Origin of the sequence: Arthrobacter sp. JUb119, from assembly GCF_024807995.1 — a bacterium.
Taxonomy (GTDB): Bacteria; Actinomycetota; Actinomycetes; order Actinomycetales; family Micrococcaceae; genus Glutamicibacter.
Map to the genome: position 1 here is coordinate 1 of NZ_JANUFE010000009.1, position 57,671 is coordinate 57,671.

A 57,671-nucleotide genomic window follows, 5' to 3' on the forward strand; every position below is an offset into this window, starting at 1 on the left:
GTGGCTAGATCCACTGTTTACCGCGCTATTAAACGCGCGGGTGAAACAGCCAGTTAGGGCCGCACATTCCCTCTGTGCAGGATAGTGCAGAGGACTATTGATCAAAAACCGACTCCGTGCAGTCGACTTCTGAAATTTTTATGTCCATAGTCGACTGCACAAGCCCGGAATTTCAACGGCTCATGTGCAGCCAACTTCGGAATCTGACAGTCATAGTCAGAGTGGGTGTTCGCATAAAAACACCCCCTAAAGAACTGTCCAAAACGCCATGCCGGACAGACCCCTACGGGACGGTGTGACTGTTGCAGGTGCGAAAGAAAAAGCTTGTAGGTTCGAATAAAGCGCGGGGCGCGCTTCAGCGATTAACATGATTCGGACTGTGCCATACTGGCGAAATGGACACGCCACGCATCCCCGTATCATCGATCATGGCGCGATGGAACTCCGCTGATCAAGCCGTGGACCTTGTCATCGACGGGACCGCGGTCATCGATATAGTCGATATTCAACGACATTGGGGGGTTTCTCCGTTTGCACGCCGTTTCTCGCGCGCAGCAGTACACCAATGGTTGACTGATTATCGCGGGGCGTACGGCGACCGCGATGAGAGGCTTTCGGGAGAAGAACTAGAAATCACAGTCTGCAGGGCGTGCGGCGATATGGATTGCGGCAATCTTGCGGTCGAGGTCGAGATGACAGCCGACACAGTCACCTGGAGACGACCTCACTGGGCCGGAGATGACGATGAAAACGACGACGAGCCCGATGCTAACGATCCAGAATCACTCTTCCCTCAGCTATTGGTATTCAACCGTGTCCAGTACGATACCGCGCTAATAGACGCGGAAAGGTTCATCGCGCGATCCAGGTGGCGTCGGCAGGAACCTGAGGCCGCAATATGGCTTGATCGACTACGCAACCGGTTCATGAGACCGTGGAATAAATAGGTACGTGCGCGCTGGTGGTAGAGGCCTGCTAACGCGATCCCAGTTAGGGTTCAGCTGGCGGTCATCGGATCTCAGTGGAGACGGCTTTGGAAAACGACAATTGCTCAGCCGGAAGTTGCATCAGCTTCTGCAACGGCAGCCAGAGCTGTACCTTCTACGCTCAACATCACAGTGCTGTCCCGACGGTTGAAGAAGTGTGTAATGATCGTCCGGCCGTTGGCCTCCCAAATCCAGGGTGGCGTCTCTTCGTTGTCCCACGGATGTTCTGGTTTTCCAAAGAGATCGGTGAGTTGGATACGTAGTTCGTTGAATCCGTTTTGAACTGCTGGTGCACCGGATTCTTGAGTGCTGTAGAGGTGGATTGTTACACCTAGGAACTTACGGTTATACGTGTCCCATGAACCAAGCACTTGTCCGCCGACACATATATCCAGCTCATTCATCTGGTGGGGTGATTCTTCGTTCTCTAGCTCGTACCGGCCCCCCTGATATGAATCCAAGACGCGCGAATAGATTTTCGCGTTCTTGATCAGACCGTGGCCAAGGCTCGTCGACCAATTTCTTGACGAGCTTCACGACGGTGCCAGGAGTGGGATTCAATTCCAACAAGAGGTCAGTCTCGGACATAGTGTGAGCTTACCTCGCAAGAATTGAGACATGGCCCTTAGAGGTTCCTCATTCGGGACACCAAAAACGGTCGTTATTGACACCCCCATCCGCTGACTTGTCCGAGAATCTTCGACAGCTGAAAACTCAACAGATCGTTAAAGGCGTTCCGTCGCAAAACTCAGTGCCTCAAACTATGTAGCGAAAATACCGTTGCCGGACGAGTAACGACACTGGCCGTCGTTCGAATAGGACCGAAACCTCTGAATCACAGACCCTGTCGTCGGAAGCGCCAAGCCTTCTCTCAAACCCGCATGATTGTAGTACCTCTAGTAGTAGGCTAAAGCCAATGAGGTCTGAAAGAGCACTGGGTAGGTATTAATTTGAGCGACTATGGTGAGGAATATCTGCGACGATTACTCGGCGCAGTTCATCGTTTTGAGACTGCTTTTGAGGAATGGATGAAAACTCAGCACGAGTCTGATCACTTTTCTTCTCGTGGCCTATCCCCAACGGTCTGGACAAAAGAGGACACAGATCCCACTCTGGTAGCCAAGCTCGAACTTGACGTCGCAGAAACCGCCGGACTTGCAGCGCGCGCGGTTGCTGTTACTGGAGCCTACATCTCCGTTCAAGGCATAGGTTTTATCGATCCCATCTCTAACTGGTCCTTCATGGCTGCACCTAAAGCACCGCTCTCTCCCCGAGATATCCGCCTGACAAGCGCGAATGTCAAAGGCCGCTTGGATTCTATGATTATTGACGCACAGGGCTCCGCAGACTCCACTTTGCCTAGCTTTTCCCCTGCGCAACTACATCCAGTGATCTGGTCCGGGGCAGCTGCGCACTGGACCGCTCATCAGTTCCGTGTTGCTGTCCGGGAAGCTGCAGAAGGGCTAACTGTCCATTGGAAAGAGCGGCTTGGTCGTAACGACGTTGACGATACCGTGTTCTGGCAACAGACATTATCCCCAGGAGATCCAACCAATGGTCGACCCAGGCTAGTTTGGCCTGGTCCACCAGACGACAAAACTTCCAAAAGCATGCGCGGGGGCCTCGAACCGCTTGCGAAGGCCTTAAATGCCCTAGCTACCGGTTTAAACCTAACAGTACGAAACGTAACTACCCACACAAGAAAAGAACTTACTGAACAGCAGGCAATGGAGCGCCTTGCTGCATACAGCTTTCTTGCGCATCTGCTCGATCAGTGTCAGATCGAGCAGGCCGAAAATAATCCGGTGCGATAGAAGTTTCGAGCGCTCTCACTCAAGAGATCTTCTTGGCTTTACTTCTATGAACACGCTTTAACTTATTATCGTTCTTCACACCTACGATCGAAAAGTGACCATCCTTCTTTCAGCATTAGAAATGAAGCATTGAAGGGCTGAGAAATATCTTTCAAGCTTCCACTAGCGGTCCCTATGCCCAAATCAGATCCCAATGTCGGACTTGCAAATTGAGCACGTTGCATCAAAGACCAGCTAAGAACATGAGCATCGGCACTCATTTGCCGCCACAGCATGCGCCCATCTTCTCGTCGACCTTCATCCTTAAAGCGGTATTCCAAAGCCCATCTGATGAATTCAGTCTGGACTAGTTTTCGCTTATTCTTACGCTGCGCACCTAAAGAAGCGATTCGGGCATCAAGCCATTTCTTCTGCTGAGACAGTAGGTCACGTTGCCTTTCGTTCAGGTTGAATGTCTCCAGCTCGCGATGGTTCTTAGCCATTTGCTCGTACATTTCTGCGATAACGGTAAACCCACGTTGTTGACGCGTATCAGGGTCATCCGGTCCAAGAATCCACACAGCTTGAGCGGCGCCGACGAAAGCACCACGCAATAGTGTGAAATGCGCAGAGGGATAAGGTTCGTCAACTTCAATCGCATCCCTGGCCAACCTCAGGTGCTCTCCGGCTGCGATGAGTGACAAACGAACCGTTTCACTAATCCGATGCCACCTAAACGTGGCGTCGTCAATCGCCAATTCACTTCCAGGCTGTGGTTCTTCAGGAGGATTCCGACGTGCGCGTTCCGCCCACGAGTTTAGATACGAGTAACTCCCACGAATAATTCGCAGATAGGGATCGTTTTCATTCATGAAGAGATCATCTCAATGAATACAGACGGTTTCCATAAGTGCCCTCCAACCGCCCTGCAACCCATAGGTTGCAAGACGTCTCACCGGCTACTTCTTCCCTAACGAAAAATCTGCGGAAACTCAACGGTCTAAAATTCTCGCAACCATGTGTCGCAACCCAAGCCGTAGAATCATGTCTACACTCTTAGTTGCGAGACACTTTTGAAGGATTGATGACCAAACTGATCGGCTACGCGCGCGTATCCACCAAAGCCCAAGACGCCGACCGGCAAATCCAAGACCTACTCTCCGTAGGCGTCCGCCGCGATGACCTCTATGTAGATCACGGGTTATCCGGTGCGTTGGCGAAGCGGCCCGGACTCGATAAGGCGCTCGAATCGTTGCACCCGAACGACACGCTCGTGATCACCACCTTGGACCGGCTGGGGCGCTCCACCCAGAAAATGCTCGAACTGGCCGAAGAGCTACGCGAACGCAATATCGGACTTCGCGTCTTAAACCTGGGTGGCGGCGATGTGGACACCAAAACGCCTATGGGCGCCATGGTCTTCACCGTCATGGCCGCCCTGGCCCAAATGGAATTAGAGATCAAGCGCGAACGCATCACCGACTCCGTCACCAAACGCCGCACCGCCGGTGGTGATCTCGGCGGCCGACGCCCTACCTTCACCGAATCCCAGATCCGCACCGCAGCCAAACTGATCCAGGCTGGCGAACCAGCAACACAGGTCGCCAGGGACATGGGGATGTCCCGTGCGACGCTCTACCGGCGAATCAAGGAGATGAACCTATAGTGATTCGAAGTACGTTACTCGGAAGGAAAGCTCATCAGTCGCTGATGAATCGGCAAATGCGCTCTGCTATTCATCGAGGCCAAAGGCCTCTGAAACTTGGTCGATAGTGAACTGGCTACGTAGCTTAGTCGCCGTGTTCTGATTGGCGAACATCCCGGGCTTCCAAAAACCTTGCTCCCGGGACACTGCGTAAATCCACTGAACGGGCACTGCCCATTCAGCTAAATCATCATCCTGATCACCCTCGTGACGATACGACCCCACCAGGGGAAGTGCTGCCAGTGCAGTCTCGGTTCCGTCGTACAGGACCGTGGTCTCATCAAACCGCTTTGCTTCCCCCAGTACCGTGCCCACTCCGACGTACCCATTTTTGGGGATACAGGTAAATACACGGGCTCCAGGCGTGAGATTCTTCAATGTCCGTGAGAACCACTTCTCTCCCCCGGCGGATACGAACCCGTATTTCATTCCGTCAGCCCATTGCCTTCCTTCGGGTGAATCACCGAAGGAGACATACCAGTCTTGGCCATTCCACGGCTCACGTGTCTTGCTCTTCCGTGAGGTAGCAGACGAGATAGTGGGTTGTACTTCGTGTTCTACGAGCCAAGTGCGGGCGAGGTACGAGGCCCCGTTGTCGTGGAAGTGTCGGAAGAACACCACGTTGATCGGAACGCCGAAGTCTTCGTTCAGGAACCGCACGATCCTCTCCGTTGCGGCATCAACGGATGCTGCCACAATAGTGAAAACTTGGGCGGTGTTCACCTCGTCCGGCAGTGTGCCGCCGAACTGTTCGTTGAAGGCTTCTTCCAACGCAATACCGGGACGATAGTTGGCGAAGATCTTGGTGATCTCTGCTCGACCGAGCGTGGCGACCCAAGAGCCATAATCCAGTGTCTGCGCGGTGACATCGCGCGGTGTCCGGTCCCGCTTGAGCTCGATCACATGGACTGCAGCGGTCTCATCGACCGCTAGCAGGTCAATGAAACCGCCATGCGCTGTCGGCACCTGGCGTCCAATAATCAGCAGAGTTTCACCCAGCATTGTCGGATCAGACTCGATATACGATTCCAGCTGGGCTTCCAGCCCAATAGCGGTGGGCGTGATGCGCGTGAGTTGATCTCCGTCAGCACGCCACAATCCCATCTCCATACCCATTAGGAACGCTCCACAAGCCGCTGCATTGCAGGATCGTACACGTAGTCGGTGATCTCGCCGGACATGATCATGCTGATCGCTTGGTTGATCACGTTCAGTGGCACTACAAACCATTCGGAGGGGTCGTAGTTCTTTCCCTCACGATTGATCTGGGTGATATCCAGGCGGACTGAGGCGAAGACTCGGTGCAGCAGATGCTCTAGCGCCGAAGCACGCAAGTTGTAGGCCCGGTAGTCAGCCACAATTTCCACTGGAGCCATCAAGTACGTGGGGCTGCCCGCCGCGTTCGCGATGCGCTTTTCGACCGTCGTAGTGCTGAACCCGATCTTGTGCAGGTTCTGGATCGAAGACACCTGCGGATCAGTACTTAATGAGCGAAGCACATAGACGTGGCCAGATTCCTGATCCGCGTCCCCCATTTCAGAAGCGTCGTACCCAGATCGAACAAGCAGTAGCCCAGCTCCTTCATGCAGACGGACCGACAGAGACTGTCGATACATGGAAGATTCCGTCCCATTTTCGAAAATGACCCTCAAGCGCTGCTTCTGACGGGTTTTACGACCACTGCTTTGTACCAGTGACTCGCCAACTTCCGCAACAAAGAGCATAACGCCGTTCAGGACGAAAAACTGCCCCTCATCGATAGTTCGCTCACCGGGATATGCGATCAACCGGTACGTTCCATCGGCAAGTTCAGCATGCTTCGCCTTGAACAAAGGTTCAAAAGCTTCGAAACCGACAGCTTTCTTGCGTTTGGCTACCGATTCGGGAGCCTCGGCAGTGCGCCGTTGCGGCAGGTCAGAGACGTCGAGAAGACCCAGCTCATCATCCAACAGATCCAAACCATCAGAGGTCAGCAACTCGTCCAGGGATTCCGGTGTTTCCGGGAATTCAAGCAGCCCCAACTCGTCCAGCGGCTTCAATGCAGCGATTTTCTCTTCACTGGCCAAGATTCCTTCCAGTCGGGCACCGAGCTTGCGTTCGGCAATCTCCCGCGTCGTGGAACTGGGCAGACGCCCATGAGTCTTGTTGAACTCGACGATCTCCAAGAAAGCGCGCTCCAACCGCCCCTGGGCGGTGATCTTCTTCGGCTTCTCAGGAGTATCAAGCAGCCCATCAAGATCTGAATCGATCAGCGACTGAATATCCAACACCGGCTCAGCGGCATCCAGTCCTGGGGTCTCGTTTTCTGGTTCGCTCATGCTTCGTTGCCCACCTGTGTTGCTCGCTGGTTCGCCAAATGCTGCTGCTTCTTCCGCTGCAAGAACAACAACGCTTCAGCGTATCGTTTCTCTGTCGGGTCCTCGCTGCGAACATCGGGCTTACGCCCGTTGACCTTCACCCAGGCCTGGATCTTCGGCCACAGCTGCAATGCTTCTTGCTCCGTGACCTCCACCCGGGTGGCGGTGATGGTATCCGAAATAATGCGCAGCACATTCGGGGTCACCGATTTGCTCATCACTTCAAAGGCCCGCTGGAACGGGTTGACCGAATCGATCAGGTTGATATCAATGTCATCGATGTTGACGAACTTCTCCGCCATCTTGATGAAGCGCTTGTCTCCCACTTCACGCACCTCACCATTCTTGATCACGGAGTCAACCACGACCTGCTGGCGGACTTCCTCGACCTGGGCTTCGGTCAGATCCGGGTATTTCTCACGGATGATCTTCGGAATCAGGACCTTGTTCGTCGTTTCCGGGTCCAAGCTGCCGGCAGCCGCCTTGGCAAAGGTCTCATCCTGCAGGATCGTAGCCTTCAGATCGTTCAGATCCGTTGTCACGATCTGCTTCACCCGCGGGGTCGAAGGCTCCTTGAACCCCTTGATTTTCAGCTCGCCAGGTTTCGGTGCATCGTCATTGCCCCGTTTGGTCTTGAACGTGAAGTTCGGTGCCAGCACCTGCTCCATCAACAACGAAGCTGTAATTGCCTTCAAGATGTTGTTGACCGACAGTTTCACCTCATCGGTCGCCGCATCAGGCTGGGCAATCAGGTTGGTGAACTGTGCATGGGACTTGCCCTCGCTATCACGAGTCACCCGGCCAATGATCTGAATAACCTCAGTGAGCGAAGCCCGGTACCCAACGGTAAGAGCGTGCTCGGCGTAGGGCCAGTCAAACCCTTCCTTCGCCATACCCAACGCAATAATGATGTCGACGGCATCCCGCTTCTTTGAAGCCGTGTGAGCCAAGTAATGCAGTGTATCTCCACGCTTCTTCTGGTCCGTGTCATCGACCAAATCAGCCACCCGCACGACCTGTCCGGTGTCCCTGCGGCGCACGCTAATAATCCCGGTGTCAGGATCGGTGCTTTCAACCCGGCCGATGGCATCGATGATGAACCCGACTTCTTCAACCTTGTCCTTGGTGGACTCCCCCGAGTTCACGTTCGGGATATGCACGATCGTTTTCTTATCCAGGTCGAGGACTTCCTCGATCGCCTCGGTATACCGGCCCTGATAGAAATGGTGGCCGATACCCAAGGAATGCAGGTACTCGTACCCGTTGAGCTGGTCATAGTAGTTGAACGTTACCGGGATGAACTTCGCTTCATCCTCCGGTGACAACACCGGCACGGAATCCCCACGGAAGTAGGAACCGGTCATCGCGACGATATGCACATCCGACCCGTTCATCACATCACGCAGCAGCGCACCCAGGCGGGAGTTCTCCGTATCAGCGGAAACATGATGGAACTCATCAATCGCCAACACCGTCCCATTGAACGCTTCAGGGGCGAGTTTCTCGAACGCAAAACGCAGCGTCGCATGAGTACACACCAACACCGCATCAGGACCTTGAAGGAACTTAATAAACGCATCCACCTTGCCCGCCGAAGAACCAGCATCACAAAGATTATGCTCTTCCTTGATCTCCCAATCAGCCCAGAAACCAAACTTAGTCAGGTTCGTGGATGCGAAAGACGCGCCGATCGAGCGTTCAGGGACCGCAACAATGACCTTCTTACGGCCCTGGTTGTACAGCTTGTCCAGGGCAACGAACATCAGTGCACGGGACTTGCCCGAGGCTGGCGGTGCCTTCACCAGCAAATGCTGGGCCTCCCGCTGAGCAAACACGCGCTGCTGCATCTCACGCATCCCCAACGCATCGGTATTCACCGAAGCCTTCGTCTGCGCGTAGGAGACATTGACGATGTTCACTGGCTTCTTCAACGCGTTCACTTGGCAACTGCTTTCTTCGACACACGCGACTTCTTGACCGGAGCTTTCGCTGCCTCTTCCGCGCTCATCTGCTCATAGAGGGCAAACAAATCAGACAGACGCTGCTCGTCCGTCTCATAAGGCTTCTTGGAATAGATCGAATCCACCAATACGTCCACCGCTGCGTGCGCGTCGCGGAGGTCTTGAGGCATCAAATCCGGGTCATACAACTCAGCCAGCGTCTTTTCGCAGTGATACTCACGCACGTCCAATACCCTGAGAGCCGCGATCGTCAGCTTCTCCTTCGTAGCATCCAACAACGGAGGGACAGGGAAATTGTTGTAGACGATCGTATTCGAGTATCGATAGTCAGTCTTCATTTTGCCGCCCACGGCACGCACCCATGCCATGTGCATTCTTGACGTCAGTATCGCGAATACCCATGGTTGCGCATTATAAATTGCTAACGCGGCATCAGAAATCACGTATTCATCAGAGAGATATCCCATTGGGATGTATTCTCTACGTTCAGAAGAATGACGAGGAATAATAATCGAGTCGGTGGGTTTGTAAGCTATATGCCAGAACCGAAATGGACGATCGGAAAGGGCCCTCGTATTTGGCGTCGTACTAGCCGCACGAAACTCAGTAACGTGCTGCAGACGTTGAGCAAGCTCTGGAATTTCCATGGCTACTGCAGCATCCTCAGAAGTAATCCAAATACAATACCGTTCACGATCATTGATGAACTCAGAGGATCCCACATACCGCTTGATGAATCGCGATATTCGTTGGTCATTTGCCACCAAAGCTTGTTTCTCTTCGACATCAAGGAGAAGATGTCCATCATCTTTCGGGACTGACCCGAGAGCCATCAGGGGTAAGGCCGCAGATATCCTTTTAAGCTGACGGTTTATCCATATAGCAGGGGCGTCGGTAAGGTATCCGTTGATGTTAGTCGCCTCGACCTTCAAACCATCAGTAAAAATGTATTTCGGTCCTTGGCGTTCGGCCCGGAGGTTGATTACGGCTACCGTTACACCTGCGTTTCGTTTGGCGTTGTTCTCCCATTTGAATGATGTGTAGGCGTAGCCAATTTCGATGCCCAGAGAGAAAATCCGAGGGAACATGAGCCCTACGTGTTCACCTTGGGAAACTGAATTCGTGGTTACAAACGCGAGCTCAGCTCGACTGTCTTTGATGTACTCTGCGCCTTTGACGAACCAAAGTGCGATGTAATCAAGATCCTTCGAGTAAGGGTAATTACCGAATACGTATGGGTAATCGGCTTTCATTTCCTTACTCTGCGATTTTCCGCCCTTATATGGCGGATTGCCGATCAGGTAGATCTCACCACCGTCATTCGGACAGACCATATTCCAATCGACGCGCGTAGCGTTGCCTTGAACGATTTGCCCGGCTTCTTTCAAAGGGATCAGTTCAATCTTGAGGTTGAACTTCTCGAAGAATTCAGCGTTCATCTGATGCTTGGCAATCCACAGTGACAGGATCGCTACCTCTACAGCGAAGTCGTCGATCTCAATCCCATAGAAGCTCTCAATATTGATCCGGGACTCCAGAGAGATCCGTTGGTGTTTGACGCTCAAATCACTCAGGCGTTCAAGGATGGCGTGCTCTAGTCGACGTAATTCCTTGTAGGCGATGACCAGGAAGTTTCCAGAACCACAAGCGGGATCGAAGATCTTGATCTTGCCGATTCGATCCAGGAGCTTCTCCAGTTGAGGCACCGAGTTGTACGCGTTGCCGAATTTTTCCTTCAGCTCGTCCATGAACAGCGGCTCAATGGTCTTGAGGATGTTCGGTACCGAGGTGTAATGCTGTCCCAGGTTCGAACGCTTACCAGGGGTGACGATCGCTTGGAACATCGACCCGAAAATATCTGGATTGATCTCACGCCAGATCAGCGACCCGGCCTCAATCAACAGGTCACGTGCTTTCTTCGTGAACTGAGGGACAGTCTGCTCCGCGGTAATTTGGAAAAGCCGGCCATTGACGTACGGGAACGCTGCCAGATGAGCAGGTTTCGCGGAAGCGAACTGCGTATCCAAGGCAGTGAACAAGCCGGTCAGGAATTCAGCAACATCCGAACCATCCGTTTGGGTATGCGAGCCCACAGCGTTGGTGAATTGATTCTCGTTGAAGATTCCAGTGTCTTCTGCGAAGAAGCAGAACAGCAACCGCGTGAAGAACTTGTTGAGAGCGTGACGCCCCGTGGGGTCGTCGAACAGTCCGGGGTTGGCTTGGAGAAGCTCGTCGAAGAGTTTGCCCATGCGTTCTGCCGCTTTGACATCCGCGTGGGCTTCGGCGACATACTGGGCTTTTTCCATCCCCGCCCAGGGAAGGAAGAACGTGAAGTGCTGATCGATCTCCCGGATGGGGATCATCAGAGTCTCGTTCGTCTTGGTATCGATCGCGACCAGCTCGGCGAAGTCGGTGACGATGACGAAACGGGTGTTGTAGCGCACCACTGTCGGGGACGTGCGGAGTTCTTCAATGACCGTCAGAGGGTCCTCGGTGGTTTCCTTGAAGTAGACCACATTCTTCTGGGCCACTTCAGTCGCTGGATCTTCTGCAACATTCAAAGAGCCATTGCGCAACCGGGTGATATTGCCCTGGGCTCTGCCATAAGCCGCCAGCAGGTCGAAGATGAATTCCCGGGTGTAGGTTTCCTGCCCTCCCAGGGGAGCAACACGTTCCTCGACAGCTTTAAGGTTGAGCTTTACCAAAGCAACTCCTTCTACCGAGCCCCTGGCTACGGCCTCATCACAAAACCTTGCACATCACAGCAAAACAGAAGACGCGGGACCTGCAAGGTGCACCTACCCGAATCTTACCGGTGTGCTGGGACAACGTGATATTCCAAGACCGTTCAAACAGCGCACCAAAGCGTTCTACAGTGCCTGGAGAGCAATGAGTTCGTTGGTGGCCCAGAAACACTCGTTCGATCTTTTAGTCAGCCTCGATATCGGTACCTGGTTCCGGGAAACTGAAAACAGCAAGATCGTGCCATTCACGCGCACAGCTTTGATGTCGCGGTCTTTCAACCCGAAAACGATCGTTTTTGAATCATCTACACTACTCAAAGCATCGACTGTTCAAAATTTTTTAATTGCGCTCAATACCTCGTCAAATACGGATTAAATGTTAAAGCTCAGTATAAGCTGATCAATATGATTGACTAAGGCAACTAACAGATCAATGGGTGAAACTTTTGAAAAAAAATCACTTCAATTGCTCTCGGCGCTCTTCTGCTAGGTAGCTCGTTGCTGAGCGCGCCAGCTAATGCAGCCCAGATGGAGCCAGAAAATTTCGTAGAAACACAGGCAGTCCCAGCCTATGCTGTCGGGGAAAGTGGAGAACGGTTCTACTTTGACAACATTGAACAGAAGTTAGGGGTCGCGCAACCCGCAGCATACTGGTCACCCTGTGGCGTTTTCGATAAGAACGAAAAGCTCGTCAGAACTTTCAGTAGGCAAACGGTTAAAGGAGTCTCGGGACGTACAGCCTATCTACGTTGTGGCACAAACAAAGTCGTCAAAGGTAAAAATATCGGTTGGGGCTATCGGCATATCAAAGCTGGCCACATGAACGACTGGAACAACCAGGCGGAATCCTTAGGTGCGAACTGGAGGGACTTCGCGGATTGGGCAACAAACGAAGCCTTAAAATGGTCATGCCTAAAGAAATACCAAAGCGGCAATAAAACTATTCGGTACGGTGGGGTTTATGAACTTCGAGATTCCCGTGGGCGGATCATAAAAAAAGTCGGCGTCACGGCATCAGTTTCAGCCACAAATTCCCGTCTCATCACATCTCATCCCGACAGTGTGAACCGAGCTTGCGGTAAATAATCAAGCTTCGCTGGTAAGTTCTAACAAGAAGGGCTATGGCGCATGTGCGCCATAGCCCTTCTCAGTCTTCTGCTTCTATTCTCATACTTGCCCCGTACATGGTTCCCCGTGAACCAGTGAAAGTATGAAGAGCTGCTATCAACTCCGAGAACGCATACTGTTCGCCGCCGGTAAAGCCTCGCGGCATTCTAATCCCGTTCAAACCGGCAAGTTCATTTTCCGTAACCCTCCATTTGACGACCGCCGTGCCATTATCGTCAAAATTGGGATATTCGATATAGATTCCCCACGGAGTTAGGCGAGCTTCATACCCACGTTCGTTCACTAGGTAATCAACATACCTTTGACGCTTAAATGTCTCCATAGAATAATCCTAAGTCCTCCAAGCAAACAATCTAGTTACGGTAGCGAAGATCTCTGATAATGAATTCCGACAGGTTACGATTGCGATGGACCCAAGGATCTTTTTTCGCCACGAACTGTCATTGTTAGAGCTTTCTCACAGTTAGCATCATACGAACCCCAGCAGCGCCAAGGGTTAACTCTGATACCTCCACGTGGTCTTACTCCTTTAAGATGATGTGCCCATGATAGGTGTTCCTCGTGGCCTGGCAAGTGATATTCGCTTATCAGAGGCCATGCACGGGCCACGATCCGCCGTCGAAGGAGAACTCAGGTACCGCAGCTTGTGGCTTGTGTGCGGGAGGTCGTTTGGTTCCTGCTGTCCACGTGGGTGCAGGAAAAGCAGCGCAGCGATTGGGCTTTTGCTGTGCACAGGTGGGCAGGAGGCTTAACCGCGATGCCCTGGTTTCGTCGCGGTTGATTCGGCTTCGGGTAGGGTTTCCATCCAGCAGGTCGCGTTGATCGCGACCTGTAGCGTTGCCAGGGCTTGGGCGACGGCTTGTTTCGTGTCGGGATAGTCCTTGTTCCACGAGTCGGTGCTCATGGTGATGCGTCCGGTAGCGGCGAGGTCTTCCAGCTCGTTGGCCAGGGCTTTGAGGTCATCGTAAATTTCTGAGGCGTTGCGAGTCACGGTGAATCCCTCCTTAGCGTGCGTGAATATGCCAATACTGTCGTGCATATGAATAAATGAGTAAAGACGTATTCATGCAAATGAGCAAGTGAACATTTGAGCAACGAATGTGCGTAAGTCACGGAGAATACTAACGAATAGTGGTGCGCGCGGACGGGGTGACTACTCCCCTATCCGAATCCTCGATGCCTAGCAGGTTGAATCCACCTATGGAAAATTTTCTCATATACACATTTGCAGCTTTGAGTAATTGAGTCCAATTGCTTATCGGCCTAGCTAGTACACCATGACGGTCCAGCTGCCGGCTGACTTCGGAGATACAAAGCACGATATACGCATTTGAACAATTCGTAGGTGCGTGTGCACCGTGGAACGCTGCAAAGATAAGCTCTTTGGGCAGTCTGAATGCTTGGAAAAATGAGTGCATGAGTAGATGATGATCTACTCATGCACTCAAAAGATGATTTACATTTTGATGTGTTTACTCTTCAGGGAGTGACTCAATATATTCAGTCAAGAACTCGCGAATGCTTTTGTGTTCACTGCGAGCCACATGGATTTTCAGCTTCGTATGCAGGCTTTTAGGTAGTTCGAAGTTCACTCGTGTCAGCGGTTCTGCGGGAGCGGTGTCCCGTAAACTAGCCATCAGCCGGCTCTTCTCGTTTTCGGCTCGCTGGCTTGGACGCCCTGCGCTGAGCCCGGTTCTACTGTTGCTCATTTAGACAACCTCCTGCTCAAGGATGATCGACTCAATTTCAGCACTCAGTGCAAGCATTTCTCGGGTGCCCTCGGATCGAGGGAAGTCTTCAATCACTGTAGACCCACGCGCAGCTGTCCCTGGGTAGTCGACACGCTGGAAAATCTTGGATTCAAGGACCGGCAAGCCATAATCCTCGAGGATCGCAGAGACATCCTTGCTGATGTTTGAACCGGTGATCGCGCGGGATACGACGAAGGCCGCCTTGAGTTTCCCGTCGGTGACCTCGATGCGCTGCTTGACTAGGTCAACCAGATCCTCTGTGGCCCAGATGTCATACGGCGAGGGCTGCACGGGAATAAGGACAAAATCAGCAGCCTTGATCGCAGAGACAGCAAGGTCACTAGCCTGCGGGGCCCCATCGATGACGACGAAATCGACCTTGGCCAGGCTTTTGACGTCGCGTTCAATGGTGGGGCGATCGATGCCCACGACGGACACGGGGTGCTCTTCCCTGACTGCAGCCCAGTCCCGGGCGCTTCCCTGAGGGTCTGAATCCACCAAAAGCACAGAGCGGCCAGTGTGCTGCAGTGCGGTGGCTAGGTGGGTGGAGATCGTGGTTTTCCCAGCTCCGCCTTTTTGGTTCAATACGGCAATCGTTTTCATAGATTCCTTCCGCTGCACAGAGGTGAGTAAATACGGATTTACATATAAGTGTATCAGCACAAATGAGTAAAAGTGCATTTACGCACACGTGTGAAGGGCGATGGCGTGAGGCGCTTCTCCCCCATCGAATACATGAGAAATCGTCTGGATGATCATTTGATGATTTACTCAAAACCGTACGAATCCGATATTCCGGCTGGCCGTGGTCTGAGGGTTCAAGCATTGGTTGAGTCGGCCTTTAGATGGATTGGCGAGCACAAGGACCGATAAAGTGGTGTCTTGCTGCAGGTCGTCAATACACCGTCCATCAAATGAGTAAATGAGGTTTCGCGTATGTATTGCGCTGAGGGTGACAGGTTGAATTCACTCCAAGGCACTCAATCATTTCCAAGGGTCGGGATTGCGCTTTAGAGGACCATGTGCCCTGAGGAAAGTATTGCTTAAATGTTCATTTGATACTTTACTCAAAAACGTACAGATTCGGTGCCCTGGGCCACTGGCGGCTGAGGGGCAAATATTAGTTGAATCAATCTTGTGGCGGATTATGCGCGCACGGAGCAATGTGGGGGGCTTTGCTTCATTACTTCAAATGAGTAAATGAGAACCCTCGCATAAAAAGCTTGGGGAGGGTAAATCAGATTCCCGCCAGGCCATTCAATTTTTTCGCTGAGCGTGGTTGCGCTGCAGGAAGTGCTCAAATGATAAAATGAGTAAAAGTGTAGATTTGGTTGAAATTTCGGTGGGGAGTGGTGCTTGGGCTGCGTTCGCTCACTGGTGCAAAAATCTTCATGAGTGAGCGGGTAAGGAATCAAATGCTCTTTTGAGTATTTTCTCTCTATGCCTATGGCTTCAACGCCGAGTTTAGCGTTCGGATGCTTCAGGGAGCGGTGTCAAGCATTGGTGGAAGTCGCCCTGGATTGCATCAAGATTTCGCGCAAATGGTCATTTGAGTAAATGAGCGGATACTTCATTATTGGCGGGGATGGCATTTGGCAGGGGAGTCCACTTGGCCGGCAGAGCCGTCATGAGCGCTGTGAATGGAAATGTGAAAGTTCGAGCCGATTCCTGGGAGCGTGTGATTCGATCTTTGTGGCAGTGACCAAATGATGATATGAGTATTTGCGCAAAAACGCGCCAACATCTCAATGCTCGGCGTTACCGGTTTATCCCGCGATAACTGTTCGATATGCGCCATGGCTGCAGCAAACCTACGATCCACCAAGGAAGAGATAGCGCCAGGAGGCTAATAAATCAACATTTGAGTAAATGTTCGTATGAGCTAATGATGTTAGGGATCACCTTCAGGTCGATAGCGCGCGTGCCGCTGACAGCGCTGCGCGTACTCTGGCTGCCCCGGTTGCTGCAGCACTTTGGTGTGCCGGGCGTCGAGCTTGGTGTTTTGCCCGCCGGTCGGCGGCGGCCCGTGCGGCAGCGTGGGCTCGGTTGCTTTCCGCAGCGGCTCGCTGGGAGCGGCTGGTCATGACTTCACCGTTCGGAGTCATCCACTGGCGGAGGCGGTAGAGGATTGCTGCGCGCAGAATGCGGCAATAGTCGATGTAGGACTGAGTGTCACGATCATGCTGGGGGAGTGCACCCCATGCTTCCTTCTCGTGCAAACCCGGGCTGGTACGCCAATCCAAAGCATGGTGAACATCTGAAATCGTCCATCCCGCATCGAAAAATGGTTTGACCATGTTCAGCACGTTTTTCTTGGAAAAACGGGCCAAATCTGGCATCAAACGCAAGATTTCAGCGGCAGCCGATAACCCCTGACTTCTCGAGCTGATGCGTCGGTTGGCTGGCCACAGGGTGACTTGTCGCTGATCGCGGTGGTGAGTTCGCACGGCGTAGCCGTGCCCATGATGTTCAGTGCCGCGCAGCGGCTCAATCTGGGTGTTTTTCTCGAGCGCGCGCGTGTAGGAACTTACTTCGTAAGTGGTTAACCCCCCTACGGGGAGGGGTTCTAAGTTATTTCCACAGGTACCAGCGGCGCCTTGTGTGTGGGCACGCCGCGCGGGGGTCGTGTCTGGTGTGTCTTGGGGGCGTAGGCCGAGGCCGATGGGGCGGGTGATGACGTAGACGGGGGCTTCGTTGGTGGCTGGTTGGCCGGCTTTGGCGGCGTAGGTGGCGCTGCGGCCTGAGGCGACGATGCCGAGTAGGCCGTGGGTGCGTAGGAATTTCAGCGCGTTGCCGACGGTGGCGCGGCTGACGCGGGCTTTGGTGGCGATGGTGTCCCAGGTGATGCGGACGGTCATGGTGGTGTGGTCGGTGTATCGCAGGAGTACCCAGAGCACGGCCATGATGTTGCGTTGGCAGTCGGCGCGGCGGCACAGCAGCTCGTCCAGGGAACGGGCGGCACGCCAGGCTTGGGCGGTGTGATCGACTTTGCGGCTTCCCTGGGGGATCGCCCAGGCAATCGCGCGGGGGGAGGTTTCCTGGGCGCGGGAGACCCGCTTGATATGTACCGGGGCGGGGGTGTGGGCGTGTTTGGCGGCGAGGGCTTCTTTGGCCGCGTTGAACTGTGTTTTTCCCTTGGCGCTGAAGGTTTGGGGGGTTTCTGCCTTGGTGAAAGGGCGGTGTCCTTTGGCGGTGTGGGCGAGGATTGCGGCGATGCGGCCGTCGGAGGGGCGGGTGCACCAGCGTGGTTTTGTGGTGTGGATCGCGGTGTTTTGCGGCGTTTCTTTGGTGCTGGTACTTGATTGGGCGCGCTGAGGCGCTACTATAGACACATAAGTCCTTTTCTCTTTGGAGGGTAAAGGAAGGGGAGCGTCCGGCTTGGTAACCGGAAGCTTCGTGGTAAATCTCGATCTGAGAACTTTGGCGAGTAGGCAGATCGGATTCAGAATTTTAGTCCCGCGCTTTGCGCGGGCTTTTCTGTTTAAGGCTTGTCGATAGGCAGGTGGCCTTCCTCATCGTCACGAAGCACCCAATCAGGGAGACCACGTTCGTCAAGTTCAAGAGTTTCGACCATCATGTCGAATAGGGCTGCACCCGAGATACCAGCTTTGGCAGCTAGTTCGGTGAATTTATCCCGGTTTTCGCGCTCGACACGCCATCCCAGTGGGATGGGGTCTTTCATTGACCCCTTGGGGCGCCGTGGTGAACTCATATAACCACAATATTGGATAGCGCTGTTATTAAGAGGTTTGCGACACGACTAATTTTTAAAAAATTCGGCTTGTTTCTCCTCATCAGCTCTCTAGTCGGGGAGGGCAGCTCTGATCGTCAGCCTGAGTTGGGGTGGAGTTACCTGGAATCAGTGAACACGTGACCTGCCTAGCGTGGTCAGTGTGAGTACGGTTTTTGGTGCCTCAACCAGCACATGCTGGCCGCGTAGTTGTTGTCCAAACTCTATCGGGGAAACCTTTCAGTCTGTCAGACGGATTATGCATGACCACCTAATCAATCCATAGAAAGAGACTAGGAAAACACGATAGGACCATCCAGAAAGTCCAGGTTCCTACCAAACAGTGATACCCAATTTTCTAAGCGGAAGATAAACTTCGTCTGAATACTCGCATCGCAGCATTTGGGGAAAATTGAAAACTAAATTATCTGCTCTGGTCCTCAGCATTGCTCTGGGAATCAGTCCACTTGTGGCAATGCCGGCGCAAGCCAGCATGGGGGACTGCACCGTTGAAGGCAGCAGCGCGGTTTGCACTGGAGATGACCAGCAAGCAGTGCAAGGCAATACTTCCATCACTGACTTGAGCTTGGAGAACGCGCCAATTAAGGGTGACGTTCTCAAAAGCATGACCGCGCTAAACCGCCTGGCATACAACGGTCCGATTGACGTGGACTTACGAGAATTCTTGAACGCACCAGCTTTAGCACAACTGGAAATCACGTTCGACACGAAGCCAATCCGTGTGCTGGCAGGTACTGAATTCAAGCTTCAAACCTTCAAAGGTTTCGACGGCGAACCGTTCAGCCTGGAAATCGGAGACTACTTTACGAACGACGGATGGACAGATCCGCCAGTCAAGCAGGTGGGGTTCAATACTTTCGTTGCCCCCAAGGCCACACGCATGCGCTTCTTGGATGGATACTACGAGGGCCAGCACAAGGCAGACGGGCGCAGCCTGCAGTACAACATCCATGTCGGTGAACAATATGTTGTCTCTGCATACGAAGAATTGTCATGGCTGGGTACAGGAAAGCTACAGGCTAGCTATGCTCCTTTCGGCGAAGCTTCGATCCTGAATCCGTCGGCAACTACGGTTCCCGTTGGTACTTGGGTGACTGCTGCAGGCAGCAAAACCTCCAGCGGTTCCGCCATGAAAACCAATTGCACTTGGAGCCGCGGCAGCACAGTAGTCCAAAAATCAAAAAGTGGAGATTCAGGCGGCTGCGCTTACAAGCTGAGGAAAGCAGACTCCGGCAAAAAGCTCACCGTCAAAGCAACGCACCATGAGTACTGGGGCGAAACAGAATACTGGCAAAGCACAACGGAAACCTTCTCCAAAACTTTCACTGTCCAGGATCCCATCCTCCTAAAACTGGGGCGGATTGACTCGGCGCAGGTAGGGAAGAAGCTCACTGCGAAGGTCTCCAATGCGCCGTCAGGTGTAAAGCTCAAATACCAGTGGCTTCGCGCAGGGAAGAACATCAAGGGTGCCACCAAGTCCACATACGCTCCAGCAGCTGCTGATCTAGGTAAACGCCTTTCTTACACGGTTACCGGTTCAAAGACCGGAATGTATCCGGTCGTACACACCTCGGATTACACCTCCCAGGTCATCAAGGGCAATTACACTGTCACCAAAGCTCCGAACATCGGTGGCAAAGCAGTCTACGGTCAGACTCTGAAGGTGAATCCTGGTACCCGTTCTACCAAGCCGGGAAAGTTCAAGTACCAGTGGCTGCGTGATGGCAAAACCATCAAGAACGCCACGAAGACCACCTACAAGCTGGGCCTGTCCGATGTAGGCAGGAAGATCAGCGTCCGAGTCACCGCTAGCGGTTCCGGCTTTGCAACCCAGACAAGCACCACGTCGAAAACCAAGACGGTAGCCAAGGCGAAGTTCACGGTAAAGAAGGGTGCCTCCGTATCGGGCAAGGTGAAGGTTGGATCGAAACTGACAGCCAAACCGGGTTCGTGGAGTCCGAAGCCCGAGAAGTACAAGTACCAGTGGTACCGTTCTGGCGCGCCGATCAGCAAAGCCACCAAGTCGACCTACAAGGTGACATTGCGGGATCGAGGCAAGGTTGTCTACGTGAAAGTCACAGCTAGCAAAAAAGGCTATGTCTCGAAGACTACAACTTCTTCGGTGAGATAGCACCGTCAGCAACTGGCCGGCAACTACGTGTTCACGTGATTGTCGGCTTTTGCACTCTGCCGGACTCAGGACGGACGATGTAGCCTAATGACCACTACTGGGATGAAGTTGCTGGTTCTTCGATGAACTATTGGCTACCTCCGAGCACAATCGAAAGACAATACTTTTCGAATCATCTCCCACATATTCTCTTCTTAGATGTCGAATAAATCCTTATGATTAAGAAGTGGCAATCGATGGGGTAGCCACTCATCACGTCTAAGGACATCTCATGGGGATACTCTCCCGCACAAAATATACCGGCGCCCTGACTGCCGTTGCTTTAGCCGGCAGTCTGCTCCTCGCCGGCGCTCCGGCCCAGGCCGCTAAGAAACCGATTGACATCACCGGTTTCAACGCCTCGGATCAAGTAATCTCCAACAGCAACTGCCGCCGAGTGAAAATCTCCGCCAAGCTGAAAAAGAACTACAGCGGCATCACGAATGTCGGATATTGGTTGACTTCGTCAGTAAGCAGGAATGGCGGAGAGATCGATTCTGCATGGTTCGCGGACACCACCGTCGACTATGTACAGCTATGTCCATCGTTTGAGGGTCTGGGTGCTTATAAAATCGGGCCAAGCGATATTTCTGTGGACTACGAATATGTAGATCGGGATGGCTACCTGTCCTACGGTTTCAGTAGCTACTGGGATACGACGGGTAAGACCATTTACCTGCGTGGCAAGACTAAGAGCACCCTTACAGCCAAACGATCTGGTAAGAATGTCACGCTAACCACTACGGCTAGCGTCTACTCTCCAGAAAAGTACCGTTACGCACAGTACAACCCCACAGCCAAACTTCAAGTCAAATCCGGCACGAAGTGGAAGACTGTCAAAACAATGAAGTTGAAGAGCGGTAAAGCGACCTTCAAGCTGAAGGAATCCAAGAAAAAGACTTATCGCGTGACGATCCCCAAAGCTAGCTGGGCCACGGCAGTAACTAGTAAATCAGTGTCGAAGTAAAATCCACTCGAACCGGAATGGCAGGATTTACTGCACAAGAAACTGAAAAAAAGTTTGCCAGTCACTGGGCTGGCAAACTTTTCCTGAGATCTGCTCTTTAGATACCTGTTGTTTTAGCACTGCCTCACAACTAACAGTGTCATCGGGTCTCTCTGACAACGATTGCAACACATAGTTGCGAGAATTTTGGACCGTTGAGTTTCCGCGGATTTTTCACCGGGGGAGTGACGTGCGGTGAGACGTCTTGCAACCCATAGGTTGGAAGACGTCTCACCTCGAACACGCTGTCGTTATCACGGAATTTTCAAGTCAAACGGTACCCACACAAGTCTAAATAGCAACCAAGCAGTCTAATTTGCCCGATCTTTCAGGTTGTTAATCCACCCCGTTTCAGACATCGTGAGAATTTTCGAATCCTGCGACGAACTGAAACGTTCCGGATGCCGTGCACCAGCCGTGGCTTGGTAGCATCGCTAAATTATTCACGTACTAGAAAATCTGGGTTAGGAAGAAGACTTCCACCGTCAGGGGAACCTGCCGGTGAGAGCAAGAAAGGAAATGACCTACAACACGGCACCTGCCATCCTGTAGGCCACTCACTCATTCTCGCCGGGGCGTTGACTAACTCTGTAATAGCCCCAGAGCATTTAATCCAACTCAATGCAGCGCCTATGCGTTGCCTAGATGAGCCCGGATTCAGCTGTTGCTTCGAGGTAGTCCACAAACACGGGGTCCGTCAGGTCTCCCGCACGCATGAAGGGCCCATCTTCCGGATCTTGTTCACGGCGCGACGGGAAACCAATGACCGCGGTGAGGTACCGGTTGAGTTTGTCTCCTGCCACCCCATAGACCTTGAAGCCGGTGATGAAACTTCCTTCGCGCTCAAGCAACACCGAGACCCGTTGTCCCAAGGCATGCTGGGCCGAAAGAACCCGATATGGGAGTTCCAGCATGTCGCCATGGAAAAGCTCCTGCCAGTAGAACTCGGCGTCTTCAACGGCATCTTCATCGACAGCGACCGGCCGCCCATTTCTTAGTTCCAGGAGAACCGCGGGATTGGTGATGGTAAACAACGCATCAATCAGATCCTCCCGCACTTCCTCATCGAATTCGAATCCATCAGGTTCCATCAAATGAACAGGAATTCCGTAGGCCTTATAGTTGTCTTCAAGGAGCGCGCGCACCTGTGTCGGAGTCACCGAGGGCAACTTTGCGGCTTCCCACCTCTTCATCAATTCTCGTGGATCTATGGGAGTCACGGTCATTTGATCAGCTCCATCTTTTTCCTCCATCAGCATGCCTGGCCGGCAACACCGTAGAAGGCGTGTGATCCAGGACTGCGTCCTGATGGGTGGTAGTGACAATACTTCTTGGAGGAATTGGTCTTGTCTTTTTCAGGGCCAACCGGTGTTTTGCTTCTCACGCTATAAGCCACAGACCTTGCCCCGGCTTTGGTAGTTGACCATACATCACCGCTGGCTCGAGCACGCGACACGGCCTCGTTCTTCGACATTCCGTCACCAATGAGCAAGCCGTTTGTGCGGCGTACAACTTTGTAATGAGCAGGCGGATTCTTTTTCTTGCGAATAGCCTCCCTGATACCTGCAATCGCTTTGTCGGCTGCTATATAAGTTACACCAGCGATCACAACTACGGCCGAGGCAAGGAATAGAGCCTTAAAAATTGCTCCCAGTGAAGGAACTAGGATCAATGCCAGAGGAATTACCGAGTAGTCTGCTTGATCAGATCGATATTCTGATTTTTCGCCGGTATCAGGGTTTGTAACCGTAAACCAGATGAGCTCTTCATCAACCTGGAGTACATCTACCTGATAGGTTCCACTAACGATGTCCTCGCTTTCGCTTTCGACCGTGAATTCTGCGGTACCTGAATCATTGTCCAAGACGAGAGACTGTGAAATTTCTTCACCAGAATCTAGTTCGGTGGTTGTTTCAACTGAAACTTCTTCGCTGTCGATCTCGGCTTCAAGGAGTTCAAGACCTTCTTCGGAGAGTGATTCCTCAAGCGCATCCTCAGAATAAACAACGGTTTGTGTTTCTGAGGTCATTGCAGGGTCAGTAACTTTTCCACCGTGTGGCATCAGACCAAGAACGAGGCTCCCTGTCTGACCCTAGTACGAGAATACTGGAGCGTCCGCAACCAACGCTTCCACCGTCAAGGCACATGTCATCGACCAAGCCTCTGGCAAGAGCCGAGGCTTGGCTGGGTTAGGAATGCTGATTTCGATTCCAAATTATCGAGCGTAGGTGATGATGTAAGCGTTCAGGCAGCCGAGTCCAGATGGACCTCGACCACGTCATCCACGTCCGATTTGGTGTCCAAGGCTCCAATTAGGTAGCCGTCACCGATAGCCTCGGCGGTGATCAGGATTCGCTACGCATTTATGCCGTCCAGCATGTACTTTGCAGCTACTGCATTTTTGCTTGGTCGTCTTTTCGCAAAGCTCGGTAAACAGTACTGCGGCTGACACCTAAAACTTCGCCAATTTGTGACACAGTCATCTCTCTGTTCATACATCCGCTTCGCGGTGCGCAGTTTATCGGGGGAGAGGGTTGTGGGACGGCCTCCGGTACGACCTCGAGCACGGGCCGCGGCTAGGCCGGCATTGGTTCGTTCTCGGATAAGATCTCGCTCAAACTCTGCCAGGGACGCGAAGATGCTGAACACCAGCCGGCCGCCGGAAGAGCTGGTGTCGATATTCTCCTGTAGGGATTTGAACTCGATGCTTCGTTGCTGCAGTGCGTCCATGTGGTTGATGAGATGGCGTATGGATCGACCTAGACGGTCCAGAGGCCAAACTACGAGAGTGTCGCCTGGGCGGATCTGGTCCAGCAGCTTATCGAGCTCGGGCCGTGATTCGAGTGCGCCGCATGCTGTGTCGGTGAAGATGCGATAGCACCCCGCTTTGGTGAGTGCATCGAGTTGGAGTTGTGCATCTTGGTCGCCGGTGGAGACTCTGGCGTATCCGAGGAGGTGTCCCATTGCTCTAAATGTATCAATACTCGTGGCGTGGTCACTGTTTCGACGCATAGTTTGTGAAACTGGGTATTGCGACTAAACGCGCTTGAAAAACTATTGAGTTTTCAGCTGTCAGGGATTTTCAGCTCAGAAGGCAGAATGGTGTGTCATAAACGAATGTTTTTGACACAACTATCAGTACATCAAGTGCTGTATAGTACATCGTATGATGAACATTGAATCACGGATCGATGCGATGAACCGGCTTGGCCGCGCCATGGCCGACCCCACCCGGTCACGCATCCTCCTGTCCTTGCTGCACGAACCCGGATACCCAGCGGAACTTGCCCAGACCCTGGGACTGAGCCGCGCCAACGTCTCCAACCATCTGACCTGCCTGCGCGGCTGCGGAATTGTCGTGGCGAAACTGGAAGGCCGCAACACCCGGTACGAAATCACCGATCCGCACCTCACCACCGCTCTGAGCGCCCTGGTTGACGTGACGCTGGCCGTCGATGATCAAGTACCTTGCCTGGACTCTTCCTGCCCTGACTGCGCCACCAGCGCCGATCGAGAACACGAGGAGCAAGCATGAGTTCCGCCTGCGGTTGCGATTCACCGGAACCCACCGAAGAATTCGAAGAGGAACTGCCCTGGTGGCGGGATTGGCATGTGCTCGTACCCATAGCCTCCGGCGTTTTCTTCCTCGCTGGGCTCGTCCTTGAATGGAGCACCCACGGCGAGAGCGCCGCCATCGTGGCCATGGTGCTGTTTTTGATCGGCCTGCTGCTGGGCGCATTTACCTTTGTTCCCAGCGCCCTGCGAAACCTGTTCACGAAACGGAAACTCGGCATTGGGCTGCTGATGACCATCAGCGCCACCGGCGCGGTCATCCTCGGCTATGTCGAAGAAGCCGCAGCCCTGGCATTCCTGTATTCCATTGCCGAAGCACTGGAAGACAAAGCCATGGACAGGGCACGCTCGGGCCTGCGCTCTTTGTTGAAGCTCGTCCCGGAAACGGCCACCGTCATCCGTGACGACGCACCGGTCGTGGTCAGTGCAGCAGAGATCAAGATTGGCGATGCCCTGCGCGTGAAGCCTGGTGAACGCTTGGCAACCGATGGCGTGGTCAGCCAAGGATCAAGCAGCTTGGACACCTCCGCTATCACGGGGGAATCAATTCCCGTGGAAGTAACCGTAGGCGACCAGGTTGCTGCTGGTTCCATCAATTCATCCGGCGCGCTAGTAGTCACTGCAACGGCAAACGGCACGGACAACTCCCTGACCACGTTGGTGAGCCTGGTCGAGCAAGCCCAGTCGGAACGTGGCGAACGGGCACGGCTCGCTGACCGCATTGCCCGCCCGCTGGTTCCCGGTGTCATCGTCCTGGCCGTACTGGTTGCTGTGCTTGGAGCGATCTTCGGCGATCCCGAAACCTGGATCACCCGCGCACTGATCGTGCTGGTCGCAGCCTCGCCTTGCGCGATGGCCATCGCCGTTCCTGTCACCGTTGTTTCCGCCATCGGAGCTGCCAGCAAGTTCGGTGTCATCATCAAAAGCGGAGCAGCCTTCGAACGGCTTGGTTCCCTGCGCCGCATCGCGGTAGATAAAACTGGAACACTCACACGCAATCAGCCAGTGGTCACGCAAGTCCAGACCGTTGATGATGCGACTCGCGAAGAGGTGCTCGCCGTTGCTGCCGCCCTGGAACAGCACAGCACCCACCCTCTAGCTACGGCCATCACCGCAGCAGTACCCGCGATCCCGGAGGCAGCGGCGGTTAACGAAGAGCCAGGACACGGCATTACCGGCGTCCTGGATGGTGTTCAGGTCGGGGTCGGCAGTCCTCGATGGATTGCCCCAGGATCGCTTGCTTCCGCTGTTGAATCCATGGAGGCCTCCGGGCAAACCTGCGTCATGGTCACTCGCGCAGAGCAGGTCATTGGCGTAATCGGCGTGCGCGATGAACTACGCCCTGAAGCGGCCGAGGCAATTCGAGACCTGCATGACCAGGGAATCGACGTGGTGATGCTCACCGGCGATAACTCCCGTACTGCCCACGCGCTGGCTTCAATCGCCGGTATAGACACCGTTCATGCCGAACTGCGGCCTGAAGACAAGGCCCGTGAAATCGCTTCGTCGGTGCAGCAGGTTCCTACAGGGATGATCGGTGACGGGATCAACGATGCCCCTGCATTGGCTAGCGCTACCGTGGGGATTGCGATGGGCGCTACCGGTGCCGATGCCGCCATAGAATCAGCCGACGTAGCCTTCACCGGCCATGACTTGAGACTGATTCCGCAAGCCTTGTCCCATGCTCGACGGGGCCGGACGATCATGAATCAGAACATCGTCCTGTCAATGGCGATCATCGTTGTCCTGCTGCCCTTGGCTATTACCGGAGTGCTGGGATTAGCCGCGGTAGTGCTGGTTCACGAGGTCGCAGAAGTCATCGTGATTGCCAACGGCCTTCGTGCTGCCCGCGTCCACCGCAAGCAGCTCACCCAGCAGCCGGGCAACGTCCTGCATTAGCGCTGGTTTCGTTGCTGTTGAAGGCGGGGCACTATTTCCACCAGGAAATTAGCACCCCGCCTTCAATCATTTAATAGCTAAGTGGGTGGTGCTGTGCGATGCGCCATTTTTAACGGTGATAAACCGCCATTTGAAACTAACAGTCACACTCATTGGATCGCATGCCCATGTAGACCTAAAACGATCGATAGTGAGACGCGAATTTTTGTTTTGCTGCATTTATCTTTTGCCATTTATCGCGATGTGACTCTTCCAGCAATCATCTGCTGGCATAGTTGGAATGACGGTTCCACAACAACTTTTTCCTCACATGTTGAGTACAATTAGCGGATGGAAGATGTGGATTCACCCGTGAGGTTAAAGTTCTATGGCGTACGGGATTTAGCCAATGGGTGGCTTGCGGAGAAGGCAGTCGCTCTAGTCCAGAGTTATTCCTCGGGGCGAAAGCTCCTTTCGCTTAACGATGCTCTCGAACTCCATAATGCGCTTGAATTTGAAAAGAACAACATTTTCCCGAATTTCCTGACTGCGCAAGACCATACAGAGTTAGCTCTGTCGGCGCGTGAGTCGCGACGACGGGTCGCCTCTTTCTTCTCAACTATTGAAGCGTCGAACCTTAAAGAGCATTTGAACAAGATGGACTTTCAGTATGCCGACGACCTGCTCCGCCTCATCGAAAGGCATGGAGTTGCTAAAAGGGTTGGCGGCCAAATGCTATTCGAAGCCCTGTCAGATGCTGCACTACCTCTGGAGGTCATGCTTGCAGATCGTCAATTCGTGAACCGGAATGACCGAAAACTTCGAGAGGTGATGCTCTCCGATGCCCAAAACGGAGAGCTACTGGTCCGCATGAGGCTGGTCAAAGATTCGAATCCTTTATACCATCTTCCCGCAAGCCTGAGCGGAGAGGACATGCAGCAGCTCTTGAGCGCTTACATCGGAAGTGCTTCTCCGCATCTCAATTATGTTCAAGCGATTGCGGAGAGCAATGACAACGATAGTTTTGGTTTAACTCCGAAAATACGGTTGGAAGCGAAGAAGCGTCATAAAGACCTTATCGAGGAGCTCCTTGCCGAAAAGAGGACCAAAACAACGAACACGTATCACGGACTTAGGCTGGATCCGGAACAACGAAAGCCAGTGATCGACCGCGTTGAGCGTGACGAGAACAGCGTGAGCTACGTCCGATCGTTCAGTGAAAAATATCTGTTATCTTCCATGGATCCGGAGCGAATACTTCTAAATTTCGCTTCGGTGGTGGGCTTCCTTGAACGAGGACTGCTCACAATGCCATCCTTCAAAGGTCAGCTGGGAGCGCTCCGCACACTGTTAATCTCAGGAAGAGACGCATACCCCCGAGGGAGCGCGTTCAACTATGTTGATGCGCTCACCCTTAACGGGACTCAGTTTTACTCGGATTTCCTACGTCAGTACAGCATCGAAGTAGAAGATTCCGTGGCATGGTTCTTCCGAGAGTATTTGGTTGATAAGTTCGGTGCTGCTAACTTCTACTTCGCGGCGTCTAGTCCTAGCAGCTCGTTCCTTGAGCGATGTCGGCATATTTCCGCAGAGATGGAGAGTATTGCAAGACAGTTCAGCTTATACTGCGATGAAGGTGTCCTGGATCCTGAACTTTTACAAATGACCTCCACGCCTCGGCCGTGGGCTGCGATCCCAAGCTTTACGGAGCGCAAATATTTGCACCGGGGAAGCAATCACAATTGTGATCGGGCTATGCATCTGCTTTTTAGTGATCAGTCTGGAATGACCTACATAAGCAGTGAACTCAAAGCCTCGAACTTCGTCGAGCTGATAACAGAGAACGAAGTTTCTTACGAGTCGGTCCGCCCTCATCAGAAGGAATCTATCGATTGGTTGATCGACGAGGGTTTGGTTGCCGTCGATTCTGATCTGCTGGAATTTGCTCAGCCAGTGCAGGTTCTAGTGCTAAGTGACATCAACAACCGCGAAGCCGCAGCTTACGGTCACTATGGTACGGATGAGGCTTCGGCGGCGCTCGTACTGATGCAAAAGGGGTGGCTCGAATTTAGTTCGACGCTGTTGACAAGACCTGAAGCTAGTTACTTCAACTATTTCTTGAACAAGAGCGAGTTCAGCGATGGCCCGGACCTGCGAAATAAGTACGCGCATGGGACTAATGCCGATCCCGGGGATATAAGTACGCATAGGCAGTCCTACTTCCAGCTCCTCAGGTTGCTCGTGGCCTTGACCCTGAAGATCAAAGACGAGTTCCGCTTAGCTGCCCGGGCTCAACCATCGACTATGTCGGAGACACCCTAAGCTCATGCAATCAAGCCCTAAACAAGGTGCGCAGCTGACACGCCTACTGCTCAGACCTGCTCTATGAAGGCGGGACCCCTTCAAAAATAACTATTGCAGCGGTGCCCCTAGCCATGCGAGTGGCCGCAATTTCACTGGTGATGGGTGCCCCTTGCGCAGCTTTCCGGCCTCTTATTACCCAGACACATCAGCGAACCAGCATGGGGGCCGTGAGTTCGCATGTTCTGACAATACAACAGCCTTAACTTTACATAACGGCGGTTATCGGCTTTAAAATCGCCCACTTTAACGGGTCTCAGATACTTACGAATATCCACTCATCGTGATTCGTTATTCCTTCAATCGAGTTTCTGCCCGCATCCCACGCATCGAGCCTTGAAAGCCAGGACTGCCCTAAGAGTTGCCCGCAAGCACAGGATGAAGATTTATGAGCTTGCCTCTGGCATCCAAGGGGCGAGCAGCAAGATAAACCAAAACCTAAAGATATGAGCAAGACTTACACAAGTAAAGCCGCTAAAGTGGTCGCCGCGAATTAGCGCTTACGGAGAGTTTCCGTGATGCATAGGGCTACAACCGAAAGGATGCCAACCGATAGCAGCGCAAGGCCTACAGGTTCTAGATAAACCACTCGTGAAGTAAATACCTCCGCCGCACCCTGTTGAGGATCCCAAACGATAGCATCCTTTTTCGAAACGAAAAATATGCCCAATGCCGTCGAAAGCACCGCGATGATCCACCCGAGAAGTTGGAACAGCCTAGTGTAAGCGTTCAATTACTTTCCCTATTTCTTGATATCGAAACCAACATTAGGCGAAAAGGCAGAAAGTGTGCCCGATGTACTCATCGTGGTCCACCGTGTTGTCTTTTGCCCCATGACCATAACACCTTTCATCTTCCTTATTTTGTAGGTCGCTTTGGTGCCCACAGCATAGGCTCGATAGGTTGTCGCTGATTTCTTGATGATCGATAGAGAAGTCCATGAGACATAACCGTTGGCTGGATAGTGAATATTGAAACCCACTGAGGCAGATATGTCCTTGACTGCCGCGCCGAGGCAACATTGCCGTTGAACTAACCTGGGCATTGCAGCGGGATCCCGCGGTCACAACCATCGACAATCTCTCAACCGGGTGCGGCAAAGACGATAGCAACGAGACTTAAGAAATCCTTGCCCCTCGCAACGGAGTCACCCGACGATCACCGCCTACAGTCGTGCAGAATCGGGCGAACACGAACCGTACGTGGATCGCACAGAGGGTTTTACTTGGTCGACCGAGCGTGAGGTGCGCTACTCAGCGCTGAGTGTCACAGTTTCGCTAACACGGTTGGAATCAGGATCGGCGTGTTGATCAGCAGGTGCAAGAACATCGTAGCGACCAGGTTTCGACGGATAAGCGTGAAAGCCACGAGGGCCAAGGAACCCACCAGCTGGTGAAGGAGCCAGCTGGGCCCGAAGAACGCTATATGGGGTGAGATGAAGATCGATAGGCTTACAGCCGCGCCGATCCATCGAGAGCGCACGAGTGATCCCAGACGCTCCTGGAGATACCCGCGGAACGCGATCTCTTCCGTGATCGCGGCGGTCAGGATGAGTAGCAGGACGCCGGAGACGCCCGTATTCACGATTATCTCGACACCCGCGTTCTCTTCTTGAGGTGCGATCAGTGTTGCGATCCATGACCAGGCCATGACTCCGCCGAAAACATAGAAGGCCCATTCGATGTCCTTGCCCGACGGCTTTGTGATGAGCAGAGATGCGAGGGTGCGTCGCTCCCACCACATCACGAGGGCTAGGAGGAGTAATGAGCCGAAGAACTTCCACAAGTTGCTCGAGGACGGTCCATCGATGCCGAATCGTAGATCGAAGCCCGCGAGCTCCCGCACCGGCGGCCCGCTGAATACGAACCAGAAGATCAGTAGCCCGACGGGGAAAGTCCAACTGTCCCGCGCTTGCGGAGCGAACGTGGGCGTGCCAATTCTGATTCGGTGGTTAGGTTTTTCAACGCGTCTCGATGCTGTTCCGGGCATGTTTAAGGATAAACGAACCTGAATCGGCAGATGAAGAATTCCGTTTAGGAGTTGTTAATAGGTGGACAGAATTTAGGTGTCTGACGCATGAAAGTGAACGCCTGGCTGCTGCTTCTGGAATCTTAAGAGTTCCGTACGAGGAGCCCGTTGAACCGGCTTGTTTCGGGACTTCTCCGGGCCAATATATGAAGCTACCCAGAATGGAGAGTATCCTACATGAATAGAGACTTCGTGTGATTTTATTTGATCTACAGTTCATTCCAGATCCGTGCCTAGAACGACAACGCTTTGGCCTATTCTTTCTGTAGTCATGCTCGTTGCGAATCTGCCAACAGGCCATAGCGGATACTGCGTTGATACCTTCGGCGATGCTGAGCCCAGGAAATTTATGATACTTCCGCCACTAAGCGGAAGGCGCGAATGCTTTAACGGAAAATTCCTCGTAGGCCTCTGTCGACCTACGAGGAATTTTGGCCGGATGCAGCCGCTTATGAGATATCCGCAGGGGTAGGGAAGCGCTACCCACAGATGTTTTTAGTCTTCCTCGGACTGGGCAGCGTCATTTTCTGAGGAAGCTTCCTCCCTGGCCTTTTCTTGATGGATCACCGCGGCCAGCAGTTTTTCCATTTCCTTTGCAACACCGGCAGCCGAGGCAGGGTTCTGACCGGTGACCAGACGCTCGGATACCTGGACATTTTCCTCGAAAACATCGGCGGCGATATGGTTGGCCCCCTGCTCAACAAGTTTGTCGGCCAATGAGAATGGAATGATCTTGTCCTTGCCGACCGCGACTTCTTCATCGTTGGTAAAGGCAGCAACATCCTTGCCGCTCAGCAACTTGATTCCGTGGTGCAGTTCTACATCTAGTAACCCTGCCGGACCGTGGCATACTGCTCCAACTATGCCTCCACTGTTGTAGATGGTCCCGATGAGCTTTTGCAAGAATTCGTTGTTGGGGAAGTCCCACATGGTGCCATGACCACCGACAAGATAGATGGCATCGTACTGGTCCGGATCAACTACCTCGACCCTGGCCGTGTTGTAGAGGCCTGCTCTCGTGGTTTCGTCTTGGGTGAACTGCACCTGAATCGGATCATCGGTATCGACCGTAACTTGTGGCGGCTGCCCGCCCTTGATGGAGGCGAAGTCGACGAAATGTCCCGAATCCCGGAAAACCTTCCAGGGATGAGCCGCTTCTGCGACGTTGTATCCGGTGGGTTCCCCTCCTGCACCGAGTTCGGAAACGCTGGTGAGGACCATGAGGATTTTCTTCACGTTAATGACCTTTCATAAATTTCGGCTCCCCAGTTTCCATTTCCTATGCTGAGGGGGAATCTGTGGAAGATATCGTGAATCTTGTTCTGAATGGTGGTCTCGCTCCGTGCTGTAGTCTTGCAGACCGCGGAAGACTTGCAGATCTGCTGCTGGCTTCTCACGCTGTCAAGCTACACGCATGAGGGCTGATTCTCGAAGTGTTTTAGCGCTTGAATCAGCGATCACGGATTATTAAACCTAGAATTGTTTTTTGGCATCTTTGATAGAGTCCTTGACGTCCTCCGCCGATTGCTTCGCCTTAGCTGCGGCTTGGTCCTTGAGCCCTTCGGCCTGCAGGTCCTTGTTGTTGGTGGCATCGCCCATGCTTTCTTTGGCTTTGCCGGATACTTCCTGGGCTTTGTTCTTAATTTTGTCTCCGAGTCCCATGATGCTTCCTTTCGATTGGGTGACTAATACAAACTATTAGGTCAGGGTCGTTCTAGCGGATGGCCCGGATTTTTTGGGCTGAAAATCAATGTTCACGTGTTTCTCCGCGAACTGGGCACCGAGAGCTTGCTCCATCTGAGGAATAAGAACGTCCCGAACCAGGCCTATGCCATCGATTGGCCGGGCATCCGCACGCAAAGTGAAGCGTGCGTAGAGTACGGGGTTCTTCGCTGCTCCATTGATGCGGATATCTGCGATGTCGACCTCGGGGGTGCTTTCAGCTGCTTCCTCGGCGGCCATGGAGACGGTCCTCGAATCAACGGTGGAGACACCAGTGCCGTTACCGGAACGGTAGATGAAAGTTCGTTTGCCTGGTTTCTTAGGTAGAGCTGACATCATTACAAAGATCAAGATGATCGTCATCAGGGCTAGTGCGCCGGCCAGGTAAATACCTAATTCTGGCATTTGTGCAGAAAAGGTATCGATTAAACGCGTCTGCGCGAGTCCGTTTCGAGTTGAATCCCAGCTTAGCCAGGCCACGGCAGCGCCACTTGCCATAAGAAGCAGCCCGAGAAGCGCCAGCATGACTCGTTGCCGAATACTGTTGGGTTTCCACAAATTTACTGCCCTCCTCGGGTAGTTGCTTTGACGCTGACTCTTATCGAATGCGCCAGCGGGATTGCGGATAGCTTTTTTTGGACGTTCGCTTGCACCGACTGTGAAATATCGCTAGTTTCATGCACCGGAGTGAAAACGCTGACATGCAGCCTCTTACCCCGCAATGTCGGCGAGGCGCCACCCACCCCATCAGTGCGCTCTGCTTCATAACGGGCCAGGTTGGCCAAGCCGCGGTTATCCGCAACCCACTCTTCTTGTTCGTCGACTGAGTCCCATTCAAGCAACGCTGTGCTGTGCTTTCCCGGGACTAAGGCAACAATGAACAGAAGCAGTCCGAGAATTGCAACGCCCACAGCTACGGCGATCAAATTGTTATTCGCCCAAACAATGTTCTTGGCAGAATCCAGAAATCCGGTTACCCAGCTCGGCCAGGAACCGCTGTCCAGTCTGATCAGGCAAATCACCAGGGACGTAGTTGAGATGCCTAATAGCACTATGCAGGTACTGAGCAGGGTTGCAGTTCTGGCACTGCGGACATGCCAAAATCTGCTCATAACAGACTCCTCTCCTCAGCGTTTGCTGAAACTGCATGAAGCCAAGCAACGTCGATGTCGACTTGGACAGACGAGACCCCCAAGAATTGAACGAGCTCATCTGTCACTTGTTGACGTATGGCCTCGCAAGTTTGCTGCAGGCACAACGGATATCGGATGCCGACTTTCAGCTTGACTGCTACGGTACCCCCGAGAACTTCGGCCGTAGCAGCAGGCTTCCCTGCGATAGCGCGAGGTTTGCCCAATTGCAACAGGCCGCCAGAGCTGGCTCCGACTCCAGGGATCTTGGAGGCGGCTTTGGCTGCGATCTTGGAATAGATCTGGTTATCCACAGTAGTAGCACCCACAGTGGCACTTTTTGTTTCCACCCTGGTCACCGCCTACGGGTAATGAATACACGCTCCCAATCGACGCGGGTCTGCAGGAACCAGCCGACCACACCACCGATGAGCACGAAGAATGCTACGACTATGAACTGGGTGAATGAGCCGAACGCTATGAACAGTCCGGCCACTAGCCCTATTGCCAGTCCCCACCTGAGCTTATCCATGGGTATTCCTTTCGTTGCCCATCGGCAGTGTTGTGGCCTACTTCAAGTCTTCGCGCGGCTCGTCGTCTTCGTCATCTTCTGGCAGGTGGACGTCGGTGACATCGATGTTCACTTCGATGACTTCCAGTCCGGTGGCACGTTCCACCTGGGAAACAATGTTCGCGCGGATGTCCTCGGAGACCTCCACAATTGAGAATCCATAGGAGACGACGATGGAGACGTCGATCGCGGTCTGCTGCTCGCCCTTTTCCACGCTCACCCCGCCTGAGGTGTTCGCCGAGGCACCTGGGATGCGTTCTGCCAGGGAATTGAAAGTTCGGCGCGCAGCGTTGCCCATTGCGTATACCCCGGGCACTTCGCGTGCTGCGATGCTGGCGATCTTCTGAACAACCCGGTCTTCAATGGTCGTCTTGCCCAATTCGGTGTGCAGTGGGCCCGTAAGGTGCTCTTCCTGAGCATCCTGGTTCCCCTGGCGCTTGGCTTGACGTTCCAGTTCCTCGCCAGTTGGCTTGATTACCTTGTCGTTCGACATTGGCTGTGCCATGTTCTTCACTCCTATATCGAGGGAAACTCTTTCGCTTACACTCATACAGACGAGGTCCGTACCAATATCCTCACACATAATTTAAGTGATCTACATCACAATAGGGGGATTGTGTGGATGAATTAAAACGGTTAGCGGTCGTGGGCCGGTCCCGTGAGGGTGATTCAGAAGCTTTCGGAATGCTCGTTGCCGAACTGACCCGGGGCTTAGGAGATACTGCCGTTCCTTTTTTGAGAATTGGCAAGATGCGGATGACGCGGTGCAGGAAGCTTGGATCAAAGCCTGGAGAAGCATGCACACCCTCCAGCAGAATGGCGCCTTCAAGACGTGGCTTTTTCGAATGACAAGGAATATTTGCCTGGAGCGAGTTCGTTCAGCCCAAAGTCGTGTTCACGTAGTTGATGCCGAAGAATTCTCCGGGCAGCCGGCAGCGAAGCACCTTTCGCCCGAATACCTAGCTGTGCAGCGAAGTGAGGTTGATAGGGCGTGGAATATCGTCGCCAAGCTACCATCGACCTTGAAGCAGGCTTTTGTTCTGGTATGCCTTGAGGACATGACCTATGAGCAAGCAGCTACAATCGCCAACACGTCAGAATCAACTATTCGAGGACGGGTCGCGCGGGCCCGCAAGGCAATTATCGAGGCGGTGTCATGAAAACCCTTCCCTGCGGACGCACGATAGAAGACATACTCCACAAGCTAGATGACTCACCAGACCCTCATGAGCTCGAATGCCGCTGGTGCCATCAAGAACGGCGCCACTTAAAGGACCAAACCAGAATCGTTCTGGATCAGCTTAGAAGCGAAGATTACTCTGCGGGCAGCAGAGACTTAAGTAGCAATGTTCTGAACAGGATTTCCAAACTACGACCCACGCAGAGGACTTGGGAAGCAGTCGTACGAGAAACAGGAGACGATGTGCGCATTTCCTCAAGCGAGATTATCAGCGACATCAGGCAGCAGTTCTCGCGATCCCAAACTGCGCAATTGAACTACGCCGAAGTCAAGGCCACGGACGCGAGAATCCCCCATGTTCAGTGGCTGGTCCGATGCACCATCAGCATGCTCAGCGAAGCAACTGTCCAGCAGATCGAGCAAGAGATCTTGGAATATGTTCAGGTCGGCCTCAGTACACGGTTGCTCGTAGAACAATTACGAGTTGAGATAACGGTGGAAGATGTCCATGGAGAAATTCTCAGTTATACGGAAATTACACGCTGATTCCCTCGGCCCAAAGGTAGACCGCGGATCCTAATATAGCTGCCCCCGATGTTACGTCTCAGTGCCCGACAAGCAGCGCTTCGGCCGAAGCGCAAAAGTTCACCTATCCGGCGAATCATCAGGAGAGTTTCTTCGATGGCGCTGTAGAAAGTGGATCGCGCGGGACACACGAAATCGCCAACGAGCTGAGCCAGGGCTATCTGGTAAATGCGACCACTTATCTTGACACCGGAACTAGATCAGACTGATGTCTGCATAGCTATAGAGAACCCAGCTGAATTAGTTTCGGCGTAAGGCTAACCCCGTAGAGCAGGACGTTACCCGAAGCTTCGTTATGTGCGACAGAAGCAAATTGAGTATTTACTGCTTTACAAAACTCCAATTATCGACTTTTTAGGACAAAGGCAGAAGCGGCTAGCCTGGGATTTCATGAAGACGGGTAGTCATTAAATGACTTATAAGAAGCAAAGGTCAAACAGCGCGATCATCACCTCGGATCCCAGGCGAGTGCGGGCCTTGAAAATTACTGCTTTGCTGGGCATCGTCCATTCGCTGGTGCGGTGCGAAATCCATTAAAGCCCCCCCTAGCAAGCTGCGCATGACTTCCCTGTAGGCGGTCCCAGCTTGCAAAGCCAGAGCCATTACGTAGTACACCATCATCCATGACGGGAGCAGGCGTGAGAGCTGCTTGCCGGCACCCACCTCGGCGATCACCTCCTCAACCACTATGGGCAGGAAAACCTTCGCTAGTACGCCGAGGGAAACGTGGCCTGAGAGTCATTCCGGTTTCGCCCATCCGGTGCGTGCAATGAGGAAAGATTAAAACATCAGAGCACTAAGTAAACGGTATTGGGGCTAGTGCACCGTGGAGTTTGATTTCTTCATCTTCTCAAACACCAAGACCAGCATTTTTGCACTGGCAGCCGCCGCAAATGTTAGCCCGAGGATAAGAGCAGTTGCCCCGACGGCGAGTAGCGTGACAAATTCAGTCGATCCAAGAAGTATGGTGAGCATACTCTGACCTATCGAAGTCTCAAATGCTTGAAAAAGTTCTAACCAAATATAATATCCGGCAGAAAAACCAATGAGCGCGCCAAGCAGAGGGGAAAATTTTTTCATATTGGTGCCTCGAATTGTTCTTTTACTACGCGTAGACGTAAGAAGAGCTTACCGTACAGGCTGGAGTGTTGCCCCTATTGTAATTACTAGTGTTTTTCCACACCTTCGTAGTTGTGTGGTGCCGAACCTTATTTCCGGACTGTGTAAACCATGATTTGGTAGTAATGACTTGGCCCTTGGCGAGTTTAGGGCACTTTTTCGAACTTGTTCCGGTCAGCGACGATTTAACATCTTTGAAGACGGACCAACCCAGCACTGTCGCACCAACGGCTTTTAACCATCGCGTTTGTGGAGCGAAGGTCAGAATGATACCTGGAACGTGCATCACGATGGCGGTTCCTACAGCTTCTGCAGCGCTGACAGTTTTCTTTGTTGTGTGGGTTGCAGGCGCCATAAGCACGTTGTATGAAACGCTACTAAGCCGAGGGATGGAGATCCTAACGCTGGCGACTGCCGTCCAAGGTTTGATTGACATATATTCGACATGTGATCCCTTGCCGCGATTAAGACTTTTATATCCCAAACTAGGACCACGTGAAGAGATAGCAAAGCCTACATCTGCCTGCAGGCCAACTTGACGAGGAACTTCCCTAGCGTTATTGTACTGAATCTTTATTTGCTTCTTATGAGGAACCCAACTAACGCTTGTAACGTTAGTGATGTTCCCGATCCATGCGGCATCTGCTTTATATGGCGTAAGTCCCAAGAATGCCAGGGACAGGGCAACGGCGAGAACGAAAGCCATGGCCCTTCTATGGGGCCGCTTTTTCCCGACAAATCGTATGTAATTCATTCAACAATAATTACTTGGACTTACCTCTTTAAGTAGCATTTTCCATTTTCGTTACCAAATTGATGCGATTGTGAAACATTTTAACCACGCCCCTTAATAAATATCCGTTCAACAGGGGGTTCCCCTTTTAATGCCCACAACCACTCACGGACGTGCGGTGGTCTGCACACCATCCACTGACGCAGGTAATCCTCATATTTCTTCAACTTCCAAACCGAAAATCGCTGCGGGGGAATGGCTGGTGAAAAAGATAATTGCAGTTCAGTGACAGCTCACGTCACATCATTCATGTACGAGTGCTACACCAATAACAAGGGTTCGGGATACTGGGAACATAAAACTGTTCCAAGAAGACAAAGCTGGAGCCTGGCGGTGGGTCTGCCAGTCGGGCAACTTCTCAATGCACTGCTAAAGCCGATCCATAATCCTTTTCTGGCAGTTCCCCGCGACGTAAACAGGCACAAACTACAGCTAGCATTGAGTTGATAGCAGCAGGCTGGATTGAAACAGTTTCATTATTCTTTTGTTGGGCAATCGAAATAAATGTCGCTTAGATCCGCCCATCGACGATGGCTCCGTGCACGGAAAAGGGCTTGACCTCCTCGAACCGATGTGATGCTTCAATCGCTACCAAACAAGAACTTTCAGGGCTGAGCGAACAGCAAGCCCAGCAAAGACTCACGCAGCATTGGTCCCGCAACACTGACAGCTAACCCATCCGCCTGCACCTCCGATGTCAGCGGCAACTGCATGGCCCGAACTTCTGAAGGTTTCCGGTAATGCTCTCCCACGGACAATGAATTATCTTTGCCCGCACTACTCGAATTCCAGGCTGCCTCAGTCGCAAACCCGCACTGGTCACTGTGTTGTAGCCTGGAGCCATGGTTAGCTGGAAAGTATCCAGGCATCCTGAATGGGACCAAATGCATCTTGCCGGTCTAACTGCCCGCGAGATCGCTGACCTGTGCCATTGTGGTGCAGCAACTATCCACTACCACCTGCAGCGGCGTGAGCACTATGAACCCGGTTTTCGTGGAAAGCATGAAGCAGCTTTGGCCGCACGCGGCAAGAATCGTCCGTCGACTATTTGGCGCCGGCGCGCCAAAGAAGTCGCGGCCTTTCAATCCGAAAACGGCAGACTGCCCCGCACCACAGGTAACCGAACCGAGCGAGCGCTGCACGATTGGCTTGCTGAACAACGCAGGCTTCTCAATGCAGGCGAGCTGCCGCCCTCGAAGGTCGTCCTTTTGCAGGACGTCGCAGGTTGGAGGGCAGACCCGCGCCAGCACGAGTTGGATGAGCGCTGGAGGGCTAGACTCGCCGCGCTCCGCCAATACGTTGTGGAGAACAAATGCCTGCCTCGTTACCGGAAATATGCTTCGGACACAGAACGTTCCCTGGGCGTTTGGTTGCATAACCAGCATCAAAGGCGGTCCAAGGGAATCTTGTCTGCCTGGCGGCTTGAAGCTCTGGATAGTGCTTTGCCGGGCTGGCGCAGTCACGCTTAATAACGACCGGAGCAGAATGTGCTGGCTTTTACCTTGTCAGAGCCCACGAGCTACGGCAGTACCAGCCAAGCCTTCTCCGCTCTACTCTCCCCAGACCCGACATGCCTAGCGACCGGCACCTTCAAGTACCTGTTCTTTGCTCCTCACGACAACCCTCCGCTTTTGTTCGGCTGTCGCGAGTAGACCTTCGTTAAGCATCCGCCGGCCGTCACGTTCGCCTTCCATAGCAGAGTCTTGGGCGCCGGTTTTCTGGTTGTCCGGTGTTTTGTGGCCGAATTGTGTCTTGTCCCCGCCTCTAAACTGGGATTACAGGCCCGTCAGACAGGATAAATTGAGACAGGTTGGCAAAAGCACCGAGCCTCAGGGCACGGTGTGAGCATGTTGCTGTGGTGCGAGTGATTGAGCGGTTAGTGAAGCTAGGGCGCGATGAGGTTCAAGCGTGGCTGGATGAGGTTTCTCCAGGCACCGGTTTCGTGCGCTTTGCTGCCCTCGCGGATCTGCCGAGGTTGCGGGTCAAGCAGCAGCTCGCTCGAGGCAACGTCGCACCGGCGACGATTGCTGCCATTTCCCGCGGCCTGGATTTGGATCCGCTCACCCAGCTCGCCCGCTTCGCTGTCTTCGCTGATCTTGTTCCTTCGTCGCCTGCCGTCGGTGAGATGCCAGGTTTCATTTCATCGCCAGGGTTGTTCCGTGCCAGTGCTGGACGTTTGGAAAACCAGCCAGTGACCGAAACCCAACTCGGACCTGAGAGCTATGATTTGGCGGCGTTGTATTGGTTCAATCTAGCCAACGACGGGGCGTTGCGTGCCAGGATTGCTGATGAGCTGGGCGTGAATCAGCCGACGCTATGGAAGATGCTGCGCACCAGGTTGCGTGAAGATGTGGCACTGGCAGTGTGTGAGCATGCTGGGTGGCCGGGCGTGTCGGCTTTGGTGATCTCTGAAGTGCTCACGGGGAAAGAAGCTGGTTGGGTTGAAGAATGCCGTGCGACTTGGGCTAATACAGTTCCTGTCGGACAGTTGCTCAGTTGCACTGAGCAACGTTTGCAGCAGGTGGGCAAGCAGGAACGCGACCGAGAGAGCTTCGACCGTCATCTAGGATGAATGATGTGGCGGTTTCGAGCTGGGTGTCTGCAATCCTTGCCACCAGTTTCCTCGCAGCTCTCATTGCCCGCCTTCCTCGCCTGCTCCAAGGGATCGGGAATTTTTGGCTGTGGCTCGCCCATCTGGGCATGGCCCTCGTCTTGTCTTTGGCTGTTGATCCGGTCTATGAGTTCGTTGATTCCTTGGCTGGATCCCACAATTTTGCGAACCTCGTATCCCATATTGGTATTGCGCTGGTGTTCTTCTGCGGCGGCATACAGATCTCCCATGGCATCAACCGCCCAGAGATCGCACACAAGATCCTGAAGCTTTCCACTGTCGCGTTGCCGGCCTCGGCCGCGCTAATGGGGGCTCTGTTCGTGCTCAGTGGCAGTTCCTATTCTGACGTTGGCTTGAATGCGTTCAGGGATAATCCGTTGGTGGTCTTATATAAGCTCACGCTCTATATCTACCCGGCAATTGTTTCCTCGTTCCTGGTGGCCCCGCTGATGAGGGCAGCTACCGAGTCGGTATCCAGGATTCCGTACTACTCCAAGAAGCTCATGGGCTTCGGCTTCGGCCTGGTCATTGCCGCCCCGCTGGGGCATTTGGCCGAGTTGGCGAACCGGCAACTGGGCTGGATTACGGACTTGTTCATCTATCCTGCGATTCTCAGTGTCCTGGCCGGCATGACGTTGGGGCTGGTGGATGCGGTGCTGTGCCGGAGGCAGCAGCGGCGGGACTTTATCCAGGCATCGTGACTCCTTGCTGCTCGATCAGTTCCATCGGGTTGGTGATCTGCCCGTCTTTCCATACTTCGAAGTGCAGATGGAAACCGGTGGAGTTGCCGTTGGTACCCACCTGGGCGATCTGCTCCCCTGCTTCAACTTCATCGCCGACGTGCGCGATCAGATCATCCGGGAACATGTGAACATACAAGGTCGTGATCTGGGCGCCGTCGTGGGTGCCGTGGTCGATTTCGATCTGGCAGGGCGACCGGCCGACGACGAGGTCGTCGCAGCTGGCGCGGATGACTTGGCCTGCGGCCGCCGCGTAAATGGGGGTGTCTTCGGGGGCGGCGAAGTCTTCGCCGGCGTGCGGGTAGGGGCCGCGGGATTCGCCGTAGTTGTGCCAGATCTTCGTCAACGTCTCCAAGGGGAAGACCCAGTCTGATTCATTGTTCGGAGTGTTTTTCGTTTTCGGGTTGCGGCTCTCAGCCCCGTCATCACACGAGACATAGGCTTCGTCTTGGTCGACATCAGTGACCTCTGCGCCTTGCAGGGCCGCATAGATCAGCTCTGCATCATCCCTGCGTTGCGCGTAGTTATCTGGGAGGCCGGAGGATTGGACGGCTTCGGCGGCTTGCTCGTAGGGCAGCTCGTCCCAGCCGTCGATGCTCTGGAGGCGGTCGAAGAAGGTCGCGGCCGCGGTGGCGGGGTTCATGATCTGTCCGACAGTGCCCCAGCCGGCGCTGGGCCGTTGCTGGAAGGTGCCCATGGCGTCCCAGGCGTGCCCGACGCCTTCATGCGGTTCATCCAAGGAAGCCACGGCTACTTCTTTGGCTTGTTCCCATTCGTTTTTGGTCATGATGCGGGTGCCTTCCGGGTACTCCCAGCTCCCGTCGTTGGCCAGGATGGTCAGGCTGCTTTCCTGGATGGAGGTCATCAGTCCGATGATGGCCGCACGTTGGGGCAGGTCTGCGTTGCTGGCTTCGTTGATGATGATCGCGGCGTTGGCCAGTTGCTTCTCGGTGTAATTGCCGACTGGGGTGGTGGGCAGGTTGGTGACGTTGACGCTTTCCCCGATGCTGCTGTTCGGGTTGCAGTCCATAGTCCGGGGATCCGCTGTGTCTCGTGGTTCCAGGATGGTCAGGGAGAGGAAAATGCCGCCGAAGAAGACCAGCAGAATGATGGCGAGGGTTTTGATGAGTCTGAAGCGTCGCATTAGTTGGTGCTGGTGATCTTTTCGACGACCCATTCACCATCAGCCCGGCTTAGCAGGAAGTCCAGGGAGACGCTGTTGGTGTTCACGGTGATGGTGGCGATCGCCGCGGACCGTCCTTTGACGGGTTCTTCAGTGCTGGTGACTGTCGTGGCGGTGATGTTCAGGTTCGAGACGTTTTGGAAGGTGCGTTGCGCGTCGGCAGAAAGATAGGGCCGCAGCCCGGTAAACCATTGGGACTGGTTCAGTTCGGGGCGGGCGTAGACTGTCGCGGCGTTGGTGGCCACGTCACTGGCTTCTTGGGCGATCCGGGGGCTCCATTCTTCGATGGCTGATTGTTCCGGGGAGGCGTGGATGTCGTGCATGATCCCGTTCTCCTCCCCCGGCGTGCCTTCTGGTTCGGTCGGTGTGCAACCCGCCAGCAGCGCACTGGCTAAGGCCAGAACGAGCCCTGTCGTGGCGGCACGGCGGCGAGAGTGTTCCCTAGTGTGGCGCGTGGTGCGGTGCATTCCCTGGTTCATGGCAACCCCCTTGAGTATTTTTTTATATTGAAGCTTATATTTTCAATACTAATTGATACTATGGGTTTGATGAACGAAAGGGGATGTGCATGAGCGGGGATTGGCCAGGCGAAGAACGCCGCCGCATGAAAACAGACCTTCTGGTGAAACCAACACCCACCGAACAGGGCACCAGCAAAGCAACCACCCAACAACCAGCCAGCGACGGACCAGCCCCTGGCTCGAGCACTGCCAGCCCAAGCGCTGCGGGACAAGATCCTGCTGACGCTCCTGGGAATCCGGATTCCGCACAGGCATCCCCGGCATCCGGGACGACTCAGGGATCAGGAACACTACTGGATTCAGGGACACCACTCGTCTCAGGAACACCGCTGGTCTCAGGATCGCTCAGCAGTGCGATCACCGGCTCCGACGCCCTGGAAACACCGTTGCCAGCCGAAGAAGGATGGCAGAAGAAGATCCGGACTTGGACTGGCGGGCTGATCGCCCCGAAACCAGGACCCCAAGAACTGACACGCCGGGCCACGCTCGCCTCAATCCGCCGGGTCTACCCGCGGCCGGTCACCGTGACCATCGCCCAACCTGCCGGTGGAGCAGGGAAAACTTCTCTCACCGTCGCACTGGCCTCCACCATCGGCAACACCTCGGATCACAACGTGCTGGCCATGGACAACAACGAAACCATGGGCACCCTCGGGGTCCGCACCCGTTCCAACGGGTCGAACATGACCATCATCGACCTGCTCGATGCCCTCGAGCAGCTCAAAAGCGAACGGACCCGCAGCGGCGATGTCCAGTACTACACCCGCCCACAAGGAGACAACCGCTTCAGCGTACTGGCCTCCGATGAGGATCCAGACCGGATGCAAATGCTCACCCGCCCCACCTTCAACGAACTGCTCGAAGTCGTCCAGCGCTTCTGGAACATCGTCGTACTGGACACCGGCAACAACACCCGCGCCGAAAACTGGCTCGCCGGCATCGACGCCACCGACCAGCTCGTCTTCCCCGTCGAGCTCAACGACAAATCCGTCGTCTCTGTCCTGCGCACCGTCGAACAATTGCAGGCAATGTCCCAAGTCACCGGAAACCAGCACTATGCCAGCCTGTGTGAGCATGCGGTCCTGGTCATCACCCCAGGATCCCACCGTCGGGCCGTGGCCGCGGAGCGCCGCAAAGAACTGCGCCAGATGCTCGAACAAGCCCTCGGCGAGACCGCAACATTCCTAGCCGTCCCCTATGAACCGGCCCTGGACACGAACGGGCTGATCGACTGGCAGCTAGCCACTGACGAGTCAGTGCGCGCCTTCGAGAAAGTCGCCGCTGCCGTCAGCGCCGGACTCTTCCGCTCAGCCTCCAACGACACGACCCCCCGAAACACCAAGGAGAACTAACCCGTGTTCGCACCAGTACACACCGCGCCCAGCATCGTCGCGGAACAAAAAGAATCCACGACCGTGAAAAACCCGTTCGAGGGCGTCTCCCCCGACATCTCGCCTTTGGGCGATGGATTCGACAGCGCACTGGGCATCATCCTCGGCGTCATCTGGGGCGTCGTGCTGATCTATGTGGCCGTGAAGCTGCTGACCAGTCTTGGCAAGTTCGCCGGTGCGAAAAAGCAAGGCCACTACGAAGAGCTCGGTGAGCATACCGATGAGATGAAACGCCGTGGCATTGCCCTGGTCGCGGTTGCCGCGTTCGGTGTCATCATCGGTGCGGTCCTGAAATTGGCGGGGATGCTCTAATGACCAGCCGTCGGAGAATTATTGTCCTCATCGTCGCTGTGGTGGCCATAGCCCTCGTCGTGGTAGCCAGCGTCCTCATGTCCCAAGATCAGGATCAACCCGATTCTTCGGCGGCCACCACCCCCACCACACCAGCCAAAGCCAGCGAGTACGGGTTCCCAATCTCCAGCATCCGCCTCGCTGAAGGCGGAACCAAGACCGCACCCGACGGCAAAACCCCTATCGGATACACGGCTTCGTGTGAAGACGCCGTCCGCGCTGCAGTGAACTATGTGGCGGCCGATTCCTACTCCCCTGAAAACTGGAAGAACCAGAAGGCAACGCTTCAGCAGATCACCACTTCGGGCGAGTACAACACGAAGTACATCAACGCCACAGCCTCACTGGTCTCCGATAATTCAGCTTCAGCAGAAAGCAGCCTGATCTCTCCGGCGATCTACAAGGTCGAGAACTGCGAACCAGGAAAATCAGCAAACATCGCCGTGGCACTCGAGATCGACGATCCAGGGCTCGAGCTGGATGGGAAAACTATCGGCCCCTCGATCGAATACCGCACTCAGAACCAAGCTTTGGTGTGGGAAGGCAATGATTGGAAGCTCGATCTCTCGCCGACGCCCGTCCGTGCAGAATCTCAATTGATCATTGCTGACGGCGAGAAAGCTCCAGAATCGCCGAACGATCTGCTGAACCAAATTTTCGTGGACTCCCAAGGCAATCCGCTAAGCCGTGATGGTTGGATGGAGCTTGCACGATGAGGCGGTTGCTCACCGCCATCTTCGCTGCCTTGCTCACCCTAGGTCTAGCAGTCCCGGCCCAAGCCACCGGAACAGATGAAAATGTCTCAGAAGTTCTGAGCCAAGACCAGGCCAAGAGGTACGAGAACTTATCGGATGACGATAAGAACACCTTGCTGCATGATATCATCACGGAGATCGGCGCCGATGAATGCAGCAATTTCACGTACTACCGCAAGATGGAATCTTTCCTCAACTTCGATGCCCGCAACTGCGAAGAACAGACGCGCGATGCGTTGCACGCCATGTATCCGGACCCTGACGCGCTGATCATCAAGCAGGAACCAGCCATGGATTTGTGCGAGGCCCTGAGTTCCACGGGTGCGGGACAGCAAAGCGTTACTTTCTGCATCAGGAAACAAGCGAATGAATTCCTTATGGGGTGGGCTTCAGGCACTCTGAGAAATTGGATGGGCCAAAGCGAGATCGGCCGATCGGTTCTGAACGCCATGGATGCCATCGGCAACACCATCGACTTCGTTGCCGACCCCAAAAGCGGACTCGAAGAAGTCGCCAACAGCAGCAAAATAGAGTCCATCGCACTCACCTCAAAAGTCCTCGAAGAGCTCACCTCCACCACCGAATTCGACGCCTCCAGCCCAGAGTTCAAAGACCGTTGGGCGCTCTACGCAGGCATCGGCGTCGTCGGGCTCTCCATCATGCTGCTCACCTTATTCAAGCACCACAGCAACGGAGAGATCAGCGACGACGACTTCAGCAACTCCCTGCTCTACTACCTCCCGGTCAGCCTCTTCCTGGTGATCTACGGTCCGTGGGCCATGAACGAAATACAGCAGCGCATCGCCCCACTGACCTCCGGGGCCACTAACTGGTCCGCGGAAATGATCAGTAATTTCATCACCGTGATCTCCCGCTTCGCTTCCTTGGAATCCAGCAGCTGGTTCGGCCCGCTGGCGGCGATCATCTTCTTCGGGATGCTGTTCATCGGCTCGATCGCCCTGATGATTTACTTCCTGCTCATCCCGATCTTCCAGCAGCTCATGGGACTGGCCATCGCCGCCCTGATCGGCATGCTCATCTCGCCGAAAACCCGCCGCTACGTACTGAAGATCGCTTCTACCCTCGCCACCCTGCTGATCCTCAAGCCCGTGGTCTTCCTCGTCATGGGCGCCGTCTTCGGGGTCCTGGCCTCGCAGACCGCGTTCAAGGAAGGCACCGACGATGTGCTGGTCAATGTGGGCAACCTCGGAGCGACCGCATTCATCATGCTGCTGATCGTTCTTTCCCCCGCAGCGATCTTCCGGTGGATGCCCATCATCCAAAGCCGTGAAGCGAACTTCGGCGGGATCTCCCCTGAAATTTCTGCTGGTGTCGGCGCTGCGGCAGGTGGCATGGCCGGCTCACTCGCCGGTGCCGGCGCAGGAGCCGTGCGTCGCGCGATCTCCTCACGCCGCGGCAATGCTTCCAGCACACCTTCGCCTGCCCCCCGGGCCGGTAACGGTACATCGGGCGGCGGTACTGCAGCAGGTGCTGGAGCAGCAAGTACCGGTGCTGCCAGCCAGGGATCTTCAGCTGCGCGTGGCGGTGAGGATGGTTCAGCCCCACCTTCAGGGGCCGGCGCGTCCGGCGGCCCGGATGCTGGCCAGCCGCAGGGTTCTTCTGGTGGCCAGTCGTCGCCTGGCAGCCCTGGGCAGGGTACTCCGACCGAGGTCATGGAACGGCCAACCAGCCCCCGAACAGGCAGCACAGGAAATGCCAGTGGTTCCAGCGGCGCGGGTGCTCCAAGGACAACGGGTTCCTCAGGCCGCAATCCTGAAGGTGGCTCTGCTGGAGAACCGACCTTCGACAGTGCCGGTATTGGCACTTCTGGCCAGGCTGCTGGTGCTTCCGGCCGGCAAACCCAGCCCGCAGGCCCTAACTCTCCAACCAATGCCACCTCTAGCAAGGCGTATCGGCCGTTGCACACCGGCAAGGTCGGGATGCTCGCCAACGCCCGCTACGCCATGTCCAACGCGGCAGCCCAAGCCCGCATCGCCCAACAGGACTCCGACCCCGATACCTGGGATTCGTTTAAGGACTGATCAACCCTCATGACTCGTCACGTTGCCCTCGGCGGTGAGTTCAAGTCCCGCGGACTGCTCTCAGGCCGTTCCCTGCCCGAAAAGCTCCTCCTCTTCATTGGTCTCGCGCTCTCCGCGTTCCTGGTCATGTTGGGATCGTTCAGCTTCTTCTTCCTCGTCGCGGCGCTCTTCGTGGCCGTGGCCAGCATCCTGACTACGATGCCCACCGCCATCAATGAAGGCCGCAGCCTGGCAGCCATTTATGCCGAACGGGCCTACCGGATCTGGCAGAAAACCACCGGCACCGATGTCTTCGATCCCGTCCACGAACAGATCGCCGCAGAGCGCCTGAGAACCTACCAGCACGCCACCCAAAATAAGCAGAGAACACAGAACAAACAGAAAACTTCGAACCAGCCGAAAACTGCCCGCCCCAAAGGGTTCGCAGTGCGCAGGGCCCAACGCCGCAAAGCCACCGACCAGCCGGCCCCGTTGATGATCGGGAAGATGAGCGCCACCGAAGTCCCCTTCAACACCCGCGAACGCCTCACCGTGTTCAGGCATGCGAACACCAGCCCGGTGTTCTATACCGCGATCTTCGAAGTGCGCGGCAGCACCGGCGGTGTCGTGGAAGAAGACATCGAAGACATCCCGTTCATCGGATTCGGCAAAGTCCTCGCCCGGGCAGCGCGGCGCACCAGCGCCATCTCCCACATCCAAAGCTTCACCCGCTCCGTCCCCTTGGACATCACCGACCACATTTCCTGGCTCTCTGACTACGTCCACCCCCAAGCCCATGACCACCTGGTCCGCTCCTACCAAGAGCTATGCCTGGATGTGGAGCAGAAGGCCGAACAGCACCGCTCCTACTGGGTGCTGCGCTTCGACAACCTCGCCGCACTGCAGCGCGCCATCACCGCCCAAACCCCTGGCCCGCGGGCGGTGCATGACGCGATCGTCAGCGAAGCCCACGCCCTGATGTCCCAAGCAGTCACCCATAAAGCGATCCGCAGTTTCCGGCCGGTGAACTCCAACATGGCCGCAGCACTCCTCTCCCACCTACAAGACCCGTACGAGGTCAGCATCGACGACCCAGACCAAAACCTCAGTTCGGTCTGGCAGCGTCTGGACGCCACAAAAACGTCCAAAGCAGTACTGGTGAACAACCATGCCTACACACGAGTGGCTTACATTCCCCGCCATGGGTTCATGGCCGGCTCCGCCCTTCCCGTCCAATCCATGCGGCAGCTGGTCAACGGGATCGTGCCCGCAGTGATCCATTCGGTGTCGTGGGTCAACGAAGTTGTCGATGCCCGCACCGCCCGTGCCCAAGCGGTCTCTGATCGCACCAGTGACAAGGCCAAGCGCAAATCCGATGCAGAGAAAGGCAAAGTCAGCGACGGCACCGAACACGTCATGTCCAGCTCCTCGGACCAGCGCGGCGCCGACCTCATGCCCGGCAGCGGGCATCACGGAGTGAAATGGGGTGCGTACCTGAGCTTCACTGTGCAGTCCGAAGAAGAACTGCTGGCTGTGTCCACACAGATTGAATCGGTGGCCACTGATTGCGGGATCGAGCGGCTGATCTGGCTCGATGACCGCCACCATATGGCGTTGGCTGCCGTGATGCCGCTAGGACGAGGGATCCGTTAATCATGAAATATTTCAAGAAAACCAGCACCACCACCAACCCCGCAGACGCCAGCACATCTGGGAAGACCGCATCCGGTCCCACCTCCCCTGCCAGCACAGTCGCCGGCCAAGGAGACACGAAGAAACATTCGAGGAAGGACCGGAGGGCCGCTAAGCAAGCCAGGAAACTAGCTCGAACACAAACGAGCAAACTAGCAAGCAATCAAAATGGCTACACCCAGGCACCCGCGGACATGTTCCGCCCGGACGTGTCCTGGGACGCTGGCCGCCGTTCCCGCACCGGATCCGCCTACGGCCTCTACGACCCGGCACCTGAAGGCGGAATCAGCACCACCCGGCAAACAGAGATCAGCAACCTCGCCGTCCCCTGGTCTCCCACCTCCTACAAAGGCCTACTCTTCGGCTTGGACCTGGAATCAGGGTGGGGTGTCATGCACGACCCGATCTTCGCCTACCCGAACACCGTGAACAACGCCAACGTCATTCTCATCGGCGACCTCGGCTCCGCCAAAAGCTCCGGCGGCAAAACCTGGGGCTGCCTGCGCCCGCTGATCTTGAACCGCAACGTCATCGTCGTCGACAAGAAACCCTCGGACTCCAACCCGGAAGAAGGCGAATACGCAGCCCTGTCCCGATTCTTCGGGCGCGAGCCGATCACCTTCAAAATCGGTGGAGGCGGCGCCTGCCTGAACATCTTCGACCCGGCCATCTCCCCTGAAGTCGAAGACACCCGAACCAACGGCTCCGAAGCCCCACCAAGCCAAGCTCAGCTATTGCGCGCGGTTGCCACCGAAGTCCTCGGCCGGCCTGTCTCCTCCCGCGAAGGCAAAGCCATGCGCACTGCCCACCACCGCGTGCTGAAAGAAACCCGCGCTGCTGGCCGTACCCCCACCATCGGCTTGGTCATCGCCCGCATGCTCGACCCCTCCCCGATTGACTGCGAGGAACTGCAGATCGAACGGACAGTCTTGCGCGAATGGGGGTACGATCTGGCATTCGAACTGGAACGGTTCGTCGATGAAGACCTCTCCGGCCTAATCGACGGCGAAACCTCAGAAAACGTCGTGTTGGCTGACGGGTTGACCGTCTTCGATGTCTCCCAGTTGCCAGAGACCGGGCCGGCGTTGGCGATCATCATGACCGTGATCAACACGTGGATGACCAACCGGCTCTTCCGGGCCAAGAACCGGCGCCAAACCCACTTCATCGTCGAAGAAGCCTGGCACGTCGTCCAAACCTCCGTCGCCAAAGTCATCCGCCGCAACCAGAAAGTCTCCCGCGCCATCGGCCTGTCGAACTGGTTCATGTTCCACCACGTCTCAGACATCCCGCCCGGCACCGAAGCTGAGGCGATCATCAAGGAATGCGACACCGTTTTGGTGTATCAGCAGAAGAAAGCCCCGGATGCGCGGGCTGCAGTGGAAATGTTCGACCTGCCCGCTTCCAGTTATGGCACGATCCTGAACTTGGCGACTGGCACGTGCCTGATGAAGATCGGCAACGAAGCTCCGTTCGAGGTCAAGCACCTGCGCAGCGACGTGGAGAAAATCCTCACCGACACCGACAAGGCCCTCACCGCCCAGAAAATGAACGAGGTGATCACCGATGAGCTCGAACCCCACGCAGCGTAACCGCGAAATCCCCGCCTGGCTGATCATCGCCGCCCTCGCCGGGCTGGCCTTGGTGGCGTTGAACTGGGGCGAACGACTCACCCCCACCGGCACCGGGATCTCGTGGAACCCCATGGAACTGGTCCAAGCCGCCATCGACAAGAACCTCGCCTGGCCGACCGCGTCCTGGTTCATCCTCGGCGGCTTCGCAGCCCTACTGATCGTGGCATATGTGCTGTTCACCGAAATCTGGGGAAGCTCGCGGGACGAGGCTGAGAAATTCACCCCACAAGGGGCCGCGATTACGTCAATGATGGGCTTCACCTCCGCCTGGCGCAAAGCCCGCCAAATCTATGGGGCGCAGGTCACGAAGAAGACCGCCGAAGCATTCATCGCCCTGGCCGTCTATGCCAATGCGTCGAAGAAAACCCCGCTGTATATCCAACTGGAAGACAGCATGTGGGTCTACGCCCCAGCCCGCGGCGGCAAAACCTCCAGCATCGTCATCCCCATGATCCTCAACGCCCCAGGCCCCGTCCTAGCCACCTCCACGAAACCCGATGTGGTCGCCTGGACCGCCATTGCCCGGGAAAAACAAGGGCACGTATTTGTGTGCGACTGGGAAAACATCACCGGCTGGCCGACCAGGGTGAACTGGACACCCATTTACGGGTGCGAAGACGAAGACGAAGCCCTCGAGCGCGGCAAAGCCTGGGCGAACGCGGCCCCGATGGAAGGAACCAAGAACGGGTCCTGGTTCAGCGCCAAAGCCGGCACCGTCCTCGGCCGGCTCCTGCACGCCGCCGCACTGGAAGACTGCACCATGGATGACCTGCTCATGTGGATCTTCGACTCCCACAACCCCGAACCCATCACCATCCTCGAAGACCACCACAAATCCAGGGCCTTCATCCAACCCCTGCGTGAGCGCACCGAATCACGGGCCGGCGAAACCGAAGACTCCATCAAAGCCACCCTCCTCTCCCTAGCCGAACCCTTGGTCACCGAGAAAGTGCTCTCGCAATTCCGATTCCGCAAGGAGGAAGCCTTCGACATCAACACGTTCCTTGAAGGGCCGAACACCCTGCACATCGTGGTTGACGGGGAAAAATCCCCGCTGGGGACTTTGAGCACGATGTTCGCTGACCAGGTCTATCGGGCAGCTCGCCGCAAATCCAGCCAGTTCGCCTCCGGCCGGCTCTGGCCTGTCTTCCGCATGGTCCTGGACGAAGCACCAAACGTTGCCGCATTCAGCAACATGAGCGAACTGATCACTGATACCGGCGGACGGGGCATCCAAGTGATCGGCATCAGCCAATCCTTCATCCAGAACGAAGCACGCTGGGGCAAGGAAGAAGCGAAAACCATCGAATCCAACGCGAGCTTGAAGCTGATATTCCCCGGCATCAACAGCGAAGACCTGAAGACCTACGCCAACGACATGGGCGTCCGAAATAAGGCACGCATCAGCCATTCTTCTAGCAAGAGTGGAGGCTCGAGGACCACTAGTTCCGAGGAGAAAGCGATCGTGCGCGCTGAAGAGCTCAAGCATCTGCGCTTCGGGCAGGCCACCGCGGTGTATCGGAATCTGCCGCCGCATGTGGTGCATACCGAGATGGTGTGGCAGCGCAAAGACCACCAGGAGCTGAATGAGATGAAGGAGCAGACGTTGCGCAGGTGCGGCAAGATCTTCCACGAACCCACCCAAACCCTGGCAGGTAGCGATCCGGCAGAAACCCTTGGCGGTGCGCGATGAGCGATACGCAACCCACCGATGATGTCCTCGAGCTGATCGTTCCGCTGGTTGAGCCGCTGATCGAACGGCAAGAAAAAGTCGAGCAAGGCCTCGCCGCACAAGAAACAGTTCTTGTGGAACTCACGAACCAGCTGGAACGACTCACCAACATAAGACCCGAACAAGAGGTAGCACCTTGGAACCTCTATACGGCCAACCCGAAGCAAATCTCGGAGCTGCTCACTGAGATCAACCAGTGGCTGCCCTGGATGAACGCAACCTACGGAGCCGGGCAAAGCACGAACATGATCCCCACCTGCTGGTTCCTCCACCCGAACGTCGTCGCGCACGTGGTCGGGTTATATACGTCGTGGACGGCGGCGAACTACGGGTCCGAGACTCCGAATAGTGATCTGGTGTATTGGAACCTGCGCTGCCTGCCCGACGTCCTGGATATCGTGAACGCGCCAGCAGATAAGGGAGGGATGGCCGGCTGCCGACGTGAGCACCGCACACCTGAGCGAATGGATCCAGTCCCCGAAGCTCTCCAGGATGACTTCGCACAGTGGCTCGCCGAAGCGTATCCCCTGGAAAAGCCAGATGATTCAAAGGAACCCGACCTAGAACCTGGCCCCGTCGGGGAGCCACAGCAGTAAAACGATCATCCCAGAAGTTAGGGGCGAGACCCTGCTAGGAAGCTGGAACCCTGCGGGATAGCATCCGCAGGGTTTTGCTTTCATGAATTCCCGGTTGGTCGTTTTCTGAGGATCTGCACGACTTCGGCGGTAGCACCGACCCAGCTGCCGACCGCCGGGCTAATTCCGTGTAGCAGCCGGGTGGAGGTTCTGAAGTATGATTTCGCGTCGGTATTCAACAGTGGTTCGTGATGAGCAATGCGGTTTCGCAAGGCGTGCGCCCTCTGAAGGTAGTACTGAACCACGTAGACGTTGCTCAGGCCTGGGAAGGCTTTGGACAGGGCTTCAGACCAAAGTCGTCTAGCGGCCAGCTCTTTCGTCCGTTCCTGCTGGCTGAGCTGGGACAGCGGAGTGTGTCGATGCTTGGGGTTGGGCAATAAATGCAGCCAAAAACCAAAGGTGGTGTGTGCGATGATGTCATCGTGCGTGATGTGGGCTCCATGCCTGGGGTGGGCTGGGTCTCTTTCGTTGCTTCCGTCAATAGCCCGCCGCAAGGCACCCTCGTAGGTTGACAAGATTTTGCCCTTGCGCGTTCTCGTATTGACGAGTTTGAACAACAGCGGCGCCGGGTGCTTGAGCCACTCTTCGGAATTGCCGCCGTTGCGTTGACGAGCATCGTTAGAGTTCGGCTGCCCGAGGGTGAGAGGTTGGGCCGAATTCCAGATACGAAGTTGCAGATCCATCGCATGGCGGAGGACAACTTCAACGTGTCCCAGAACTCGTGAAAGTTCCGCCGCGAGCTTTGAGTTCCACGTGTAGGTAGCTAAAGCTAATTTGCGGTCGTCCTGGCAGCAATCCAAGTAGGTTTGAAACCGAGCGCCGGCCAGGAAGCTACCAAAATCCGCTAGTTGATTCGTTGGGGTCACCAAAGTAGAATATTAGACAGAAGCTGGACCGCCTAACTTGTATAAGTTGGGATTGTGATCCGTGCATATATCATTGGGAAGTCCTCGTACCGCCAAGCGGTATGGGGCTTCTTTTTATCTACAGACGCTTCATGGCCAAGTACGGCCCGCTTTGATCACATTAGACGGGGGTCCCTGAACTTTGCCCGCAGTCCGTAGCCAGGTTTGCTCGCAAGCAACCATATTCACGTACTAGGAGAGAATTCTTAGGTAGCCGAGAAAGGACGCTCGACGACCGCTAGAAAAGTTTTCCTAGCAGTCATCAAGCGTCCTAGATCCTGCGAATTATTTATTCGCAGAGTTCTTCCAATAGATAACAGTGCCGATGACAGCAAACCCTAAAGGTGCAATCCAAGCCTGAACCGAGAACCACGCCTGCATTGAAGAAAGATCATGTGAAATCGTCAGACCAGTAATGATTCGGGCAACTAGCAGAACCCATACAAAGGTCAGGACAGTTTTTAGCGCTCTACTTGAGCGAGCAGAATTTTCCATTTCAACTCCTTTATAGTTTGCCGCGGCAACTCCATGCGCCCCATCCCAGCGCCACGCCAATCCCCACAGGACCGCCCAAAGACTTTACGACAGCAGGGCCTAGGAACTTAGCAACTGCTTTTGCCGCAATTCCCCAGTTCCAAGAGCTGATTCCGAGTTTTATAGCTGAAATGATGCCCGGAGATCCACCTAGAGCGGGGATGCCCAAACCGTTCAAAATTACGCACTTTGCGAATTCTGTCGATCCGTAGGGCTGGAGTGTTTTCCCAGGAGTACGGCGCTCAATCTCGTTAGTTGCTTGCTCAGATTCTTTCTCAGCCATCAGGTTTAACGAGTCGCTCAACATACGTAACTCAGCTGTCCTGTCCTGAACCCCATCCTCAGCAAGATTCTTTGTGTTCACAAAGAACTGACCCGAAGAATCCATCTGGATATAGCGCGTGAACAGAGTCTCCACGTCTTTTTCCAGCTGTTCCATTTCCTTCTGGCTAATTTCACCTGACGAGTCAACAGCTACAGAAGTAGCAATAGTTCCAGTGCTTTGCTGAGAGGCAGCGAACGCACCGGACGGAACTCCTGCAAGCAAGGCACCGACCAGAGTTGCGGAGCACAACATAACCGTACTTTTCTTGAACATCGGGTACTCCTCATTGAGTGTAACAGTGATGATAATCGGCTGAAGCTTCCTACAACCGATGCTTTCTGCGAGAGTTCGAGAAAAGATCAATTGAGCGGACGACTATTTTTCTCTTACTAACCGATAAATTACACGGTAGTGAAGACGAATCTGCTTGTAAATCATACTTTAGTAGGAGGGGAAGCTTCCGTTTTAATTCCGAACGGTTCAGCGCGTGCGACTTTCTTGTGACGTCGCTAGGTACGTTTCTAACACTTGCGTTTGCCTGCTCGTGGTCGCGGAGTTTTCTTTTGAGGACGCTACTCTGGTGGGTCTTGTGCTGCGGGTGTGTGTTGCATAGATGCATTTGCCCTGACAGACAGGGCTCTAGGGCCATTGACAACGAACTCAGATTTTGGTGTGCCTATCGAGCATACGAAGAACCCTAAGGGACCACCATTGCGTCAATCGAGCGTTGAGCCTGTCAGGCTGATTGTGTAAGAACCCTAGTCAATTGATAGAAAGAGACTAGGAAAACACGACATGACCATCCAGAAAGACCAGGCTGAACAACCAGTGGTAAACGCCTCAGACATCGCCGACAAGTTCGCAGCCCTCGGCTCCATGGATGCCGTCAAGGAATCCGGGGCCTTCGACGAGCTCATGGGATTCATCGACCGCGGAGAGATCCAGCTCGACGGCAAAGACGGCTTCATCCAGCAGATCATCCGCGCCGGACTGGAACGCGGCCTGAAATCCGAGCTGAGCAGTCACCTGGGCTACGAACAAGGCGAAAGCCACGGCCGGTTCCTGCCGAACTCCCGCAACGGGTCCTACCCGAAAACCGTGTCAACCATCGCCGGCGATATCGACCTGCAGATCCCACGAGACCGGGCCGGAACCTTCACCCCAACCCTGGTGCCCAAAGGCTCACGGCGCACCGGCGGCCTGGATGAAATGATCATCTCCCTCTACGCCGGCGGCATGACCGTCCGCGATATCGCCTACCATCTGGAAACGACCGTCGGCACCCAGCTGTCCCACGACACGATCAGCAAGATCACCGACGAGGTGCTGGAGGAAGTCTCGGCCTGGCAGGAACGCCCACTCGAGGAGTTCTACCCGATCCTCTACCTGGACGCCATCGTGATCAAGGTCCGCGACGGGCATCAGGTCCGCAACAAGGCCGCCCACATGGCCATCGGCGTCACCGTGGAGGGCATCAAGCACGTGCTGGGCCTCTGGGTTACCGAGAACGAGGGCGCGAAGTTCTGGGCGCAAGTCTGCGCGCAGCTGGCCAACCGGGGCGTAAAGGACGTCCTCATCGCCTGCTGCGACGGCCTGACCGGCTTCCCCGAGGCGATCGAGGCGACTTGGACTCGTGCGACCGTGCAGACCTGCGTCGTGCACCTGATCAGGGCGGCGAACCGGTTCGTGTCCTACGGCGACCGCAAGGCCGTCAGTGCGCAGTTGAAGAGCATTTACACCGCCCCGAGCATCGAATCCGCAGCCAAGGCCCTGGATGATTTCGAAGCGTCCGAGCTGGGGCGGAAGTATCTTTCAGCGGTGGCGACGTGGCGTAACGCGTGGGAGCGGTTCACCCCGTTCCTCGCGTTTCCCCCGGAGCTGCGCAAGGTCATCTACACGACCAATGCGATTGAGTCGATGAACTACCAGCTGCGCAAGGTCACCAAGTCCCGAGGCCATTTTCCTTCCGATGCGGCGGCGGTGAAGATGCTGTGGCTGGCGATCTGCAATATCGAGGACAAGCGGGCGAGGGAGCGTTTCAAGGATGCGCAGAAGAAGGGCCGCACGCCGCGGGCTGGTGCCGGGTCGCATCTGGTGGAAGGGGCCGGGACGAACGGTTGGAAGCAGGCGTTGCAGCAGTTGGCGATGGCGTACCCGGAGCGGATTGAACCGTATTTGACGTGAGTATTACGATCCCTGAATAACGGACGTGACTAGGGGCTTACACAAACAAACTGACAGGCTCCGAGCGTTTCCATGAATCCCATTTCTGGGGTGAGAGGGGGGAAGTCTCCATGCAGGAGTGGTATCGCTCGCCCCTGTCAGGGACTTTTAAACTTTTCTCCTTCA

At 54.8% G+C, this 57,671-nt stretch carries 53 protein-coding genes and 3 pseudogenes; 24 read left to right on the plus strand and 32 right to left on the minus strand.

The window, feature by feature from the left end; genetic code table 11:
- Positions 1–395: 395 nt before the first annotated feature.
- Entirely contained in the window at positions 396–947 is a 552-nt protein-coding gene (locus M2368_RS17665; protein WP_498724760.1) for a hypothetical protein, read from the plus strand.
- A 104-nt stretch (positions 948–1,051) separates the two neighbouring features.
- Here M2368_RS17665 and M2368_RS17670 read toward each other — a convergent pair whose 3' ends face one another.
- The gene (locus M2368_RS17670; protein WP_498724761.1) at positions 1,052–1,390 is read right to left on the minus strand and encodes a hypothetical protein; all 339 of its coding nucleotides are present in this window, start codon (positions 1,388–1,390) and stop codon (positions 1,052–1,054) included.
- A gap of 546 nt (positions 1,391–1,936) precedes the next feature.
- On the opposite strand from M2368_RS17670, the gene M2368_RS17675 reads away from it, so the two are divergent.
- A complete protein-coding gene (locus tag M2368_RS17675) occupies positions 1,937–2,800 on the plus strand; it encodes a TIGR02391 family protein (protein ID WP_498724762.1) in 864 nt (287 codons plus the stop codon).
- Between the two features lie 65 nt (positions 2,801–2,865).
- Here M2368_RS17675 and M2368_RS17680 read toward each other — a convergent pair whose 3' ends face one another.
- The gene (locus M2368_RS17680; RefSeq protein ID WP_498724763.1) at positions 2,866–3,651 is read right to left on the minus strand and encodes a hypothetical protein; all 786 of its coding nucleotides are present in this window, start codon (positions 3,649–3,651) and stop codon (positions 2,866–2,868) included.
- A 212-nt stretch (positions 3,652–3,863) separates the two neighbouring features.
- Here M2368_RS17680 and M2368_RS17685 point away from each other — a divergent pair, with 212 nt between their 5' ends.
- Positions 3,864–4,445, plus strand: a complete 582-nt coding sequence (locus tag M2368_RS17685) for a recombinase family protein (protein ID WP_498724764.1) — start codon at positions 3,864–3,866, stop codon at positions 4,443–4,445.
- A 66-nt stretch (positions 4,446–4,511) separates the two neighbouring features.
- Here the strand turns inward: M2368_RS17685 and M2368_RS17690 are convergent, their stop codons facing one another.
- Genes M2368_RS17690 through M2368_RS17705 form a run of 4 tightly spaced genes read right to left on the minus strand, consistent with a single transcriptional unit; the run spans position 4,512 to position 11,507 of the window.
- Positions 4,512–5,600 (minus strand): DUF8606 domain-containing protein, encoded by a 1,089-nt coding sequence (locus M2368_RS17690; RefSeq protein ID WP_498724765.1) that lies wholly within the window; start codon positions 5,598–5,600, stop codon positions 4,512–4,514.
- A complete protein-coding gene (locus M2368_RS17695) occupies positions 5,600–6,802 on the minus strand; it encodes a GIY-YIG nuclease family protein (RefSeq protein WP_498724766.1) in 1,203 nt (400 codons plus the stop codon). The genes M2368_RS17690 and M2368_RS17695 overlap by 1 nt, the downstream gene beginning before the upstream one ends.
- Complete coding sequence (locus M2368_RS17700) at positions 6,799–8,718, minus strand: DEAD/DEAH box helicase (protein ID WP_498724767.1); 1,920 nt, start codon at positions 8,716–8,718, stop codon at positions 6,799–6,801. The genes M2368_RS17695 and M2368_RS17700 overlap by 4 nt, the downstream gene beginning before the upstream one ends.
- A 59-nt stretch (positions 8,719–8,777) precedes the next feature.
- Positions 8,778–11,507, minus strand: a complete 2,730-nt coding sequence (locus M2368_RS17705; RefSeq protein ID WP_498724768.1) for a DNA methyltransferase — start codon at positions 11,505–11,507, stop codon at positions 8,778–8,780.
- On the opposite strand from M2368_RS17705, the gene M2368_RS17710 reads away from it, so the two are divergent.
- Together M2368_RS17710 and M2368_RS17715 are read left to right on the plus strand one after the other, a co-directional pair.
- The gene (locus M2368_RS17710; protein ID WP_498724769.1) at positions 11,494–11,922 is read left to right on the plus strand and encodes a hypothetical protein; all 429 of its coding nucleotides are present in this window, start codon (positions 11,494–11,496) and stop codon (positions 11,920–11,922) included. The two genes, M2368_RS17705 and M2368_RS17710, sit on opposite strands and share 14 nt — an antisense overlap.
- Before the next feature lie 152 nt (positions 11,923–12,074).
- On the plus strand, positions 12,075–12,632 hold the full coding sequence (locus tag M2368_RS17715; RefSeq protein WP_402697791.1) for a hypothetical protein: 558 nt from the start codon (positions 12,075–12,077) through the stop codon (positions 12,630–12,632).
- A 61-nt stretch (positions 12,633–12,693) separates the two neighbouring features.
- On the opposite strand, the gene M2368_RS17720 is transcribed toward M2368_RS17715, so the two are convergent.
- The 5 genes from M2368_RS17720 to M2368_RS17740 all read right to left on the minus strand — a co-directional run bounded on the left by M2368_RS17720 (position 12,694) and on the right by M2368_RS17740 (position 18,107).
- Entirely contained in the window at positions 12,694–12,996 is a 303-nt protein-coding gene (locus M2368_RS17720; protein WP_013350251.1) for a hypothetical protein, read from the minus strand.
- A 426-nt stretch (positions 12,997–13,422) separates the two neighbouring features.
- Complete coding sequence (locus M2368_RS17725) at positions 13,423–13,665, minus strand: hypothetical protein (protein ID WP_402735342.1); 243 nt, start codon at positions 13,663–13,665, stop codon at positions 13,423–13,425.
- Positions 13,666–14,383: 718 nt separating this feature from the next.
- Complete coding sequence (gene parA / locus M2368_RS17730) at positions 14,384–15,028, minus strand: ParA family partition ATPase (RefSeq protein ID WP_047117786.1); 645 nt, start codon at positions 15,026–15,028, stop codon at positions 14,384–14,386.
- 1,301 nt (positions 15,029–16,329) lie between these two features.
- Positions 16,330–17,757, minus strand: a complete 1,428-nt coding sequence (locus M2368_RS17735; protein WP_498724770.1) for a hypothetical protein — start codon at positions 17,755–17,757, stop codon at positions 16,330–16,332.
- Between the two features lie 149 nt (positions 17,758–17,906).
- On the minus strand, positions 17,907–18,107 hold the full coding sequence (locus M2368_RS17740; protein ID WP_133833129.1) for a hypothetical protein: 201 nt from the start codon (positions 18,105–18,107) through the stop codon (positions 17,907–17,909).
- A gap of 460 nt (positions 18,108–18,567) precedes the next feature.
- On the opposite strand from M2368_RS17740, the gene M2368_RS17745 reads away from it, so the two are divergent.
- Together M2368_RS17745 and M2368_RS17750 are read left to right on the plus strand one after the other, a co-directional pair.
- Positions 18,568–20,307, plus strand: coding sequence for a hypothetical protein (locus tag M2368_RS17745; protein ID WP_498724771.1), 1,740 nt, complete (start codon positions 18,568–18,570; stop codon positions 20,305–20,307).
- A gap of 271 nt (positions 20,308–20,578) precedes the next feature.
- The gene (locus tag M2368_RS17750) at positions 20,579–21,313 is read left to right on the plus strand and encodes a hypothetical protein (protein ID WP_133833131.1); all 735 of its coding nucleotides are present in this window, start codon (positions 20,579–20,581) and stop codon (positions 21,311–21,313) included.
- A 680-nt stretch (positions 21,314–21,993) separates the two neighbouring features.
- Here the strand turns inward: M2368_RS17750 and M2368_RS17755 are convergent.
- From M2368_RS17755 to M2368_RS17770, 4 genes and pseudogenes are all read right to left on the minus strand, one after another.
- Positions 21,994–22,605 carry a hypothetical protein gene (locus tag M2368_RS17755; protein WP_498724772.1) on the minus strand — a complete coding sequence of 204 codons (612 nt, stop codon included), beginning with the start codon at positions 22,603–22,605 and terminating at the stop codon, positions 21,994–21,996.
- Positions 22,605–23,381: a hypothetical protein gene (locus M2368_RS17760; RefSeq protein WP_498724773.1), complete on the minus strand. Its 777-nt coding sequence runs from the start codon at positions 23,379–23,381 to the stop codon at positions 22,605–22,607. Before M2368_RS17760 ends, M2368_RS17755 begins: the two co-directional genes overlap by 1 nt.
- A 361-nt stretch (positions 23,382–23,742) precedes the next feature.
- On the minus strand, positions 23,743–23,847 hold the full coding sequence (locus M2368_RS17765) for a helix-turn-helix domain-containing protein (RefSeq protein ID WP_498724774.1): 105 nt from the start codon (positions 23,845–23,847) through the stop codon (positions 23,743–23,745).
- A gap of 118 nt (positions 23,848–23,965) precedes the next feature.
- Positions 23,966–24,364 (minus strand): annotated as a pseudogene (locus M2368_RS17770) (recombinase family protein); the annotation flags it as partial.
- Positions 24,365–24,518: 154 nt separating this feature from the next.
- Between M2368_RS17770 and cmtR the strand changes: the two are divergent.
- The 3 genes from cmtR (at position 24,519) to M2368_RS17785 (ending at position 29,125) form a co-directional block, all read left to right on the plus strand.
- Complete coding sequence (gene cmtR / locus M2368_RS17775; protein ID WP_096288291.1) at positions 24,519–24,887, plus strand: Cd(II)/Pb(II)-sensing metalloregulatory transcriptional regulator CmtR; 369 nt, start codon at positions 24,519–24,521, stop codon at positions 24,885–24,887.
- Positions 24,884–26,824, plus strand: coding sequence for a heavy metal translocating P-type ATPase (locus M2368_RS17780; protein ID WP_498724775.1), 1,941 nt, complete (start codon positions 24,884–24,886; stop codon positions 26,822–26,824). The genes cmtR and M2368_RS17780 overlap by 4 nt, the downstream gene beginning before the upstream one ends.
- Before the next feature lie 330 nt (positions 26,825–27,154).
- Positions 27,155–29,125: a hypothetical protein gene (locus tag M2368_RS17785; RefSeq protein ID WP_498724777.1), complete on the plus strand. Its 1,971-nt coding sequence runs from the start codon at positions 27,155–27,157 to the stop codon at positions 29,123–29,125.
- Between the two features lie 781 nt (positions 29,126–29,906).
- Here M2368_RS17785 and M2368_RS17790 read toward each other — a convergent pair.
- From M2368_RS17790 to M2368_RS17830, 9 genes are all read right to left on the minus strand, one after another.
- Positions 29,907–30,146: a hypothetical protein gene (locus M2368_RS17790; protein ID WP_498724778.1), complete on the minus strand. Its 240-nt coding sequence runs from the start codon at positions 30,144–30,146 to the stop codon at positions 29,907–29,909.
- Positions 30,147–30,430: 284 nt separating this feature from the next.
- Positions 30,431–31,153: a CPBP family intramembrane glutamic endopeptidase gene (locus tag M2368_RS17795; RefSeq protein WP_498724779.1), complete on the minus strand. Its 723-nt coding sequence runs from the start codon at positions 31,151–31,153 to the stop codon at positions 30,431–30,433.
- A gap of 534 nt (positions 31,154–31,687) precedes the next feature.
- Positions 31,688–32,428 carry a type 1 glutamine amidotransferase domain-containing protein gene (locus M2368_RS17800; RefSeq protein WP_498724780.1) on the minus strand — a complete coding sequence of 247 codons (741 nt, stop codon included), beginning with the start codon at positions 32,426–32,428 and terminating at the stop codon, positions 31,688–31,690.
- A 237-nt stretch (positions 32,429–32,665) separates the two neighbouring features.
- The gene (locus M2368_RS17805) at positions 32,666–32,854 is read right to left on the minus strand and encodes a CsbD family protein (RefSeq protein ID WP_402735354.1); all 189 of its coding nucleotides are present in this window, start codon (positions 32,852–32,854) and stop codon (positions 32,666–32,668) included.
- A 36-nt stretch (positions 32,855–32,890) separates the two neighbouring features.
- Complete coding sequence (locus M2368_RS17810; RefSeq protein WP_498724781.1) at positions 32,891–33,472, minus strand: hypothetical protein; 582 nt, start codon at positions 33,470–33,472, stop codon at positions 32,891–32,893.
- Between the two features lie 2 nt (positions 33,473–33,474).
- Complete coding sequence (locus M2368_RS17815) at positions 33,475–34,026, minus strand: DUF6286 domain-containing protein (RefSeq protein ID WP_105662474.1); 552 nt, start codon at positions 34,024–34,026, stop codon at positions 33,475–33,477.
- Entirely contained in the window at positions 34,023–34,403 is a 381-nt protein-coding gene (locus M2368_RS17820; RefSeq protein WP_105662475.1) for an Asp23/Gls24 family envelope stress response protein, read from the minus strand. The genes M2368_RS17815 and M2368_RS17820 overlap by 4 nt, the downstream gene beginning before the upstream one ends.
- Positions 34,400–34,576 (minus strand): DUF2273 domain-containing protein, encoded by a 177-nt coding sequence (locus M2368_RS17825; protein WP_105662476.1) that lies wholly within the window; start codon positions 34,574–34,576, stop codon positions 34,400–34,402. The genes M2368_RS17820 and M2368_RS17825 overlap by 4 nt, the downstream gene beginning before the upstream one ends.
- A gap of 37 nt (positions 34,577–34,613) precedes the next feature.
- Positions 34,614–35,120 carry an Asp23/Gls24 family envelope stress response protein gene (locus M2368_RS17830; RefSeq protein ID WP_286134380.1) on the minus strand — a complete coding sequence of 169 codons (507 nt, stop codon included), beginning with the start codon at positions 35,118–35,120 and terminating at the stop codon, positions 34,614–34,616.
- A gap of 211 nt (positions 35,121–35,331) precedes the next feature.
- Here M2368_RS17830 and M2368_RS17835 point away from each other — a divergent pair.
- Both M2368_RS17835 and M2368_RS17840 read left to right on the plus strand, forming a co-directional pair.
- Positions 35,332–35,775 (plus strand): annotated as a pseudogene (locus tag M2368_RS17835) (RNA polymerase sigma factor); the annotation flags it as partial.
- A gap of 263 nt (positions 35,776–36,038) precedes the next feature.
- A complete protein-coding gene (locus tag M2368_RS17840; protein WP_105658840.1) occupies positions 36,039–36,341 on the plus strand; it encodes a hypothetical protein in 303 nt (100 codons plus the stop codon).
- A gap of 470 nt (positions 36,342–36,811) precedes the next feature.
- Here the strand turns inward: M2368_RS17840 and M2368_RS17845 are convergent.
- The 3 genes and pseudogenes from M2368_RS17845 to M2368_RS17855 form a co-directional block, all read right to left on the minus strand.
- Positions 36,812–37,151, minus strand: a pseudogene (locus M2368_RS17845) (transposase domain-containing protein); the annotation flags it as partial.
- Positions 37,152–37,196: 45 nt separating this feature from the next.
- Positions 37,197–37,460, minus strand: a complete 264-nt coding sequence (locus M2368_RS17850) for a hypothetical protein (RefSeq protein ID WP_498724782.1) — start codon at positions 37,458–37,460, stop codon at positions 37,197–37,199.
- A gap of 25 nt (positions 37,461–37,485) precedes the next feature.
- Positions 37,486–38,205: a hypothetical protein gene (locus M2368_RS17855; protein ID WP_498724783.1), complete on the minus strand. Its 720-nt coding sequence runs from the start codon at positions 38,203–38,205 to the stop codon at positions 37,486–37,488.
- Between the two features lie 929 nt (positions 38,206–39,134).
- Between M2368_RS17855 and M2368_RS17860 the strand changes: the two genes are divergently transcribed.
- The 3 genes from M2368_RS17860 (at position 39,135) to M2368_RS17870 (ending at position 41,604) form a co-directional block, all read left to right on the plus strand.
- On the plus strand, positions 39,135–39,761 hold the full coding sequence (locus tag M2368_RS17860; protein WP_498724784.1) for a helicase associated domain-containing protein: 627 nt from the start codon (positions 39,135–39,137) through the stop codon (positions 39,759–39,761).
- Positions 39,762–40,102: 341 nt separating this feature from the next.
- The gene (locus M2368_RS17865; protein WP_498724785.1) at positions 40,103–40,864 is read left to right on the plus strand and encodes a hypothetical protein; all 762 of its coding nucleotides are present in this window, start codon (positions 40,103–40,105) and stop codon (positions 40,862–40,864) included.
- A gap of 5 nt (positions 40,865–40,869) precedes the next feature.
- Positions 40,870–41,604 (plus strand): hypothetical protein, encoded by a 735-nt coding sequence (locus tag M2368_RS17870; RefSeq protein ID WP_498724786.1) that lies wholly within the window; start codon positions 40,870–40,872, stop codon positions 41,602–41,604.
- Here the strand turns inward: M2368_RS17870 and M2368_RS17875 are convergent.
- Together M2368_RS17875 and M2368_RS17880 are read right to left on the minus strand one after the other, a co-directional pair.
- The gene (locus M2368_RS17875; RefSeq protein ID WP_498724787.1) at positions 41,588–42,787 is read right to left on the minus strand and encodes a M23 family metallopeptidase; all 1,200 of its coding nucleotides are present in this window, start codon (positions 42,785–42,787) and stop codon (positions 41,588–41,590) included. The genes M2368_RS17870 and M2368_RS17875 overlap by 17 nt on opposite strands.
- Positions 42,787–43,305 (minus strand): hypothetical protein, encoded by a 519-nt coding sequence (locus M2368_RS17880; RefSeq protein ID WP_498724788.1) that lies wholly within the window; start codon positions 43,303–43,305, stop codon positions 42,787–42,789. The genes M2368_RS17875 and M2368_RS17880 overlap by 1 nt, the downstream gene beginning before the upstream one ends.
- Before the next feature lie 89 nt (positions 43,306–43,394).
- Between M2368_RS17880 and M2368_RS17885 the strand changes: the two genes are divergently transcribed.
- The 8 genes from M2368_RS17885 (at position 43,395) to M2368_RS17920 (ending at position 53,519) form a co-directional block, all read left to right on the plus strand.
- On the plus strand, positions 43,395–44,699 hold the full coding sequence (locus M2368_RS17885; protein ID WP_402735328.1) for a MinD/ParA family ATP-binding protein: 1,305 nt from the start codon (positions 43,395–43,397) through the stop codon (positions 44,697–44,699).
- Positions 44,700–44,702: 3 nt separating this feature from the next.
- On the plus strand, positions 44,703–45,050 hold the full coding sequence (locus M2368_RS17890) for a hypothetical protein (protein WP_402735327.1): 348 nt from the start codon (positions 44,703–44,705) through the stop codon (positions 45,048–45,050).
- Positions 45,050–45,805, plus strand: coding sequence for a DUF8175 domain-containg protein (locus M2368_RS17895; protein WP_402735326.1), 756 nt, complete (start codon positions 45,050–45,052; stop codon positions 45,803–45,805). Before M2368_RS17890 ends, M2368_RS17895 begins: the two co-directional genes overlap by 1 nt.
- A complete protein-coding gene (locus tag M2368_RS17900; RefSeq protein WP_498724789.1) occupies positions 45,802–47,886 on the plus strand; it encodes a TrbL/VirB6 family protein in 2,085 nt (694 codons plus the stop codon). Before M2368_RS17895 ends, M2368_RS17900 begins: the two co-directional genes overlap by 4 nt.
- Before the next feature lie 9 nt (positions 47,887–47,895).
- Positions 47,896–49,518, plus strand: coding sequence for a hypothetical protein (locus M2368_RS17905; protein ID WP_402735324.1), 1,623 nt, complete (start codon positions 47,896–47,898; stop codon positions 49,516–49,518).
- A gap of 233 nt (positions 49,519–49,751) precedes the next feature.
- Positions 49,752–51,149: a putative type IV secretion/conjugal transfer ATPase gene (locus M2368_RS17910; RefSeq protein ID WP_402735323.1), complete on the plus strand. Its 1,398-nt coding sequence runs from the start codon at positions 49,752–49,754 to the stop codon at positions 51,147–51,149.
- Entirely contained in the window at positions 51,124–52,884 is a 1,761-nt protein-coding gene (locus tag M2368_RS17915) for a type IV secretory system conjugative DNA transfer family protein (protein WP_402735322.1), read from the plus strand. Before M2368_RS17910 ends, M2368_RS17915 begins: the two co-directional genes overlap by 26 nt.
- Positions 52,881–53,519: a hypothetical protein gene (locus tag M2368_RS17920; RefSeq protein WP_402735321.1), complete on the plus strand. Its 639-nt coding sequence runs from the start codon at positions 52,881–52,883 to the stop codon at positions 53,517–53,519. The genes M2368_RS17915 and M2368_RS17920 overlap by 4 nt, the downstream gene beginning before the upstream one ends.
- 80 nt (positions 53,520–53,599) lie before the next feature.
- On the opposite strand, the gene M2368_RS17925 is transcribed toward M2368_RS17920, so the two are convergent.
- From M2368_RS17925 to M2368_RS17935, 3 genes are all read right to left on the minus strand, one after another.
- Complete coding sequence (locus tag M2368_RS17925; protein ID WP_332731464.1) at positions 53,600–54,424, minus strand: hypothetical protein; 825 nt, start codon at positions 54,422–54,424, stop codon at positions 53,600–53,602.
- A gap of 324 nt (positions 54,425–54,748) precedes the next feature.
- Positions 54,749–54,958, minus strand: coding sequence for a hypothetical protein (locus M2368_RS17930; RefSeq protein WP_332731465.1), 210 nt, complete (start codon positions 54,956–54,958; stop codon positions 54,749–54,751).
- 10 nt (positions 54,959–54,968) lie between these two features.
- Positions 54,969–55,595: a hypothetical protein gene (locus tag M2368_RS17935; RefSeq protein ID WP_332731466.1), complete on the minus strand. Its 627-nt coding sequence runs from the start codon at positions 55,593–55,595 to the stop codon at positions 54,969–54,971.
- A gap of 522 nt (positions 55,596–56,117) precedes the next feature.
- Here M2368_RS17935 and M2368_RS17940 point away from each other — a divergent pair.
- Positions 56,118–57,506, plus strand: a complete 1,389-nt coding sequence (locus M2368_RS17940; RefSeq protein WP_332731467.1) for an IS256 family transposase — start codon at positions 56,118–56,120, stop codon at positions 57,504–57,506.
- Positions 57,507–57,671: the final 165 nt, after the last annotated feature.

What these genes read in the sequence shown, in the direction of transcription:
- M2368_RS17795 (WP_498724779.1), bottom strand. Translation starts at nt 31,153, where the DNA reads ATGCCCGGAACAGCATCGAGACGCGTTGAAAAACCTAACCACCGAATC.
- M2368_RS17900 (WP_498724789.1), top strand. Translation starts at nt 45,802, where the DNA reads ATGAGGCGGTTGCTCACCGCCATCTTCGCTGCCTTGCTCACCCTAGGT.
- M2368_RS17720 (WP_013350251.1), bottom strand. Translation starts at nt 12,996, where the DNA reads ATGGAGACATTTAAGCGTCAAAGGTATGTTGATTACCTAGTGAACGAA.
- M2368_RS17715 (WP_402697791.1), top strand. Translation starts at nt 12,075, where the DNA reads ATGGAGCCAGAAAATTTCGTAGAAACACAGGCAGTCCCAGCCTATGCT.
- M2368_RS17805 (WP_402735354.1), bottom strand. Translation starts at nt 32,854, where the DNA reads ATGGGACTCGGAGACAAAATTAAGAACAAAGCCCAGGAAGTATCCGGC.
- M2368_RS17920 (WP_402735321.1), top strand. Translation starts at nt 52,881, where the DNA reads ATGAGCGATACGCAACCCACCGATGATGTCCTCGAGCTGATCGTTCCG.
- M2368_RS17885 (WP_402735328.1), top strand. Translation starts at nt 43,395, where the DNA reads ATGAGCGGGGATTGGCCAGGCGAAGAACGCCGCCGCATGAAAACAGAC.
- M2368_RS17765 (WP_498724774.1), bottom strand. Translation starts at nt 23,847, where the DNA reads ATGAACAGAGAGATGACTGTGTCACAAATTGGCGAAGTTTTAGGTGTC.
- M2368_RS17875 (WP_498724787.1), bottom strand. Translation starts at nt 42,787, where the DNA reads ATGCGACGCTTCAGACTCATCAAAACCCTCGCCATCATTCTGCTGGTC.
- M2368_RS17895 (WP_402735326.1), top strand. Translation starts at nt 45,050, where the DNA reads ATGACCAGCCGTCGGAGAATTATTGTCCTCATCGTCGCTGTGGTGGCC.
- M2368_RS17905 (WP_402735324.1), top strand. Translation starts at nt 47,896, where the DNA reads ATGACTCGTCACGTTGCCCTCGGCGGTGAGTTCAAGTCCCGCGGACTG.
- M2368_RS17760 (WP_498724773.1), bottom strand. Translation starts at nt 23,381, where the DNA reads ATGACCTCAGAAACACAAACCGTTGTTTATTCTGAGGATGCGCTTGAG.
- M2368_RS17750 (WP_133833131.1), top strand. Translation starts at nt 20,579, where the DNA reads ATGGGGATACTCTCCCGCACAAAATATACCGGCGCCCTGACTGCCGTT.
- M2368_RS17915 (WP_402735322.1), top strand. Translation starts at nt 51,124, where the DNA reads ATGAGCTCGAACCCCACGCAGCGTAACCGCGAAATCCCCGCCTGGCTG.
- cmtR (WP_096288291.1), top strand. Translation starts at nt 24,519, where the DNA reads ATGATGAACATTGAATCACGGATCGATGCGATGAACCGGCTTGGCCGC.
- M2368_RS17680 (WP_498724763.1), bottom strand. Translation starts at nt 3,651, where the DNA reads ATGAATGAAAACGATCCCTATCTGCGAATTATTCGTGGGAGTTACTCG.
- M2368_RS17780 (WP_498724775.1), top strand. Translation starts at nt 24,884, where the DNA reads ATGAGTTCCGCCTGCGGTTGCGATTCACCGGAACCCACCGAAGAATTC.
- M2368_RS17815 (WP_105662474.1), bottom strand. Translation starts at nt 34,026, where the DNA reads ATGAGCAGATTTTGGCATGTCCGCAGTGCCAGAACTGCAACCCTGCTC.
- M2368_RS17830 (WP_286134380.1), bottom strand. Translation starts at nt 35,120, where the DNA reads ATGGCACAGCCAATGTCGAACGACAAGGTAATCAAGCCAACTGGCGAG.
- M2368_RS17930 (WP_332731465.1), bottom strand. Translation starts at nt 54,958, where the DNA reads ATGGAAAATTCTGCTCGCTCAAGTAGAGCGCTAAAAACTGTCCTGACC.
- M2368_RS17785 (WP_498724777.1), top strand. Translation starts at nt 27,155, where the DNA reads ATGGAAGATGTGGATTCACCCGTGAGGTTAAAGTTCTATGGCGTACGG.
- M2368_RS17665 (WP_498724760.1), top strand. Translation starts at nt 396, where the DNA reads ATGGACACGCCACGCATCCCCGTATCATCGATCATGGCGCGATGGAAC.
- M2368_RS17755 (WP_498724772.1), bottom strand. Translation starts at nt 22,605, where the DNA reads ATGGAGGAAAAAGATGGAGCTGATCAAATGACCGTGACTCCCATAGAT.
- M2368_RS17690 (WP_498724765.1), bottom strand. Translation starts at nt 5,600, where the DNA reads ATGGGTATGGAGATGGGATTGTGGCGTGCTGACGGAGATCAACTCACG.
- M2368_RS17940 (WP_332731467.1), top strand. Translation starts at nt 56,118, where the DNA reads ATGACCATCCAGAAAGACCAGGCTGAACAACCAGTGGTAAACGCCTCA.
- M2368_RS17935 (WP_332731466.1), bottom strand. Translation starts at nt 55,595, where the DNA reads ATGTTCAAGAAAAGTACGGTTATGTTGTGCTCCGCAACTCTGGTCGGT.
- M2368_RS17670 (WP_498724761.1), bottom strand. Translation starts at nt 1,390, where the DNA reads ATGAATGAGCTGGATATATGTGTCGGCGGACAAGTGCTTGGTTCATGG.
- M2368_RS17825 (WP_105662476.1), bottom strand. Translation starts at nt 34,576, where the DNA reads ATGGATAAGCTCAGGTGGGGACTGGCAATAGGGCTAGTGGCCGGACTG.
- parA (WP_047117786.1), bottom strand. Translation starts at nt 15,028, where the DNA reads ATGAAAACGATTGCCGTATTGAACCAAAAAGGCGGAGCTGGGAAAACC.
- M2368_RS17685 (WP_498724764.1), top strand. Translation starts at nt 3,864, where the DNA reads ATGACCAAACTGATCGGCTACGCGCGCGTATCCACCAAAGCCCAAGAC.
- M2368_RS17695 (WP_498724766.1), bottom strand. Translation starts at nt 6,802, where the DNA reads ATGAGCGAACCAGAAAACGAGACCCCAGGACTGGATGCCGCTGAGCCG.
- M2368_RS17860 (WP_498724784.1), top strand. Translation starts at nt 39,135, where the DNA reads ATGGTTAGCTGGAAAGTATCCAGGCATCCTGAATGGGACCAAATGCAT.
- M2368_RS17855 (WP_498724783.1), bottom strand. Translation starts at nt 38,205, where the DNA reads ATGGCTTTCGTTCTCGCCGTTGCCCTGTCCCTGGCATTCTTGGGACTT.
- M2368_RS17880 (WP_498724788.1), bottom strand. Translation starts at nt 43,305, where the DNA reads ATGAACCAGGGAATGCACCGCACCACGCGCCACACTAGGGAACACTCT.
- M2368_RS17850 (WP_498724782.1), bottom strand. Translation starts at nt 37,460, where the DNA reads ATGAAAAAATTTTCCCCTCTGCTTGGCGCGCTCATTGGTTTTTCTGCC.
- M2368_RS17740 (WP_133833129.1), bottom strand. Translation starts at nt 18,107, where the DNA reads ATGAAAGACCCCATCCCACTGGGATGGCGTGTCGAGCGCGAAAACCGG.
- M2368_RS17910 (WP_402735323.1), top strand. Translation starts at nt 49,752, where the DNA reads ATGTTCCGCCCGGACGTGTCCTGGGACGCTGGCCGCCGTTCCCGCACC.